Below are 57,671 nucleotides of genomic sequence, written 5' to 3' on the forward strand. Positions count from 1 at the left end.
GGCCCTCCCCCTCGGCGCCGAGGCTCAGGACCGGGCGGCGAGCAGGGCGGCCAGGCCGTCCAGGCCCCGGTCGACGGTCGCCGGGTCCACCTGGCTGACGGAGAGCCGCAGTTGGCGCTCCCCGCCCGCGCCGGGGTAGAAGTGGGACATCGGCGTCCAGATCACCCCGTACCGCGAGGCGGAGAGCTCCAGCAGGGCGTCGTCCACCACGCACGGCACCGTGAGCACCAGGAAGAAGCCGCCGCGCGGCTCGTTCCAGGTCACCCCGCCGCCCGGCGGGAAGCGCCGGGCCAGGCCCGCCAGCACCAGGGCGAGGTTGCGCCGGTAGAGCGCGGCGACCTCGGTGTTGGCGGCCCGCAGGCTGTGGCCGTGTTCGAGCAGCGCGCCGCCGATCACGGCCTGGGCGATCGGCGAGGTGTTCACCGTGGTCATGCTCTTGACCATGCCGAGCAGGTCGGCCAGCAGGACGCTGCCGCCCGCGCCGTCCGCCACCAGCTGGTCCGCGACCACGTAGCCGACCCGGGCGCCCGGGAGGGCCGTCTTGGCGAAGGACCCGAGGTGGACCACCCGCCGGGCGGTGTCCAGCGCCTTGAGCGAGGGCAGCCGCTCCTCGCCCGCGAACACGCAGTACGGGTTGTCCTCCAGGACCAGGAAGTCCTCCTCGGCGGCCAGCTCCAGCAGCTCCCGGCGCAGTGCCAGCGGCAGGCTGGCGCCGCTCGGGTTGGCCACGTCCGGGACGAGGTAGAGCGCCCGGGGGCGCAGCCCCTCGGCCCGGGCGTCGGCCAGTTGCCGGCGCAGGTCGGCGAGGTCGAGCCCGTCCGGGCCGTCGGCCACCGGCCGCACCGGCAGGTCCGCCAGCAGGGCGGCGCCGGTCAGCCCGACGTAGGTGGGCGAGACGGCCAGCACCACGTCCTCGGGGCCGCGGCGCAGCGCCCGCAGCACCAGGAACATCGCCTCCTGGCAGCCGACCGTCACCACGATCGACTCGGCGGGCACCTCGATGCCCTCGTCCACCGCGAGGTGCGCGGCGATCAGCTCGTGGATGATCCCCTTGGTCCGCCCGTACTGGAGCACCTGGCGCCGGGCCTCCTCCTCGGACAGCCCGCGTTCGCCGCGCAGGTGCGCGGTGTAGCGGTCCAGGTACCGGTGGACGGCGTCCAGGTCGAAGAACTGCTCGGCCGGGCGGCCAGCCGCGAAGGAGACCGCCTCCGGGTAGCGGATGGAGATCTCGTTGAGCAGGTTCATCGAGGTCATCGCCGGGTCGGCGAGGGAGGGGTGCAGGTCGGTCAGCCGCAGCTCGTGCGGCGGGGCGGTGACGGTCACGGGGCACTCCAGGCGGGGCAGGGCATCGGGGTGGTGCGCAGGGCAGCGGCGGCGGTCAGGTCGGCGCAGCCGGCCAGGCCGAGGGCGTGCCGTAGTTCGGCGGCCAGCAGTTCCAGCACCCGGGTGCAGCCCGGTTCGCCGGCGGCCGCCAGGCCCCAGATCGCCGGGCGCCCGAGCAGCACCCCGGACGCGCCGAGGGCCAGCGCGGTGAGCACGTCCGCGCCGCCGCGCACCCCGCTGTCCAGCAGCACCTGGCAGCCGCGCCCGGCCAGCGCCTCGGCGACGGCCGGCAGGGCCGTCAACGAGGGCACCGCCCGGTCGAGTTGGCGGCCGCCGTGGTTGGAGACCACCACGGCGGAGGCGCCCAGCTCGGCGGCCCGCAGGGCGTCCGCCGGGTCGAGCACCCCCTTGACCACCAGCGGCAGCCGGGTGTGCTCGCGCAGCCAGCCGAGGTCCGCCCAGGTGACGGCGGGGGAGAGCAGCTCGGCGGTGTGCGCGGCCACCGCCGAGACCTCGGCGGTGGTCCGGTGCGCCCGCCCGGCGGCGCCGCCCTCCAGCAGCGCCGCGCGGACGTCCCCGGGCAGGGCGAAGGCGTTGCGGGCATCGCGCAGCCGGCGGCCCATGTACGGCACGTCGGCGGTGACGACCAGGCACTCGCTGCCCGCCGCCTCGGCCGCCGCGACCAGGTCGAGCAGCCGGGCCCGGTCGCGCAGCCAGTACAGCTGGAACCAGAGCGTGGCCCCGGTCGCGGCCAGCTCCTCGAAGCCGACGCTGCTGAGCGTGCCGACGGTGAACGGCACCCCCGCCGCGGCGGCCGCCCGGGCCGAGGCGAGTTCCCCCTCGGGGTGGAACAGCCGGTGGTAGGCGATCGGCGCCACCGCCACCGGCAGGGCCGAGCGGCTGGCCACCAGGGTCGCGGAGGTGTCGCAGACGGAGACGTCGGCGAGCACCCGGGGCACCACGGCCTGCCGGTCGAAGGCCGCCCGGTTGGCGGCCAGGGTGCGCTCCTGCTCCGCACCGCCGGCCAGCCAGTCCCAGACCGGGGCGCTCAGCGCGGCCCGGGCCGCCTGCTCGTACTCGGCGACGGACAGCGGCTGCCGCGGCGCGGCGGTACCCGCGGCCGGCGGGGTCAGGACCGGCGGGGTCGGGGCCAGTGGGTTCAGGGTCGGCTGGTTCAGGGCGGACGCGCTCATCGGGTACCTCCGTGGATACCCCCGGCTTTGGCTGGGGGTGGGGGTACCTCTCGATTGCGGGGGAGAACGGGACTGTCTGCGGACCGGATCAGGATGTCAGTGCCTGCCGGTAGGTTGATCGTGTGCATCTCAGGTACTCCTTTCGTATCTATCCGACGGACAGTCAGCGACGTTCGCTGGCACGTACGTTCGGGTGTGCGCGGGTGGTGTACAACGATGCGCTCGCCCTGCGGAAGGCCGCGTGGAAGACGGACAGGTCGAGGATTGCTACCGGTGCCCTGGCCAAGTCGGTGATCACCGATGCGAAGAAGACGGATGCCCGGTCGTGGCTGGGGTCGGTGTCGGTGGACGCGTTGCAGTCGTCCCTGCGCGATCTGGACACCGCGTACCGGAACTTCTTCGACTCGAAGTCCGGTAAACGGGCCGGTCGCCCGGTGGGACTGCCGGTGTTCAAATCGCGGAAGGACAACCGGCAGTCGCTGCGGTTCTCCCGCAATGGGTTCCGTATCCGGGGCAACGGGAAGCTGAACCTGGCGAAGATCGGTGACGTGCGGGTGAAGTGGTCGAGGGCGCTTCCGGCCGATCCGTCGTCGGTGACGGTCGTGCTGGATGCGGCGGGCCGCTACCACGCGAGTTTCGTGGTGGACGTGGAACCCGAGTACCTGCCCGAGGTCGATGCCGAGGTCGGCATCGACCTCGGGCTGACCACCTACGCGGTCCTCTCCGACGGCTGCGTGATCGACAACCCCCGCTTCCTCCGCAAGGCGGAGAAGAAGCTCAAGGTCGCGCAGCGGGAGCTGTCCCGCAAGGCCAAGGGGTCGAAGAACCGGGCCAAGGCCCGCCGCAAGGTCGCCAAGGCGCACGCCAAGGTGGCCGACACCCGCAAGGACTGGCTGCACAAGCAGACCACCAAGTTGATCCGCGAGAACCAAGCGGTGTACCTGGAGGACCTGAACGTGCGGGGCCTCGCCCGGGGCCGTCTGGCCAAGTCCGTCCACGACGCCGGATGGGCCACCTTCCGGTGCCTGCTCGAAGAGAAAGCGGCCCGGTACGGGCGGCACGTCGGCGTCGTGGACCGCGCGTTCCCGTCCTCCCAGCTCTGCTCGGGGTGCGGGCACCGTGACGGATCCAAACCCCTGCACGTTCGGGAGTGGGCCTGTGGCGCCTGCGGTGTGCTGCATGACCGTGACCTCAATGCTGCTCGCAACATCCTGGCCGCCGGGCAGGCGGACAGGCTAAACGCCTGCGGAGGGCCGGTGAGACCCGGCGCGGCGATCCCACGCCGGGCACGGCCCGTCGAAACAGGAACCCACCGGAACGCCGGCTGCACCGGGCGCACGCCCCGTGCCGCAGGCGCGGCCGGAATCCCCGCGCTTTAGCGCGGGGAGGATGTCAACCGGCGATTTCGCTGGCGTTGCGCTGGAGTTCGACGGCCTCGTAGAGGGCGCGGATGTTGTTGCTGCCGAAGTTGCGGGCCCGGATGCGCTCGATCACCTCGAAGAAGAAGGTGCCGCGGGGGTGCTGGGAGCGGGTGAAGATCTGGAACAGCTGGCCGTCGTGGTCCTGGTCGACCAGCAGGTTGAGCTCGCGCAGCTGGTCGAAGGAGTGCCGCAGCGGGGTCAGCCGGGCGGGCAGGGCGTCGAAGTAGGTGCTCGGGGTGCGCAGGAAGGGCACGCCGCGGGCGGCCATGGTGGAGACGGAGTGGACGGCGTCCTGGGAAGAGAAGGCCACGTGCTGGACCCCGGCGCCGCCGTGGTCGGTGAGGAAGGAGGCGATCTGGCCGCCGGCGTCCGGGGTGAGCGGCTCGATCAGGGTGAGGGTGACGCTGTGGTCGGGGCTCTGCACGACCATCGAGTCCATGCCGAGGGCGCCGACCTCGATCCGCTCTTCGAAGACCATCCGGAAGCCGAAGACCTCCTGGTAGTGCCGGACGGTCGCGCGCAGTTCGCCGGAGGGGACGCAGACCGCGAAGTGGTCGACGGAGCGCAGGCCCACCTCCGCGGCGCCGGTCACGGGGGCCGCGTCGGGCAGGCCGGGGATCCGGTCGGCGGGGACGTCCGGGCCCCGCTCGATCAGGGTGTGCACCACGTCGCCGAAGGCGCCGACCACGGCGGTGACACAGCCGTCCGCAGCCTGCGGCGGGCGCAGCCCGTCGGCGCCCCGCTCGGTCAGCGCGCGGTAGGCGGCGGTGGCGTCCGGGACCCGCAGGGCCAGTGCGGCCACGCCGTCCTCGTGCCGGGCCAGGTACGCGGTGGCGGGGTGGCCGGCGGCCAGCGGCTGGGTGAGCAGCAGCCGGATCGCGGCCTGGCCGAGCAGGGCGGAGACGCAGCGCTCGGCGCTCGCGCCGCGCTCGGTGGGCGGGACGAGCAGGTCGAAGCCGTACTCCGCGGTCAGTCGGGCGACGTCGGCGGCGAGGTCGGTGACGTAGAACTCGACGTGGTCCAGGGCGAGTTCGAACGGCTCCCCGGCGTCGGTAGTGAGGTCGGTGAGGTCGGTGAGGTCGGTGGGGAGCTCGGGAGAGGAACGGTCGGGCATCTGAGGGGCTCTCTCGTGAGGAGTGCGCGGAGGCCCGCCCCGGCGGCGGTGCGGTGCGGCAGGGCCGCCGCCGGGGGGGGCCGGTGGCGTGGTGCGGGCCTGGGTGGTGCGGGGACGGGAGGTGCGGGACGGTCAGGTGGACTGGAGGCGCGGGGCGGGCTCGGTCTCCTCGGCCGGGGCCTGGGCCGGGGCCGGGGCGAGCTCCCCGGCGGGCTGCTCCGCCGACTCCTCCTCGTCCTCCTCGTCCTCGTCGTCCTCGATCGCCGCGTCGGGCTTGCCCAGCAGGTAGAGGCCGGACAGCAGCGCGCCGATCACCATGGCGACCAGCACCGTGCGGAAGTCCAGCGCGGCGACCAGGCCGGCGCCGACGCCGATGGCGATCGCCTGCGGGGCGGTGAGGGCGAGGTTGACGGCCGCCTGGGTGCGGCCCATCAGCTGCGGCGGGGTCAGCGACTGGGCGGCGGTGGCCAGGCCGACCACGCCGGCCGGCATGCCGGCCCCGGCGATCAGCAGACCGGCCGCCACCACCCACACCGAGGGCGCCAGCAGCAGCACGGCGCCGACCCCGAAGGTGGCCGAGCCGAGCATGACGGTCTTGCGGGGGCCGAGCTTGCCGATCAGGATGCCGCCCAGCACCGAGCCGCCGAGCGCCCCGACCGCCTCCACCGTCTCCAGTACGCCCAGGAACTGCGGCGAGCGGCCCAGCCCGTGCTGGATGAGCGAGAACAGCACCGGCTGGAGGAAGCTGAGCACGGTCGCGGTGGCGGTGGTCGCGATCAGCAGCGGCAGCAGCGAGGCGGTGGAGCGCAGGTGCTGGAAGCCCGCCAGCACCTCGGTGCGCCAGTGCCGCCCGGACGGCTCCGGCTTGGACTCGGGCACCCGCAGCGCCAGGAAGGCGAGCGCGGCCGCGAGCAGGATGCCGATGTCGACCAGGGCGACGGCCCGGCCGCCGAGCCACCCGTACAGGCCGGAGCCGACCAGCGGCGCGACCAGGGTGGTGCCCGCCCGCATGGTCTGGGTGAACCCGACGGCCGCGCCGAAGTCCTGCCGCTCCGTCAGGATGGTGCGCAGCATCGCGCTCTGGGCCGGGGTGAGGACGGCCCCGGCCAGCCCGTAGAGCACCGCGGTGCCGTAGATGATCCACAGGTGGCCGCGGCCGTCGACCAGCAGCAGCGGCGAAACCGCCACCGCCAGACCGAGGTTGACCGTGACCAGCAGGGGCCGTCGGCGGACCCGGTCGGCGACCAGGCCGCCGAGCGGCAGCAGCAGCATCGGGACGGCGTAGCAGAACATGACCAGACCGGCCGCCGAGCTGCTCCCCGTCAGGACCTTGGCCCAGATGCCGAGGGCGATGAAGAGCGCGCTGTCCCCGAGGACGGACAGCGTCTGTCCCGCGATGTAGAGCCGGAACTCCGGCCGCGCCAGAAGTGGGTGCATGTCCTGTCCTGTCCTTGACTGCTGCGTGTGCGATGGGTGGTGCGGGTCCAGCGGGTCCAGCGGGTCCAGCGGGTCTGGCAGGCCTAGCGGGGCGGCGCGCCGGCGGCCCGGTGGGCGCGGGTGAAGCCCTCGATCACGGCGTCGACGGCGTCCTTCTCGCCGACGGCGATCCGGATGCCCTGGCCCGGGTAGAAGCGGACGGCCACCCCGAGCCGCTCCAGCTCCGCCTTGACCGGGAGCTGCTCCTCGGGTGAAGGCGCCGTCACCCAGAGGAAGTTGGTCAGACTCGGCGGCACCGACCGGCCCAGGGCGAGCAGTTCGGCCCGCAGCCGGTCGCGTTCGGCGGCGATCTCGGCGATCCGCCGGTCCACCTCGTCCTGGGCGGCGACGGCGGCCAGCAGGCCCGCCTCCTGGAGCCGGTTCACCGCGTACGGCACCTGGACGTCGCGCACCCGCTGGGCCACCGACTCCTCGGCGACGGCGTAGCCGATCCGCAGCGCGGCGAGGCCGTGCGACTTGGAGAGGGTGCGCAGCACCACCAGGTTGGGCCACTCGGTGATCCGGTCCGGCACCGCCGGGGCGGCCCAGCCCCGGGCGAAGTCGACGTAGGCCTCGTCCAGCAGGATCAGCGCGGTGGCCGGCACCCGGCGGAAGAAGTCGGTCAGTTCCGCCCAGGAGTAGACCGTGCCGGTCGGGTTGTGCGGGTTGCACAGCACGATGATCCGGGTGCGCCCGTCCACCCGGCCGGCCATCGCGGCCAGGTCGTGCCGGGCGTCCGGGCCGAGCGGGACGGACCGGGACTCGGCGCCGGCGATCGCGCAGAACAGCGGGTACGCGTCGAAGCAGGGGTCCGAGTGCACCACGTTGTCGCCGGGGCGGACCACGGAGTGGAAGAGGTCCAGCGCGACGCCGGCCGAGCCGTGGCCGACCACGACCTGCGCGGCCGGGACGTCCTGCCAGTCGGCGATGATCCGGGCGAAGCGCTCCGGGCGGAAGTCCGGGTAGCGGTTCAGGTCGCTGACCGCCCCCGCCAAGGCGGTCAGCACGGACGGCAGCGGCGGGTACGGGTGCTCGTTCTGGGCCAGCAGGTGTACGGCCCCGGCTGCGGCGGCCATCAGTCGGCCTGGAGGACGTAGAGCCAGCTGTGCGGGGTGGCCAGCGCCTCGACCCGGTCGATCCGCAGTCCGGCGTCGGTGAACAGCTGCTCGTAGGTCTCCTTGGTGTGCAGCGGCACGCCCATCATCGCGTGGGCCAGTTCGAAGCCGACCGAGAAGACCGGCATCGCGCTCTGGGACTCGCCCGGGCCGCGCAGCATGGTGTCGCCGAGGACGAAGGTGCGGGCCTTGGGGAAGGCCTCGCGCATCCGGGTGAAGATCGAGGAGCGGGTGCTCGGGTCGGCGAGCAGGTCGTGCAGCAGGAAGAAGCTCATCACGGTGTCGACCTCGGCCACCTCGGCGGCCTCGGCGTCGTTGTCGATCTGGGTGCCGAGCAGGCCCAGCACGTCGGCCCGCACGGCGGTGACCCGGTCCTGCATCCCGGCGGCGGCGATGTCGGCGCGGGCGATGTCGGTGGCCGGGCGGCTGATGTCGATGCCCAGGCCGCGGCTGCCCTCGCGCTGGGAGACCACCCGGCGGACCCGGGCGGAGGTGCCGCTGCCCAGGTCGGCGATGGTGCGGAAGTCGATGCCGGAGAGCACGTCGGTGAGCTGCGCGGCGAACATCGACTGGTCGCACTGGGCGGAGCCGAGGGCGACCATCGCCTCGTCGCGGTACACGTCCTGGTTGTAGTGGTGCGAGCCGGTGCTCAGGTGACCGGCGCGGCCGAACACGTCGTGGTAGCCGCCGACCGCCCAGGTGAAGTAGCCGCGGGCGGCGGCGATCTCGATGCCCGCCTCGGTGGGCAGGTAGCCGGCGCCGTCGGCCTTGAGGTAGCCGTAGTCGGCGGCGGCGCGCAGCACGGCCTCGGTGCGGGCGGTGTCGCCGCGCTGGGCGGTGGTCTCGGCGGCGGACAGCGCCTCGCCGCGGCCGATCTGCTCCAGCACGCCGATCCGGTCCAGCGCGAAGATCACGTTGGCGGCGATGAAGCCGTTGTAGGCGTCGGTCGACGAGATCGGCGCCGGGGTGACGCCGCGCCAGGTGTCGGGGATGACGGCAGTCTGCATCGGTGTGTCCATTCCTCGTGGTGGGCCGGGTCGCGGCCGCTTGGCGTGGTGGTGCGGGGGGTGTCGCGGTGGTGCGGGGTGGTGCGGTGGTGAGGGGAGGCTCAGGGGCGGGGCGTGGGGGCCTGCGCGGGGTCGCGCAGGCGGTCGGCGAGCACCGGGCCGATGACCGCGAGGGCCTCCGGGCCGGTCATCGCGCCGTGGGTGCTGGGCACTGGGTGGACCTCCAGCCGGCCGCCCACGTGGGGCCGCCAGCTCTCGGGGTCGGGGGCGTCGGCCGGGCGGTCCTGGGCGGCGACGAAGACCAGTGCGTCGCCGTCGTAGCCGGGCAGCGGGGCGTCGCCGGCCAGCGCCAGGTTGGCCAGGAAGACCTCGACCACCCGGGCCACCCCGGCGCCGCTCAGCCCGGCCAGCGGGCCGGCGCCGTGCCGGACCAGCTCGGCGTAGCCCGCCTCGTCGGCGGGCCAGTCGGTGATCTCGCCGGCCTGCTGCCCGAGGGACTCCAGGATCGCGGCGAGCAGCGCCGGGTCGCGGTCGGGGGAGCCGTCGGTGATCCGGTCGGGGGAGCCGCCGGTGATCCGGTCGGGGGAGCCGCCGGTGATCCGGGCGTACTCGTCCAGCTCGGGGTAGCCGTCCAGCAAGGCGAGCAGGTCGACCCGCTCGCCCTGCTCCCGCAGCAGCGCCGCCACGGCGTGGGCGACCGGGCCGCCGAAGGACCAGCCCAGCAGGGCGTACGGGCCCTCGGGGCGCACCGAGCGCAGTTCGGCCAGGTAGTCGCGGGCCATCTCCGCCAGGCTCGCCGGGTGGCGGGAGAGGTCGGCCAGGCCGGGGGCCTGGAGGCCGTAGATCGGCTGCTCGGCGTCCAGGTGGCGCAGCAGGCCGGTGTACACCCAGCTGATCCCGGCCGCCGGGTGCACGCAGAACAGCGGCGGGCGCGAGCCGCGGGTGCGGATCGGCAGCAGCACCGGGAAGTCCTCCTCGGCGGGGGCGCCGTCCCGGGCCGCGGCCAGCAGGTCGGCCAGCCCGGCGACGGTCGGCGCCCGGAACAGCGCCCGGACGCCGAGTTCGGCGCTGCCGGTCAGCTCGCGCAGCCCGGCGACCAGGCGCCCGGCCAGCAGCGAATGGCCGCCCAGCTCGAAGAAGTTGTCGTCGATGCCGACCCGCTCCAGGCCGAGCACGTCGGCGAACAGCCCGCAGAGCACCTCCTCCAGCGGGGTGCGCGGCGCCCGGCCCCCGCCCGCCCGGCCCGGCTCGGGGGCGGGCAGCGCCCGTTCGTCGAGCTTGCCGTTGGGGGTCAGCGGCAGGCGTTCCAGCGGCACCAGGGCGGCGGGCAGCATGTAGTCCGGCAGCTCGGCGGCCAGGTGGGTGCGCAGCGCGTCCAGGTCCGGGGCCCCGGCGTCCGGGGCCGGCACCAGGTAGCCGACCAGGCGCTTCTCGCCCGGGGCGTCCTCGCGCACCACCACGGCGGCGGAGGCCACCTCGGGCCGGGCGCTGAGCACCGAGCCGATCTCGCCCAGCTCGATCCGGAAGCCGCGGATCTTCACCTGGGCATCGATCCGGCCCAGGTAGTCCAGTTCGCCGGAGGCCGTCCAGCGGGCCAGGTCGCCGGTGCGGTACATCCGGGTGCCGGGGGCGCCGAACGGGTCGGCGACGAAGCGCTCGGCGGTCAGCGCCGGGCGGCCCAGGTAGCCGCGGGCCAGGCCGGCCCCGGCGACGTACAGTTCGCCGGGCACCCCGGCGGGCACCGGCCGCAGCCGGGAGTCCAGCAGGTACAGCCGCAGGTCCGGGATGCCGGCGCCGATCAGTGACCGGGACTGCCCGGCGGCCGTGGCGGTGTCCAGCGGACGGTAGGAGACGTGCACCGTGGTCTCGGTGATGCCGTACATGTTGACCAGCACCGGCGCGTCCTCGGCGTGCCGCTCGTACCAGGGCGCCAGCCGGGCCAGGTCGAGCGCCTCGCCGCCGAACACCACCCGGCGCAGGGCGAGCCGGGAGCCGAGCTCCGGCTCCTCCTGGTCGGCCTGCATCAACTGGTAGAAGGCGGACGGGGTCTGGTTCAGGACGGTGACCCGCTCGCGCACCAGCAGCTCCAGGAACTCCCGGGGCGAACGGCTGGTTCCGAAAGGCACCACGACCAGGCGGCCGCCGTGCAGCAGCGCGCCCCACAGCTCCCAGACCGAGAAGTCGAAGGCGTAGGAGTGGAACAGGGTCCAGACGTCCTCCGGGCCCGGGGCGAACCAGTGGTCGGTTGCGGCGAACAGGCGGGCGACGTTGCGGTGCGGGATCACCACGCCCTTCGGCCGGCCGGTCGAGCCCGAGGTGTAGATGACGTACGCCGGGTGGTCCGGGCCGAGCGCGGGGGCGGGGGAGGGGGCCTCGGCGGGCGTCCGGGCCAGTTCGGCGGCCGTCCCCGGGGCGTCGAGCAGCAGCAACGGCAGCTGGGGGTCGGGCAGTCGGTCGGCGGCCGCGGTGGTGGTGAGCAGCAGTGCGGGCGCGGAGTCGGCCAGGGTGTAGGCGATCCGGTCGGCCGGGTAGTCCGGGTCGATCGGCACGTAGGCGCCGCCGGCCTTGAGCACCGCGAGCACGGCGACCACCAGCTCCACCGAGCGGGGCAGTGCCAGCGCCACCAGGCGCTCGGGGCCGGCGCCGCGGGCGGCGAGGAGCCGGGCCAGCCGGTTCGCCCGGGCGTCCAGTTCGGCGTAGTCGATCCGCTCGTCCTCGTCGACCACCGCCACGGCCTGCGGGGTCCGGGCCGCCTGGGCCGCGAACAGCTCCGGGAGGGTGCGGGGTTCGGCGGCCGCCGGCCGATCGGTGGGCGCGCTCCAGTGGTCCAGGATCAGGGCCCGCTCGGCGGGGTCGAGGATCTCCGCCGCGTCGACCGGGCGGGCCGGGTCGGCCAGCACGGCGGTCAGCAGCCGCTCGAAGCGCTCGCCGACCGCCGTCACCGTGGCCGGGTCGAACAGCTCCTCGGCGAACTCGACGACCACGCCGATCCCGGCCGGGGAACCGTCGGCGGCCAGCCGCTCGCTGAAACCGAAGGCCAGGTCGAACTTGGCGAGTTCGGCCGCCGAGGGCTCCACCCGGGCGGGCAGGCCGGCGAAGTCGAGGGCGGCCTCGGCCTCGGGCCCGGCGGCGAAGGTCAGCATCACCTGGAACAGCGGGTGCCGGGCCGTCGAGCGCGCCGGGTTGAGCACCTCGACCAGCCGCTCGAAGGGCACGTCCTGGTGCTCGAAGGCGTCCAGGTTGGCCTGCCGCACCCGCTCCAGCAGCTCGTGGAAGCTCGGGTCGCCGGAGAGGTCGGCGCGCAGCACCAGGGTGTTGACGAAGAAGCCGATCAGCTCGTCCAGCGCCTCGTCGGTGCGTCCGGCGACCGGGGTGCCGAGCGGGATGTCGGTGCCCGCGCCCAGCCGGACCAGGGTGGCGGCCAGCGCGGCCTGCACCACCATGAACACACTGCTACGGCTCTCCCGCGCCAACTCGACGACGGAGGCGTGGAGTTCGGCCGAGAGCCGGAACTCGACGGTGTCCCCGCGGCGGGTGGGTGACAGCGGCCGCTTGCGGTCGTAGGGGAGCGTCAACTCCTCCGGGAGACCGGCCAGCGCCTGCTGCCAGTAGGCGAGTTGGCGGTGCTGGGCGCCGTCCGGGTCGTCCTCCGCGCCGAGCAGCTCGCGCTGCCAGAGGGCGTAGTCGGCGTACTGGACGGGCAGCGGCCGCCAGTCGGGCTCCGCGTTCGCGCGGCGGGCCCGGTAGGCGGTGTCCAGGTCGCGCAGCAGCGGGCCGACGGACCAGCCGTCGCTGACGATGTGGTGCATCAGCACCAGCAGTGCCTGCTCGCCCTGCGGTAGGGAGAACAGCGTGGCCCGCAGCGGGAGTTCGACGGCCAGGTCGAAGGCCTCCCGGCTCGCGGCGGCCAGCGCCGCCCGCAGCTGCGCCTCGTCGGCCACCGTACGGGTGTGCAGGACGGGTTCGGCGCTCGGGGCGATCAGCTGGTGCGGCCGGCCGTCGGCGCCGGGGAAGGTGGTGCGCAGCACCTCGTGCCGGGCGACCACGTCGGCCAGGGCGCCGGCCAGGGCGTCGGCGTCCAGGGTGCCGTCGATCCGGAGCACGAGCGGGGTGTTGTAGAGCGCGCTCGGGCCCTCGAACTGGTCGATGAACCAAAGGCGTTGCTGGGCGTGGGAGAGCGGGACCAGCTCCGGGCGCGGCCGGGGCAGCAGCCGGGCGCGGACCGGGCCGGTGCCCTCGCCCAGGTGGCCGGCCAGGGCGGCCACGGTCGGGTGGTCGAAGAGGGCGCGGATGGGGAGTTCGACGTCCAGGGCGGTGCGGATCCGGCTGATCAGCTTGGTGGCGAGCAGGGAGTGGCCGCCCAGGGCGAAGAAGTCGTCGTCGATGCTCAGGGCGGGCAGGCCGAGGGTCTCGGCGAACAGGGCGCACAGGGCCCGTTCGGCGGTGCTGCGGGGGGCGCGGCCCTCGGGGGTGCCGGTGTAGTCGGGGGCGGGCAGGGCGCGGCGGTCCACCTTGCCGTTGGCGGTGACCGGCAGCGCGTCCAGGGTGACGATCGCGGCCGGGACCATGTAGCCGGGCACCCGGTCGGCGAGGAAGGTCCGCAGTTCACCGGGGGTGGCCCCGCCGGTGACGTAGGCGACCAGGCGCTTGTCGCCGGGCTGGTCCTCGCGGACCGTCGCCACCGCGTGCCCGACCGCCGGGTGGGCGGCCAGCGCCGCCTCCACCTCGGCCGGCTCGATCCGGAAGCCGCGGATCTTCACCTGGTCGTCGGCGCGGCCGAGGAACTCCAGCACACCGTCCGCGCTCCACCGGACGATGTCGCCGGTGCGGTACATCCGCTCGCCCTTGCCGCCGAACGGGCAGGCCACGAAGCGCTCCGAGGTCAGCCCCGGGCGGCCGACGTAGCCCCGGGCCAGGCCGTTGCCCGCGAGGTACAGCTCACCGGGCACCCCGGCGGGGACGGGCCGCAGGGCGTCGTCCAGCACGTACGCCCGGGTGTTGGCCAGCGGGCGGCCGATCGGCACCACGGCCGGGACGTGCCCGCCGGGCGTCATGGTGAAGGTGGTCTTGATGGCCGTGGTCTCCGTCGGCGCGTACACCGCCACCACGTCCGTCTCCGGGCACGCCCGGAACAGCTGCCGGACGGCCTCCGGGGGCACCACGTCACCGCCGGTCCACACCTGGCGCACCCCGCGGAACGCCTCCGGGGTCTCCTCGGCCATCAGCCGCAGCAGACCGGAGGGCGCCTGCACCAACGTGACGGCGTGCCGGGTGATGGTCGCGGCCAGCGCGGGCAGGTCGAGCTGTCCGGGGGCGGCCAGCACGATCCGCCCGCCGGTCACCAGCGGGGCCCACACCTCGGTGGTGGAGGCGTCGAAGGCGGTGGGCGAGTGCAGCAGGACGCTCTCGTGGTGGCCCTGGTGGAAGTGCGGGTTGGTGAGCAGGTCGACGACGTTGCGGTGGGTCACCGCGACGCCCTTGGGGAGGCCGGTCGAGCCCGAGGTGTACATCACGTAGAGCAGCTGGCCGGGGTGGGAGCGGCGGCCGGCGGGGGCCTGGGCGGCGGGGGTCCGGGCAGTGGGGGTCTGGGCAGTGGGGGTCTCGGTGACGTCGAGGGGGGTGAGGCCGGTGCCGGTGCCGCCCGCCTCGTGGCGGAGGACCGGGTGGTCGCGGTGGGCCGGGTCGACCAGGACGAGCTGCGCCCGGGTGTCGGCGAGGATGTGCCGCATCCGGTCCAGCGGGTACCGGGCGTCCAGCGGGACGTACGTGCCGCCCGCCTTGGTGACCGCCAGGATCGCCGTCACCAGCTCGGCCGAGCGGTCCATCAGGATCGCGACCGGCTCCTCCACCGCCAGCCCGCGGGCCAGCAGCACGGCGGCCAGGTTGCCCGCCCGGGCGTCGAGTTCGGCGTAGCTCAGCCGCCCGGTGTCGGACACGACGGCCACCGCCTCGGGGGTGGCGGCCGCCCGGGCCTCGAACAGCTCGGACAGCGTGCTGTCGGCGATCGGGACGGCGGTGTCGTTCCAGCCGGTGAGCAGCTGCTCGCGCTCGGCCGGGTCGAGGATCTCGATGGTGCCGATCGGCGCGTCCGGGTCGGTGGCGGCGGCGTCCAGGACGCGCAGCAGGCGCTCGGCGAGGGTGGCGACGGTGGCGTGGTCGAAGAGGTCCGCCGCGTACTCCACGGCCGCGGCCACGCCGAGCGGGGTGCCGTCCGCGTCGTGCTGCTCGGTGAAGTTGAAGTTCAGGTCGAAGTGCGCCTGGGACTCGCCCGCGCCCTCCAGCACCCCGCTCACCCCGCCCAGGGTGAGCACGGGGGCCGGGCCGCTGCTCACCGTGAGGACGGTCTGGAAGAGCGGGTGGCGGGCCGGGGTGCGGGTGGGGTTGAGCTGTTCGACCAGGCGCTCGAAGGGGAGGTCCTGGTGCTCGAAGGCGTCCAGATCGGTGCGGCGGACCCGGTCGAGGAGTTCGCGGAAGCCGGGGTCGCCGGAGGTGTCGGTGCGCAGGACGAGGGTGTTGACGAAGAAGCCGACCAGGTCGTCCAGGGCTTCGTCGGTGCGTCCGGCGACGGGGGTGCCGAGCGGGAGGTCGGTGCCGGCGCCGAGCCGGGTGTAGAGGGTGGCGACGGCGGCCTGCACGACCATGAACAGGCTGGCCCGGTTGGCGGCGGCCAACTCGGTGAGTCGCCGGTGCAGTTCGGCGTCCAGCCGGTACTCCACCGTCCCGGCCCGGTGGCTCGGGGCGGCCGGGCGCGGCCGGTCGTACGGGAGTGCCAGCTCCTCCGGGAGCTCGGCCAGGGCCTGCTTCCAGTGGGCGAGTTGGGTGTGCTGGGCGCCGTCCGGGTCGTCCGCGGTGCCGAGCAGGCCGAGCTGCCAGAGGGTGTAGTCGGCGTACTGGACGGGCAGCGGCCGCCAGTCGGGTTCCGTGTGGGCGCGGCGGGCCCGGTAGGCGGTGTCCAGGTCGCGCAGCAGCGGGCCGACGGACCAGCCGTCGCTGGCGATGTGGTGCAGCAGGACGACCAGGGCGTGCCGCTCGGCGTTCAGCGAGAACAGCGAGACCCGGATCGGCAGGTCCTCGGCGAGCCGGAACACCGTGCCGGTGGCCTCGGCCACGGCGGCGCGCAGCTCCGTCTCGTCGGCCACCGTGCGGGTGTGCAGGGCGGGTTCGGCGTGCGCGGCGATCAGCTGGTGCGGCCGGCCGTCGGTGGCGGGGAAGGTGGTGCGCAGCACCTCGTGGCGGGCGACCACGTCGGTCAGGGCCCCGGCCAGGGCCTCCGGGTCGATCTCTCCGCTGAGGTGGGCGACGAACGGGGTGTTGTAGAGCGCGCTCGGGCCCTCGAACTGGTCGATGAACCACAGGCGTTGCTGGGCGGGGGAGAGCGGCACCAGGGCGGGCCTGGCCTGCGGGCGCAGCGCCGGGCGGGCCGGGGTGTCGACGGTCGGCAGGGTGGTGGCCAGGGCGGCCACGGTGGGGTGGTCGAAGAGGGCGCGGAGGGGGAGTTCGACGTCCAGGGCGGTGCGGATCCGGCTGATCAGCTTGGTGGCGAGGAGCGAGTGGCCGCCGAGGGCGAAGAAGTCGTCGTCGATGCCGAGGGCGGGCAGGCCGAGGGTCTCGGCGAACAGGGCGCAGAGGGTCTGCTCGGTGCCGGTGCGGGGGGCGCGGCCCTCGGGGGTGCCGGAGTAGTCGGGGGCGGGCAGGGCGCGGCGGTCGACCTTGCCGTTGGGGGTGACGGGGAGGGCGTCGAGCACCAGGACGGCGGCCGGGACCATGTAGCCGGGGAGGCGCTCGCTTGCGAAGGCGCGCAGTTCGCCGGGGGTGGCGTCGCCGGTGACGTAGGCGACCAGGCGCTTGTCACCGGGCCGGTCCTCACGGACCAGGGCGAGGGCCTGGCCGACGGCGGGGTGGGCGGTGAGGGCGGCTTCGACCTCGCCGAGCTCGATCCGGAAGCCGCGGATCTTGACCTGGTCGTCGGCGCGGCCGAGGAACTCCAGCACGCCTTCCGTGGTGCGGCGGACGAGGTCGCCGGTGCGGTACATCCGGGAGCCGGGGGCGCCGTACGGGTCGGCGACGAAGCGTTCGGCGGTGAGCGCCGGTCGGCCGACGTAGCCGCGGGCCAGGCCGTTCCCGGCGACGTAGAGCTCGCCGGGGACACCGACCGCGACGGGCCGCAGGGCGTCGTCCAGCACGTAGGCCCGGGTGTTGGGGAGCGGGCGGCCGATCGGGACGCTGTCCGGCACCTCGGCTGCGGTGGTCATCCGGTGGTGGGTGGCGAAGGTGGTGGTCTCGGTGGGGCCGTAGCCGTCGACGACGGTCAGGCCGGGGCAGGCGGTCATGACGCGGCGGACGGCGGCGGGGGCGACCACGTCGCCACCGGTCCACACCTCCCGGAGGCCGGTGAAGAGGGTCGGCGCCTCGGTGGCCATGACGTTGAACAGTCCGGCGGTGAGCCAGGCGGCGGTGACGCCGCCGTGCTGGAGGGTGTCGGTGAGTTCGGTGACGCCGAGGCGTCCGGGTGGGGCGAGGACGAGGCGGGCGCCGGAGAGGAGTGGGGCCCAGAGTTCGTAGGTGGAGGCGTCGAAGGCGGTGGGGGAGTGGACCAGGACGCGTTCGTGGGCGCCGCCCGCGAAGGTGCCGCCGAGGGCGAGGTCGACTATGGAGCGGTGGGTGACGCCGATGCCCTTGGGGGTTCCGGTGGAGCCCGAGGTGTGCATGACGTAGGCCAACTGCTCGCCAGTGGTCACGAGTTCGAGGTTGGCGGCTTGCTTCTCGCCGACCGTGAGGGTGGCCAGCCCGGCCAGCGCGGGGTGGTCGCGGTCGGTGACGGCGATCCGGGGGCCCGCGTCGGCGAGGACGGCCGCGAGGCGCTCCTGCGGCTGGGCGTCGTCCAGCGGGACGTAGCTGCCGCCGGCCTTGAGCACCGCGAGCAGGGCGATGACCAGGGCGGGGGAGCGCTCCAGCAGCAGGGCGACGGGGGTCTCGGTGCCGACGCCCGCCTCGACCAGGCGCAGCGCCAAACCGTTGGCCCGGGCGTTGAGTTCGGCGTACGACAGCTCGGTGGAGCCCGCGACCAGGGCGATCGCCTCGGGCGTGGCGGCGGCCTGGGCCTCGAACAGCTCGGGCACGGTACCCGGGGGCAGCTGCGCCACCGGCCCGTGCCAGCCGGTGAGCAGCTGCTCGCGCTCGGCCGGGTCGAGGATCTCGATGGTGCCGATCGGCGCGTCGGGGTCGGTGACGGCGGCCCGGAGGACGCGCAGCAGGCGCTCGGCGAGGGTGGTGACGGTGGTGTGGTCGAAGAGGTCCGCCGCGTACTCCACCGCGCCGGAGAGGCCGCCCGGTCCGGCCGGTCCGCCCGGTCCGCCTGGTCCGGCCGGTCCGCTCAGCTCGGCGAAGCCGAAGGAGAGGTCGAACTTGGCCACGTTGAGGTCGAACTCCAGCTCGCCGCAGGGGAGACCGCCGAAGGTCTGCGGCGCCTTCGCCTGGTTCTCCAGGGCGATGAGGGTCTGGAAGAGCGGGTGGCGGGCCGGGGTGCGGGTGGGGTTGAGCTGTTCGACCAGGCGCTCGAAGGGCACGTCCTGGTGCTCGAAGGCGTTGAGGTCGGACTGTCGGACCCGGTCGAGGAGTTCGCGGAAGCTGGGGTCGCCGGAGGTGTCGGTACGCAGCAGGAGGGTGTTGACGAAGAAGCCGACCAGGTCGTTGAGCGCTTCGTCGGTGCGTCCGGCGACGGGGGTGCCGAGCGGGAGGTCGGTGCCGGCGCCGAGCCGGGTGTAGAGGGTGGCGACGGCGGCTTGCAGGACCATGAACAGGCTGGCCCGGTTGGTGGTGGCCAACTCGCCCAGCTGCTGGTGCAGTTCGGCGTCGACGGTGAACTCGACCAGCTCGCCCCGGTGGCTCGGCACGGCCGGTCGCGGTCGGTCGTAGGGCAGCGCCAGTTCCTCCGGCGCGTCGGCCAGGGATGCCTGCCAGAAGGCGAGTTGCTGTCCGATCAGGCTGTCCCGGTCCTCCTCGTCGCCGAGGAGTTCGCGCTGCCAGAGGGTGTAGTCGGCGTACTGGACGGGCAGCGGCTCCCACGAGGGCGCGTCTCCGTGCAGGCGGGCCCGGTAGGCCTCGCCCAGGTCGCGGAAGAGCGGGGCGACGGACCAGCCGTCGCTGGCGATGTGGTGCAGCAGGAGCAGCAGCACATGCCGCTCGTCGGGCAGCGAGAACAGGGCTGCTCGGAGGGGCAGTTCGGTGGCGAGGTCGAAGGCGTGCGCGTTCGCCCGGTCCAGCAGCCCGGCCAGCTCGATCTCGTCGGCGACGGTGGTGACGGTCAGGGTGGGCTCGACGGAGTCGGCGACCAGCTGGTGGGGCTGCCCGTCGGCGACCGGGAAGAGGGTGCGCAGCACCTCGTGCCGGGCCAGCAGGTCGTGCAGGGCGGCGGTCAGGGCCCCGGTGTCGACCGGGCCGGTGAGCCGGAGGGCGAAGGGGGTGTTGTAGAGGGCGCTCGGGCCCTCGAACTGGTCGATGAACCACAGGCGTTGCTGGGCGTAGGAGAGCGGTACCGGCTCCGGGCGGGTGCGCGCCGTCAGTCCGGCCCGCCCCGGGGTGGTGTCCGCGCCGAGGTGCTGGGCCAGGGCGGCGATGGTGGGGTGGTCGAAGAGGGTGCGCAGGGGGAGTTCGGTGCCGAGGGCGGTGCGGATGCGGCTGGTGAGCCGGGTGGCGAGCAGGGAGTGGCCGCCCAGGTCGAAGAAGTTGTCGTCGATGCTCGGCTCGACGGTTCCGAGGACCTCGGCGAAGAGTGCGCACAGGGTCTGCTCGGTGGTGTTGCGGGCCGCCCGGCCGGGGGTGGCGGCGGAGTAGTCGGGGGCGGGGAGGGCGCGGCGGTCGACCTTGCCGTTGGAGTTGACCGGGAGGGCGGTCAGCGGCACGACGGCGGCGGGGACCATGTAGCCGGGCAGCCGGTCGGTGACGAAGGCGCGCAGCTCGTCGAGCGGGGCGTCGCCGGTGACGTAGGCGACCAGGCGCTTGTCGCCGGGCCGGTCCTGGCGGACCGTCGCGAAGGCCTGCCGGACGGCCGGGTGGGCGGCGAACGCGGCCTCCACCTCGGCGAGTTCGATCCGGAAGCCACGGACCTTGACCTGGTCGTCCGTTCGACCGACGAACTCCAGTTCGCCCGTGGTGCTCCAGCGCACCAGGTCGCCGGTGCGGTACATCCGGGAGCCGGGGGCGCCGTACGGGTCGGCGACGAAGCGCTCGGCGGTGAGCGCCGGGCGGCCGACGTAGCCGCGGGCCAGCCCGTGGCCGGCGAGGTACAGCTCGCCGGGGACACCGACCGGCACGGGCCGGAGGGCGTCGTCGAGGACGTACACCCGGCTGTTGGGCAGCGGGCGGCCGATCGGCACCACGGCGGCCGGCACCTCGGCGGGGGAGGTCATCGCGCGGCGGGTGGCGAAGGTGGTGGCCTCGGTCGGGCCGTAGACGTTCACCACCCGCAGGCCGGGGCAGGCCTCCAGGACGCGCCGCATGGCCGCCGGTGAGGCGATGTCCCCGCCGGTCCAGACCTCGCGCATCCCGGCGAAGGACTGCGGGGCCTCGGTAGCCAGCACGTTGAACAGGCCGGCGGTGATGAAGGCGCCGGAGACCTGCTCCCGGCCGAGCAGGTCGGCGAGTTCGGTGACGCCGAGCCGCCCGGGCGGGGCGATGACGACACGGCCACCGGAGAGCAGCGGGGCCCAGAACTCGTAGGTGGAGGCGTCGAAGGCGGTGGGGGAGTGCACCGCGACCCGGGCGAGGTGCTCCCCGGTGAAGGCCCCGCCGAGGGCGAGGTCGACGATCGAGCGGTGGGTGATGCCGATGCCCTTGGGCTTCCCGGTGGAGCCGGAGGTGTGCATCACGTACGCCAACCGCTCGTCCGCGATGGCCAGTTCGAGGTTGGCGGCGGTCTCCTCGCCGACCGTGAGGGTGGTCAGCCCGGCCAGGGCGGGGTGGTTGCGGTCGGTGACGGCGATCCGGGCGCCCGCGTCGGCGAGCACGGCCGCGAGGCGCTCCTGCGGTTGGGCGTCGTCCAGCGGGACGTAGCTGCCGCCGGCCTTGAGCACCGCCAGCAGGGCGACGGCCAGGGCGGGGGAGCGCTCCAGCAGCAGGGCGACGGGGGTCTCGGTGCCGACGCCCGCCTCGGCCAGGCGCAGGGCCAAACCGTTGGCCCGGGCGTTGAGTTCGGCGTACGTCAGCTCGGTGGAGCCCGCGACCAGGGCGATCGCCTCGGGCGTCGCGGCGGCCTGCGCCTCGAACAGCTCGGGCACGGAACCCGCCGGAAGCTGCGCCACCGGTCCGTGCCGGCCGGTCAGCAGGTCCTCGCGCTCGGTCGGGCCGAGGATCTCGATCCTGCCGATCGGCGCGTCCGGGTCGGCGGCGGCCGCCCGCAGCACCCGGGCGAGGCGCTCGCCGAGGGTGGCGGCGGTGGTGTGGTCGAAGAGGTCCGCCGCGTACTCCACCGCGCCGGTCAGGCCGTTGGCGGCGCCCTGCGCGTCGTGCTGCTCGACGAAGGCGAAGGACAGGTCGAACTTGGCGAGGTGCTGGTCGAGGACGTGTTCCCGGCAGGCGAGCCCGGCGAAGTCGGCGGGGAGGTCCTCGTCGCTGTCCAGCGTCAGCATGGTCTGGAAGAGCGGGTGGCGGGCCGGTACGCGGGCCGGGTTGAGCTGTTCGACCAGGCGCTCGAAGGGCACGTCCTGCTGGTCGAAGGCGTCCAGGTCGAGGCGGCGCACGCGCGCCAGCAGCTCGCGGAAGCTGGGGTCGCCGGTGGTGTCGGTGCGCAGGACGAGGGTGTTGACGAAGAAGCCGACCAGCTCGTCCAGGCCCTCGTCGGTGCGCCCGGCCACCGCGGTGCCCAGCGGCAGGTCGGTGCCGGCGCCGAGCCGGGTGTACAGCGTGGCGACGGCGGCCTGGAGGACCATGAACAGGCTGGCCCGTTCCTTCGCCGCCAACTCGGCCAGGTCCGCGTACAGTTCGGCGTCCAGGGCGAGCTCGGCGGCGCCGCCGAGCCGGGTGGGCGCGGCGGGTCGGGGCCGGTCGTAGGGGAGGGCCAGTTCCTCCGGGGCCTCGGCCAGGGCGCGCTGCCAGTGGGCGAGTTGGGTGGCGATCACGCTCTCCGGGTCGTCCTCCTCGCCGAGGAGTTCGCGCTGCCAGAGGGTGTAGTCGGCGTACTGGACGGGCAGCGGCTCCCACTGCGGCGCGGCGCCGGCGCGGCGGGCCCGGTAGGCGGTGTCCAGGTCGCGGAAGAGCGGGGGGACGGACCAGCCGTCGCTGGCGATGTGGTGCATCAGCACCAGCAGCACGTGCTCCTCGGCGGAGAGCGAGAACAGCGTGCAGCGGATGGGCAGTTCGGTCGCGAGGTCGAAGACGTGCCCGGCCGCGGCGGTGAGCAGGGCGGTCAGCTCGGCCTCGTCGGCGACCGGGACGGCGGCCACCCCGACGGCGGCGACGGCGGGGCTCTGCGGCTCGGCGATCGACTGCTGCGGGCGGCCGTCGACGGCGGGGAAGGTGGTGCGCAGCACCTCGTGCCGGGCGAGCACGTCGCGCAGCGCGAGGGTGAGGACGGCGGCGTCGAGCCCACCGGTCAGCCGGACGGCGAACGGGGTGTTGTAGAGCGCGCTCGGGCCCTCCAGCTGTTCGATGAACCACAGCCGCTGCTGCGCGAACGACAACGGGATCACGGTCTGCCTCCGACGGATGACGTGCTGAGTGGGGACTGGGCGTTCGGGCCACCGGGGACGGCCGGTGGCCCGCGCGACCTGCGACGAGCGGTGATCTGCGGGGACCCGCGAGGACCGGGGAGGCCCTACGCCGGACCGCCGGGCCGGCGCATCGGCCGGAGGGCGGGCCGGGCCTTGCGGGCCGCGGGCAGCGCGTCGGCGAGCTCGCCGACCGTGGGGTGGTCGAAGAGGGTGCGGATCGTCATCTCGACGCCCAGGGCGGTGCGGATCCGGCTGACCAGCTTGGTGGCGAGGAGCGAGTGGCCGCCGAGGTCGAAGAAGTCGTCGTCGATGCTGACCGTGCCCAGCCCGAGCACCTGGGCGAACTGCTCGCACAGGCTCCGCTCCTGGGTGGTGCGGGGGGCGCGGCCCTCGGGGGCGCCGCTGTAGTCGGGGGCGGGCAGGGCGCGCCGGTCGACCTTGCCGTTGGCGGTGACGGGGAGGGCGTCGAGGACGAGGACGGCGGCCGGGAGCATGTAGCCGGGGAGGCGGTCGGTGACGAAGGTGCGCAGTTCGCCGGGGGTGGCGTCGCCGGTGACGTAGGCGACCAGGCGTTTGTCGCCGGGCCGGTCCTCGCGGACCAGGGCGAGGGCCTGGCGGACGGCGGGGTGGGCGGTGAGGGCGGCCTCGACCTCGCCGAGTTCGATCCGGAAGCCGCGGATCTTGACCTGGTCGTCGGCGCGGCCGAGGAACTCCAGCACGCCGTCCGGCCGGCGCCGGACGATGTCGCCGGTGCGGTACATCCGCTCGCCCTTGCCGCCGTACGGGCAGGCGACGAAGCGTTCGGCGGTGAGCGCCGGGCGGCCGAGGTAGCCGCGGGCCAGGCCGGCTCCGGCGAGGTGGAGCTCGCCGGGGACGCCGACCGGGACGGGCTGGAGGCCGTCGTCCAGGACGTACGCCCGGGTGTTCGCCATCGGCCGGCCGATCGGCACCGTGTCCGGCACCGAATCGGCGGCGGGCAGCGGCAGTTGGGTCGCGCAGAGGGTGATCTCGGTCGGGCCGTAGAGCACCCGCACGCCGATCCCGGGGACGGCCGCCAGCACCCTGCGCACGGCGGGCGCGGAGACCACGTCCCCGCCGGTCAGCACCTCGCGCACCCCGGCGAAGACGCCCGGGTCCTCCTCGGCGATGACCCGGAACAGGCCGGCGGTGACGTGCACGTGGGTGAGCCCGTGCGTCCGGACCAGCGCGCCGATCGCGGCCGCGTCCAGGTCGCCCGCCGGGGCGACGACCACCTGGCCGCCGGAGAGCAGCGGCGCCCAGATCTCGTAGGTCGAGGCGTCGAAGGCGTGCGGGGCGTGGAACAGCACCCGCAGCCCGTCGGGGTGCTGCCAGCACGGGTCGGTGGCGAGCTGGACGACGTCCCGGTGGGTGATGGCGATGCCCTTGGGCACTCCGGTGGAGCCGGAGGTGAACATCACGTAGGCGAGCTGTTCCGGGTGGACGGCGGGGCGGTGGGAGCGCCGCCGCAGCGGGCCGTCGAAGCGCTCCGGGGTGAGCGTCAGGACGGGGCAGGGGGCGTCGGCGGCGAGCGGGTGGTCGCGGTGGGCCGCGTCGACCAGGACGAGCGCCGCCCCGGTCTCGGCGGTGATCCGCCGCAGCCGCTCGGCCGGGTGCCGGTCGTCCAGCGGGACGTAGCTGCCGCCGGCCTTGAGGACGGCCAGCAGGGCGGTCAGCAGCTCGGCGGAGCGGTCCATCAGCAGGACCACCGGGGTGTTGGCGCCGACGCCCGCTTCGGCGAGGTCGGCGGCCAGGTGCTCGGCCCGGGCGTCGAGTTCGGCGTAGCTCAGCCGTCCGCCGTCGGTGACCACGGCCACCGCGTCGGGGGTGGCGGCGGCCCGGGCCTCGAACAGCTCGGGCAGGGTCGCCTCCGGGACGGGGAGCGCGGTGTCGTTCCAGCCGGTGAGCAGCTGCTCGCGCTCGGCCGGGTCGAGGATCTCGACGGTGCCGATCGGCGCGTCGGGGTCGGCCGCGACGGCGCGCAGCACCCGCAGCAGGCGCTCGGCGAGCGCGCCGGCGGTGGCCGGGTCGAAGAGGTCGGTCGCGTACTCGATCGCCACCGTCAGGCCCGCCTGCGGGCCCTGTTCGGTGAAGCGGAAGGACAGGTCGAACTTGGCGACGTCCAGTTCGAAGGGGTGCTCGGCGCAGGCCAGGTCGCCGAAGGCGGTGGGGACGGCCGCGCGGCTCTCCAGGGCGATGAGGGTCTGGAACAGCGGGTGGCGGGCCGGGGTGCGAGTGGGGTTGAGCTGTTCGACCAGGCGCTCGAAGGGGAGGTCCTGGTGGTCGAAGGCGTCCAGGTCGGTGCGGCGGACCCGGTCGAGGAGTTCGCGGAAGCCGGGGTTGCCGGAGGTGTCGGTGCGCAGCAGGAGGGTGTTGACGAAGAAGCCGACCAGGTCGTCCAGGGCTTCGTCGGTGCGTCCGGCGACGGGGGTGCCGAGCGGGAGGTCGGTGCCGGCGCCGAGCCGGGTGTAGAGGGTGGCGACGGCCGCTTGCAGGACCATGAACAGGCTGGCCTGCCGATCGGCGGCCAACTCGGCCAGCGCGGCGTGGAGTTCGGCGTCGACGACGGCCGTGGCCAGGCCGCCGCGGTGGGTCGGCGCGGCCGGGCGCGGGCGGTCGTAGGGCAGCGCCAGTTCTTCCGGGGCGTCCGCCAGGGCCTGCTGCCAGTGGGCGAGTTGGGCGCTCAGCAGGGCGCTGGGCTGCTCCTGGTCGCCGAGCAGCTCGCGCTGCCAGAGGGCGTAGTCGGCGTACTGGACGGGCAGCGGCCGCCAGTCGGGTTCCGTGTGGGCGTGGCGGGCCCGGTAGGCGGTGGCGAGGTCGTGGAAGAGCGGGGCGACCGACCAGCCGTCGGCGGCGATGTGGTGCATCAGGACCAGCAGGACGTGCTCGTCGTGCGGCAGGGAGAACAGCGTGGCGCGGACGGGCAGGTCGCGGGCGAGGTCGAAGACCTCCCGGCCGGCCTCGGCCAGGGCGGTGCGCAGCGCTTCCTCGTCGGCCACCGGCACGGCCCGCAGGGGGAGTTCGGGGGCTTCGGTGACCAGCTGGTGCGGCCGGCCGTCGGTGGTCGGGACGAGGGTGCGCAGCACCTCGTGCCGGGCCACCACGTCGCGCAGCGCCAGTTCCAGGGCGGGGTGGTCGACCGCGCCGGTGAGCCGGACCGCGACGGGCGTGTTGTAGAGCGCGCTCGGGCCCTCGAACTGCTCGATGAACCAAAGGCGTTGCTGGGCGGGGGAGAGCGGCACCAGGGCGGGTCTGGCCTGGGGGTGCAGCGCCGGGCGGGCCGGGGTGTCGACGGTCGGCAGGGCGGCGGCCAGGGCGGCCACGGTCGGGCGGTCGAAGAGGGTGCGGATCGGCAGCTCCGCGCCCAGGGCGGCGCGGATCCGGCTGGCCAGCTTGGTGGCGAGCAGGGAGTGGCCGCCCAGGTCGAAGAAGTCGTCGTCGATGCTCACCGAGGCCAACCCGAGGACCCCGGCGAAGAGTTCGCACAGCGTCTGCTCGGTGCTGGTGCGGGGGGCGCGGCCCTCGGGGGTGCCGGTGTAGTCGGGGGCGGGCAGGGCGCGGCGGTCGACCTTGCCGTTGGGGGTGACCGGCAGTGCGTCCAGGGCGACGATCGCGGCCGGGAGCATGTAGCCGGGCAGCCGGTCGGCGACGAAGGCGCGCAGCTCCTCGGAGCCGGCCTCGCCGGTGACGTAGGCGACCAGGCGCTTGTCGCCGGGCCGGTCCTCGCGGACCACGGCGACGACCTGGCCGACGGCGGGGTGGGCGGTGAACGCGCCCTCGACCTCGCCGAGTTCGATCCGGAAGCCGCGCAGCTTGATCTGATCGTCCGCTCGACCGGCGAACTCCAGTTCGCCCGTGGTGGTCCAGCGGGCGAGGTCGCCGGTGCGGTACATCCGGGTGCCGGGGGCGCCGTAGGGGTCGGCGACGAAGCGTTCGGCGGTGAGGGCCGGGCGGCCGACGTAGCCGCGGGCCAGGCCGTTGCCCGCGAGGTAGAGCTCGCCGGGGACACCGACCGGGACGGGCCGCAGGCCGCTGTCGAGGACGTAGGCCCGGGTGTTGGGCAGGGGGCGGCCGATCGGGACGCTGCCCGGCACCTCGGCCGCGGTGGTCATGCCGTGGTGGGTGGCGAAGGTGGTGGTCTCGGTGGGGCCGTAGCCGTTCACCACCCGCAGCCCGGGGCAGTGCTCCAGCACCCGGCGCAGCGCGACCGGCGAGACGACGTCCCCGCCCGTCCACGCCTCGCGCAGCCCGGCGAAGGCCTGCGGCGCCTCGGCGGCCAGCACGTTGAACAGGCCGACCGTCATCCAGGCGGCGGTGACGCCGCCGTGCCGGAGGGTGTCGGTGAGTTCGGTGACGCCGAGGCGTCCGGCGGGGGCGAGGACGAGGCGGGCGCCGGCGAGCAGGGGGGCCCAGAGTTCGTAGGTGGAGGCGTCGAAGGCGGTGGGCGAGTGCACCAGGACGCGTTCGTGGGCGCCGCCCGCGAAGGTGCCGCCGAGGGCGAGGTCGACGACGGAGCGGTGGGTGACGCCGATGCCCTTGGGAGTGCCGGTGGAGCCGGAGGTGTGCATTACATAGGCCAACTGGGCTGCCCGCAAGGGGAGATCGAGGTTGGCGGCACGTTCCTCGCTGACCGTGAGGGTGGTCAGCCCGGCCAGCGCGGGGTGGTCGCGGTCGGTGACGGCGATCCGGGCGCCCGCGTCGGTGAGGACGGCGGCGAGGCGCTCCTGCGGTTGGGCGTCGTCCAGCGGGACGTAGCTGCCGCCGGCCTTGAGCACCGCGAGCAGGGCGATGACCAGGGCGGGGGAGCGCTCCAGCAGCAGGGCGACCGGGGTCTCGGTGCCGACGCCCGCCTCGACCAGGCGCAGGGCCAAGCCGTTGGCCCGGGCGTTGAGTTCGGCATACGTCAGCTCGGTGGAGCCCGCGACCAGGGCGATCGCCTCGGGCGTCGCGGCGGCCTGAGCCTCGAACAGCTCGGGGACGCTCCCCGAGGGCAGCTCCGCCACCGGCCCGTGCCCGCCCGCCAGCAGCCGCTCGCGCTCGGCGCCGGTCAACACCTCGACGGTGCCGAGGAGTTCGGCCGGATCGGCGACGATCCGGTCGAGCAGGGCGAGGAAGCGGTCCAGCAGCGTACCGGCCTCGGCGGGGCCGAAGGCGTCCGGCTGGTGGTCCAGCCGCAGCTGGAGGCCGTCGCCCGGGGTGAGGGCGAGCAGCAGCGGGTAGTGGGCGCTGTCGACGTCCTCGACCAGGGTGACCTGGGTGGCGCCGCTCGGGTCGGCCGCGTCCAGGGCGGACGGGTCGGGGTAGTTGCCGTACACCGTGACGGTGTCGAACAGGCTGCCCAGTCCGGCGAGTTGCTGGATCTCGGTGAGGCTGAGGTGCTGGTGGTCCAGCAGCGCGGACTGCTCGTGCTGGAGGCGCAGCAGCAGCTGCCCCCAGGACTCGGCCGGGTCGAGGGTGACCCGCACCGGCACGGTGTTGATGAGCAGGCCCATCATCCGCTCGACGCCCGGCAGGTCGTGCGGCCGGCCGGAGACGGTGGTGCCGAAGAGCACGTCGGTGCGGCCGGTGAGCCGGGCCAGCAGGACGCCCCAGGCGGCCTGGACGAGGGTGTTGAGGGTGACGCCGTAGCGGCGGGCGGTGCGGCCGAGCGCCTCGGTGGCCGCCGGGGTGAGGCCGGTGTGCAGGCGCAGCGGCAGTCGGGGGGCGGCCGTGGCGCGGCCGGGCGCGAGCAGGGTGGGCTCGTCCACGCCCGCGAGGGCCTGGGCCCAGGCGGTGCGGGCGGCGGCGCCGTCGCGCCGGGTGATCCAGCGCAGGTACTCCCGGTAGGGGGCGGCCGGGGGCAGCGGCTGGCGGAAGTAGAGGGCCCAGAGTTCCTCGGCGAACAGCGGGGTGGACCAGCCGTCCAGCAGGATGTGGTGGGCGGCGGCGATCAGCCGGTGCCGGCCGGGGGCGAGGGTGAGCAGGGTGTAGCGCAGCAGCGGCGGCCGGGTGAGGTCGAAGCGGCGGCCGTACTCGGCGGCGGCGATCCGGTCGGCCTCGGCCTCCGGGTCGGCGTGGCCCGTCAGGTCGAGGACGGTGAAGGGGAGTGCGGCCCGGTCCGGGACGGCCTGGACGGGCGGTCCGTCGGGGCGCTGGTGGAAGCCGGCCCGGAGGTTGGGCTGGCGCAGCAGCAGGGCCTCGGCGGCGGCGCGCAGCCGGTCGGCGTCGACCGGGCCGGTGAGGTCGAAGGTGCAGACCGAGGTGTAGACGTCGGCGCCGTCGGTGTCGTACGCGGCGTGGAAGGCCATGCCCTGTTGCAGCGGGGAGGTCGGCCAGACGTCCACCAGGTGCGCGGGGGTGTGGAGTTCGGCGAGCCGGTCGATCTCGTCCTGGCCGAGGGCGACGAGCGGGAAGTCGGCGGGGGTGTGCCCGCCGGCGTCCGGCCGTTCGGCGTGCTCGGCGAGGGCGCGCAGGGCGGTGAACCAGGCCTCGGCGAGGGCCCGCACCCGCTCCTCGTCGAGCAGTTCGCCGGCCCAGGACCACTGGGCGACCAGCAGCGGGCCCTGCGGGGTGTCGACGGTGGTGGCGTCCAGGCCCAGCACCCGGCCGAGCGCGAGGTCGGGGGCGGCGCCCTCGGTCATCGCCTCGGTCCCGGCGTGAACGTCGTCGGCGCTGACGCCCTCGGGCTGGAAGCGGCCCAGGTAGTTGAACTCGACCTGGGGGTCGGCGTGTTCGGCGAGCACCTCGGCGGTGGCCGGGTTGAGGTGGCGCAGCAGGCCGTAGCCGATGCCGTTGTCGGGGACGGCGCGCAGCTGCTCCTTCACCAGGCCGAGGGCCCGGCCGAGCGCCGGTCCGGCGGCGGTGACCTCGGCCCAGGTGAGCGGGCCGGGGGCGAGCCGGACGGGGTAGACGGAGGTGAACCAGCCGGCGGTGCGGTGCAGGTCGACGCCCTCGACCACCTCCTCGCGGCCGTGCCCCTCGACGTTCACCAGCACGGCGCCGTCGGGGTCCGTCGCGTCGCCGCGCCAGTGGGTGAGGGCGAGGGCCAGCGCCGTCAGCAGGACGTCGTTGACCTGGGCGTGGTAGGCGGCGGTGACCTCGGTCAGCAGGGCCCGGGTGGTGTCGGCGGGGAGCACGACGCGCAGGGTGCCGCCGGTGGCGTAGGTGTCCTTCGCCTGGTCCAGCGGGCGCGCGCCGAGCAGTGGGTCCGGGGTGGCCAGCGCGCCCTGCCAGTACGGGAGTTCGGCGGCCCGACGGTCGCTGCGGGCCTCGGCGGTGAGCCGCTGGGCCCAGCGCCGGAAGGAGGTGGGCACCGGCGGGAGCTCGGGGGTGCGGCCCGCGCGGGCGGCGGTGAGCGCGGCGAGCAGGTCCTCCTCGACGATCCGCCAGGTGACGCCGTCCACCACCAGGTGGTGGATCACCAGCAGCAGCCGGGCGGGCCGGTCCGGGCCGGCCTCGAAGTGCACGGCCCGGAGCATCCGGCCGTCCTCGGGCGAGAGCCGGTCGCGGGCGGCCTCGGTGGCGGCGCGCAGGGCGTCCGGGTCGGCCGGGCCGGGGATGCTGCTCAGCACCTCCTCGGCGGGGACGGCCCCGGGGGCGGGGACGTGCAGCGTCCAGGGGCGTTCGGCGAGCGGGGAGGTGCGGGCGCGCAGCAGGTCGTGGTGGTCGAGCAGCGCCTGGAGGGCCGTGGTGAGGTCCCGCCGCCCGGTCCCGGCGGGGAGGGTGAGCAGGGTGGACTGGTAGAAGCTGCCGACGGCGCCGCGCTGTTCGGACAGCCAGTGCACGATCGGGGTGGGCGGCACCTCGCCGAGGCCGGCGCCGGGCGGCTCGACGGCGACCGGGCCCTCCAGCGGGCGGGCGAGCAGGGCCAGCGCCTCGACGCTGGGCGCCTCGAAGACGGCGCGGGGGGTGAGCCGGAGTCCGGCCTGCCGGGCCCGGGAGACCAGTTGGATGGCGACGATGGAGTCGCCGCCGAGCTCGAAGAAGGAGTCGGCGACCCCGACCCGGGGCAGCCCGAGCACCTCGGCGAAGAGCCGGGCGAGGGCGTGCTCCACCTCGCCGGCCGGGGCCCGGCCGCCCTCCTCGGCGGTGCCGAGCGCGGGCGCGGGCAGGGCGCGCTTGTCCACCTTGCCGTTGGGCGTCAGCGGCATCCGGTCCAGCACCACGACGACGGGCACCATGTGGTCGGGCAGCTGCCCGGCGCAGTGGGCGCGCAGCTCGGCCGGGTCGGCGGTGCCGACGGTGTAGCCGACCAGCCGGCGCTCGCCCGGGCGGTCCTCGCGGACCAGCACCACGGCCTGGCGGACGCCGGGGTGGGCGGAGAGGGTCTGCTCGATCTCGCCGAGCTCGACCCGGAAGCCGCGGATCTTCACCTGGTCGTCGGCCCGGCCGAGGAAGTCCAGCTGGCCGTCGGGGCGGAGGGTGCCGAGGTCGCCGGTGCGGTACATCCGCTCGCCGGGCGCGCCGAACGGGCAGGCGACGAAGCGGTCGGCGGTCAGGCCGGGGCGGCCCAGGTAGCCGCGGGCCAGGTGCGGGCCGGAGACGTACAGTTCGCCGACGGTGCCCGGCTCCACCGGGCGCAGCCGCTCGTCCAGCAGGTGGATCCGCACGTCCTGGCAGGGGTGGCCGATCGGGGGCTGCTCGGTGCCGGTGAGCGGCTCGCTCATGGTGACGATGACGGTGGTCTCGGTCGGCCCGTAGCTGTTGAGCATCAGCCGGTCCCGGCCGAGCCGGGCGGCCAGCTCGCGCGGGATGGCCTCGCCGCCGCCGATCAGGGTGCGCAGGGTCGGCAGCGGGGCGTCCGGCAGGGTGGCGGCCATCGCGGTGGCGACGTCGGCGTGGGTGACGCCGTGCCGGTCGATCAGCTCGGCCAGCGCCTCGCCGACCAGCTGGCTCTGCTCGCGGGGGAGGACGAGCGCGGCGCCGGTGGTCAGCGCCACGGCCAGGTCGGAGACGGAGACGTCGAAGCTGAGCGAGGCGGCCTGGAGCACCCGGCTGCCGGGGCCGACGCCGGTGGCGGCGACCTGGGTGCCGATCATGCTGGGCAGCCCGGTGTGGGTGACGGCCACGCCCTTGGGCAGGCCGGTGGAGCCGGAGGTGTAGATGACGTACGCGGTGTGGTCGGCGCTCAGCGGCCGGACCCGCTCGGCGGTGGTGAACGGGGTGCCGGGCCGGTCGGCCAGGTCGGCGAGGTGCGCGGCGGAGTCGAGCAGCAGCCGGGGGGCGCCGGTGTCGGGCAGCCGCTCGGCGGCGTCGGCGGTGGTGAGCACCAGGGCGGCGCGGGAGTCGGTGAGCATGTGGCGCAGCCGCTCGGCGGGGTAGGCCGGGTCGGCGGGCAGCCAGGCGGCGCCGGTCTTGGTGACGGCCAGGATCGCGGCGACCGCCTCGGGGGACTTGGGCAGGGCGAGCGCGACCACGTCCTCGGTGCCCAGGCCGCGGGCGGCGAGCACCCGGGCCAACCGGTTGGCGCGGGCGTCCAGTTCGGCGTACGTGAGGGTGGTGGACCCGGCGTACAGCGCGGGGGCGTCCGGGGTGCGGGCGACCTGGGCGTCGACCAGGGCGCCGAGGGTCGGGCGCGGGTCGGCGGCGGTCGTGCGCGGGTCGGCGGCGGTCGGGGCCGGGCCGGGAGCGGTCGGGGCCGGGTCGGCCAGCCGGGTGGCCAGATCGGCCGGGGTCGGGGCGTCCAGCAGCAGTGGCAGCGGCACCCGGAACCCGAGCTCGGCGCGCACCCGGGCCAGCAGCCGTACGGCGGCCGGCCGGTCGCCGCCCAGCTCGAAGAAGCCCGCCGCGGGGTCGACCGACTCCCGGCCGAGCACCTCCGCGAACAGTCGACACAGCACCTCGGCCGGTCCCGGCCGCGGGTCGGTTCTGTGCGTCTGCTGGTCCCCGGACATCTGCTTCTCTCTCCCTCGTTGCTGCGTGACCCGCGGGCGGTCGGCCCGGTCGGCGTGGTCGGCGTGGCTGATAGGTGGCCGGTCGGTGACGGCCGGTGACGGCCGGTCAGGCCGGTCGGTCAGTGGCCGGACAGGTGGGCGACCAGGCTCTTCGGCCGCAGGTCCTGCCAGTTCTGCTCCACGTACTCGACGCACTCCGGCCGGCGGGCCGCGCCGAAGACCTGGTGCCAGCCGTCGGGCACCGGGCTGAACACCGGCCACAGCGAGTGCTGGCCCTCGTCGTTGGCCAGGACGAGGTAGTCGGCCTCGGGGTCGTCGAACGGGTTCGCCATCGTCGGTTTCCTCTCTGTTGGGAGAATTACGAGGAGGGGGGAATTTCGTCGGCGCGCGGTGAACGGCTCACGTCGGCCGGCGGTTCACCGGGTTCGCCCCAGTGCGTTCACGGGCCCCAGCCGGAGTCGTCCCCGTGCACGGCCGAGGGACCTGCGGCAACGGTGGACTGGTACGGTGCGGCGTGGATCTGGAGGCCGATCCCGGCGACCAGGAGAACGGCGAGAATCCCGAGCATCTTGTGAATGCGAACGGCAAGATTCGTCATGGCGAATTCCTCTTCCTGAGGCGGGCGGTGTGTGCGCTCCTCGCTGTGAATGAATCCTGCCGAGGCCCAAACTGGCGTGGAAGCTCTGGCCGTTATCGGGATCACGCAATGCGGGAACCGGAAGCGTGAACAGACTGTGCCAAAATCGGGCAGAACTGATGCAAAGAACACCTGGGTCTGTCAGATCAGTGGTGGGAAGGCGGGCGCACGGTGGCCCGCCCGTGGCCGGAACCCCACCCCGGAGGCCGGGAGTCGGGGTCGACGGAGGTCGGGAGCGCCCACGACAGGTCACTGCCGGGATTGCTGAGGTAAGGTCAACTATCGGTAAAGCAGAGGCAGTTGGACGGCATCAGTGCCGAGAGCCCCGACGCAGCTCCGCGCGGACGGCCGGCCAGTCCCCGGTCCACGGCCGGCGGGCCCCGGCCGGCGACTCCAGGGCGAGGGTCGCCAGGTAGACGCGCTTGAGCGCGGCCCGCTCGTCCCGCACCCGCCCCGCGGCCTGCTCGATCCGGCGCAGCCGGGCGTGCAGCCGCTCCAGCGCACCCCCGCCCGCCAGCAGCCGCCGCGCCTCCGGGCCGAACCGGAACCCCGGGGCGAGCAGCGGCCACGCCGCCCGCCAGACCCGGAACACCTCGCGGTGGCCCGGCCCCCACTCCCGCTCGGCCCGGCCCAGCCGCTCCAGCGCCGCCGCCTCGGTGGGCGCGGTGCAGATCTCGTGCAGCACCCGGGCCAGCCCGCCCCAGTCCTCGCCCGGCGCGTGCCGCAGCGCGGCGTGCAGCAGGTGCGCCACCGAGGTGTGCACCACGGTGCGCGGCCACCGCGCGGCCGCCGCCTCGGCCAGCCCCGCACCGGCGGCGCCGACCAGCACCCAGACCTCGCGCACCCCGCGCTCGGCCAGCCCGGCCAGCACCTGCGGCCACTGCTCGCCGTCCTCGGCGGGCCACAGGCCCAGCACCTCGCGCAGCCCGTCCGTGGAGATCCCCAGGGCCAGGTGCACCAGCGGGCCGCCCGAACGCCCGCTGCGCACCGAGTCGACGAAGACCACCGGGTACACCGGGTCCAGCGGGCGCCCGCGCCGGTCGGCGAGCTCGTCGAGGACCTGGTCGGTGATCACCGAGACGGTCTCCCGGCTGATCTCCACCCCGTACACCTCGGCCAGGTGCGCCACCAGCTCGCCCGAACTGAGGCCGCGCGCGGTGAGCGAGACCACCAGTCGGTCCAGCCCCGGCAGTCGGCGTGCCCGGGGGCGGACCGTACGGGGGGCGAAGCTGCCCTCCCGGTCCCGGGGGACCCGCACCTCGACCGGCCCGATCTCGGTCAGCAACCGCCTGGCCCGGGCGCCGTTCGGGCCGTTGGGGCCGCGGTGACCGGCCGGCCCGCCGGAGCCGCCCGGGCCACCGGCCGCCCCCGCGGGGTTGTTGGTGCCCGGGCCGCGCAGGTGCTCCTGGAACTCCAGCTCCAGCGCACGCTCGATCAACTGCTTGGCCAGCGCCTGGAGCAGGCCGCCGTCGCCGAGCAACTGCACCGAGCCCGCGCCGACCTGCGCCGCGGCAGCCTCGGCGAGCTGCCGCACCAACCGCTGGTCCACCAGCCCGGCCGGGTCGACCAGTCCTGCGGGATCCACCAGTCCTGCGGGATCCACCAGCCCGGCCGGGTCCACGAGCCCGGTCGGATCCACCGGTCCGGCTCGATCCACCGCGCCGGGCGTCTCCACCGGCGGGGGCGGGTCGGGATCAGCTCGCAACAAGGGGGTGCCCTCCGTCCGTCCGTCGGCCGGGCCGGTCCGCCGGCCCTTCGCTCCGGCCGCCCTGACGGGGCGACGCGCGCAATGCGGCGGCCATCCGCCCGTTACCGCAGCCGGGTACGGTCGTCCTCGCCGTCACCACCGTCGGACGCCGTTGCCGGGCATGCCCGGTTTCGCCGTCAACCGCTGATTTCCGCGCCTTTAGGGCGTACACTCGCGGCTGTCATGGCCCGGGGGGGATGCGTCCGAACGGCAGGTGAGCACCATCCTGCCCTTCCGGGCGTCTGGCTGTTGCCGGTGCGGGCATTCGTGAAAGCGCAATGCCGAAGCCGGAAGGATGCCCAGATGTGCCTATCCCAGGACACCAGCGCGGAAATGGGGACACCCCAACTCTGTGACCGGGGGGTCGAGTTCTACCGGATCGCACTCGCCGAAGGCGGTGCCAGCGCCGGACAGGCCCCGGAATGCCTGGTCAGCATGGGCCTGCTGCGCACCCTGCCCGGCGCCGGGCATCGGCTCGCCCCCGTCCCGCCCGACCTCGCGGTCACCGGCCTGACCCGGCCGCTCGAACTCGCCGTGCTGGCCCACCAGGAGCAGCTCGCCGAACTGCGCACCGCCTTCACCGCCGCCGAGCACGCCTACCGCGACGTGATGAGACAGGCCCAGCTCCCGATCCGCCTGCTGGCCGGCGAAGAGATCAACCCGGCGCTGGAGAAGGCCGTCGCGGCCTGCACCGAGGAACTGCGCACCGCCCAGCCCGGCGGCGGCCGCGGCGCCGACCACCTGGCCGCCGCCCTCCCGCGCGACCTCGCCCTCGCCGAACGCGGCGTCCGCCAGCGCACCCTCTACCAGCACACCGTCCGCGCGCACGGCCCGACCCTCGCCTACATCGAGCAGGTCTCCGCCCGCGGCGCCCAGGTGCGCACCCTCAACGAGGTCTTCGACCGGATCATCATCTGCGACCGCTCCACCGCCTTCATCCCGGCCGGCGCCCAGCGCGAGGCCGCCGCGGTGCTCATCCAGTTCCCGCCCCTGGTCGAGTACCTGCTCAAGATCTACGAGTTGATGTGGGAACGCGCCGAGCCCGTCACCTACCTGGAGGGCCACCACCGCCCCCAGCTGCTCACCGACCGCACCCGCCGCAACGTCCTGCGGCTGATGGTCAACGGGTTCACCGACGAGGCGATCGCCAGCCGCCTCGGGATGAGCACCCGTACGGTCTCCAGCCACATCCAGAAGGCCAGCGAGCTCCTCGGCAGCCGCAGCCGGGGCCACCTCGGCTACATCATCGCGCGCGAAGGCGTCCTGGACGAGCCGCTCGACGAGCTCTGACGTCGATCCCGGTGACAACTCCCGGGTGCGACGGACCGGGCGGGACCGCCGGCAGGAGGCTCCGGGCAGCGCAGCCTCACGGCGGCCCCGCGACGAACGGGTCCGCCGCCCGGGAAAACCGGTCGCCACCGCCTCGCTCCGTGGGCGAAGCTGCTCGGATGCAGCGAGCGAACAGCCGGACCGTGACCGTCGACCTCACCCACGGAGGCGCCTACTACGGGCAGTTGGGCCCCTTCGAGATGGACCTCGGCTGGTGGTCGGCGGTCGACGGCGTGGTCGCCCGGGCCACCGAACTGGCCGGCGTGCCGGTGCTGGTGACCAGACTCCTCGACGGGCACAGCGCGGACCCGGGCCACGGCGGCCGGGTCCGCTACCACGCCGAGGCGCTCCGGGCGCCCGCCGCCCTGACGCCCCGCCCGCCGGACGCCGGGACGGCCGCCCTGCTGGCCCCCGCCGCCCGGCGGGCCGCCTGGGCCACCCCGGACGGGCTGCGCTCGGCGCTGGCATGGGCGCGGGAGCGGCTCGCCGACCTCGGCCGGCCGACCGGGGCGGCGCGGCAGATCCGGACCTGGAACCTGTCCGGCCTCTTCCGGTTCCCCTCCCCCGTCGGGGCCGACGCCTGGTTGAAGACCACCGGCCCGGAGTTCAACGCCGCCGAGGGGGAGGTGATCGCGCTGCTCGGCGGGGTCGACCCCACCCTCGTCCCGCCGGTGCTCGCCGCCGACCCGGCCGCCGGCCGGCTGCTGCTCGACCACGTCCCCGGCGAGGACTGCTGGAGCCCGAGCGAGGCGACCGTCGCCGACGTCGTCCCGCGCTTCGTCGCCGCCCAGGCCGCGCTGGCCGGGCGGCCCACGGCCCTGGCCGGCCTGCGCGACCGCACGCCCACCACCCTGCACGCCCAGCTGACGGCGCTGCTGGACCGGCTCCCCGCCGAGACCGACCTGACGGCGCCCGAACGCGACCGGCTGCACCGGTTCGCTGCCGAACTGCCCGCGCTGCTGGACGAACTGGCCGCCTGCGGCCTCCCGGAGACACTGCTGCACGGCGACTTCCACCCCGGCAACTGGCGCACCGGAGACGCCCGCCCGGTCGTGGTCGACTACGCCGACGCCTGCCTCGGCCACCCGGCCCTGGACGGGCTGCGCCCCCGCGCCTACCTCACCCCGGCGGCCTGGCACCACCACGCCGAGGTCTGGACGGCGGCCTGGCGCGAGCACGCCCCGGGCTCGGACCCGCACCGCGCCCTCGAACTCGCCGCTCCGCTCCACCACGTGTCCTACGCGCTGCGCTACCAGGAGTTCCTGGACCACATCGAGCCCAGCGAACGCCCGTACCACGAGGGCGACCCGGCCGCCGAACTGCGCGCCGCCCTGGCCGCGGCCGCTCCCGGGGGAGCCCGCGACGCACGGTGATCCCCGGTGCCGTGCGCGGTGGAGGCCGTCGACACGACACCGGGGTCAGCGGGTCACGGGGCACCGGATCAGGTGGTCACCCGGTCCGGCGCGTCACTCCGCAGGTTCGATCCGGTAGCCGCCGCGGGCCGAGAACAGGGTGAGCGCCTCGACCGGACAGAACTCCACCGCCTCGGTCAGCCCGTCCGTCAACTCCGCTCCGCCGGCGGCGTACCCGGCCACCGGCCGGGCCTGGCCGTCGGTGTCGAGGGCCAGCGACCCGGGGGCGCTCAGGGCGCACATCCCGGAGCCGATACAGCGGTCCCGGTCGACCCGGACCAGCACGGATTCGGCCGCCGCCGGGTCGGCGGGCCCGGTCGGACCCCCCGTCACCAGGTGACCCTCAGGGTGTTGGGGCTGCGGGTGAGCAGCCCGCGCCGCCAGTCGATGTCCCGGGCCGCGTCGGCCAGCCGCAGCGCCGGCAGCCGGCGGGCCAGTCGGTGCAGGGCGAGTTCCAGCTCCATCCGGGCCAGCCAGGCGCCCAGGCAGTGGTGCGGTCCGGCGCCGAAGGTGAGCATCGGCGCGGCCAGCGGGGAGAAGAGCTCGGTGCGCAGGTCCCCGGTGAAGACCTCCGGGTCCTGGTTGGCGGTGCCGGTGTCGGCGGCGACGACGCTGCCGGCCGGGATGACCACCCCGCCGATCTCGACGTCCTCCACCGTGCGGCGCAGCAGCCCGGGCATGTGCTCGGCGGCGTCGCCGAGCGGTACGGCGCGCAGGATCTGCTCGGTCGCGGCGGCGGCGCTGGCCTCGTCGGAGGCGAGCCGCTGCCAGGCGTCCCGGCCGTCCTGGAGCAGGTAGACCAGGGCGTTGCCGAGGCTGGTCATGGTGGTCTCGTGACCGGCCACCACGAGGCCGATGACCAGGGCGATCAGCTGCCCCTCGGTGATCGAGCCGTCCTCGGCGGCGGCCGACAGCAGGCTGCTGACCAGGTCCTCGCCGGGTTCCGCGCGGCGTTCGGCGATCACCTCGGCGCCGAAGGCCGCGAACTCGGTCATCGCGGTGGCGATCGCCTCGGCGCTGTGGGCGGTGGTGGAGAGCGCGTGGTCGCTCCAGTGGGCGAGCCGTTTGCTGTCGAGGTTGTCCAGGCCCATCAGCCGGCTGATCACCAGGACCGGCAGCGGCCGGGTGTAGGTGGCGACGATGTCGGCGGGTGAGCCGTGGTCGATCAGTTCGTCGATCAGCGACTCGATCACCGAGGCGACCCAGGGCTTCCAGCGCGCGATCGCGCGTGGGGTGAAGGCCCGTTGCACGGTGCGGCGCAGCCGCTGGTGCTCGGTGCCGTCGATGTTCAGCATGCTCTGCGGGTCGTCCAGGATGTTGGGCGTGACCATGAGCGGCGGGGCGTCCGGCGCGTAGAGCGGGGCGCGCCCGAGCCGCGGGTCGGTGAGCACCTGCCGGACGTCGGCGTGCCGGCTGACCAGCCAGACCGGCGTGCCGGTGGGCAGCGCCGCGAGCCGGGGCGGACCGGGCTCCAGGTGGCGCAGGCAGTGCATCGGGGGGAGCGGGGCGGTGCCGGTGCCGGCACCGGTCGCACTGTTCTCGGTGGACATCCGTACTCCAGACTCCAGGGCAGGGACCGCGCGGGGCGGCCCGACGGGGGGGGATCCGGGGTTCGTGCGGGACGGGCGGTTCGGCCGGGGCGGCTCGACTCGGGGCCGGCGGTGCGGTGGGACGCGGTGGGACCGGGAACGCTGCCCGCGCGGGGGCGCGGGCCCGTCCGCGGGATGGCGCGGGATGGCGCGAAACGTGCGGGGGCGTACGGTCGGTACGCGCCCGGCACGAGCGGCGCGCGGTGGCGTGCCGTCAGGTGGGGCGGGTGTGCTGAGCGTGGTCGCGTGGACCGTCTCTGCTACGACCGTACGTGGACGGCGGGGTGCCCGTCTGCGGCACTTCCAGCCAACGGTGGCGCTTTCCGGGCAGTTCGTGGCACGTTGACGGGCGCTCACCGCCGCCCGCGCGCCCCTGGTCCGGGGCCGCGCCGGGGCCGCGCGGGGGCGAGTGCCCGGTGGGCCCGGCAGGACTGCCGGGCATGCCCGTGGCACGTGCGCCCGGCCGGGCGGGCGCTACCCTTCGTAGGCACTCCTTCGGAAGTGCTTCTAGAGTTCTCCCGCAGTCGTTTGTCGCAGGTCACGCCGGTGCGTAGCCGTACCGGCCGACGGAGGTGGAATCGGATGGCCCAGCAGGTCAAGGCAGTCATCGCGCGCGCCAAGGGCGCACCCGTGGAGGTGACCACGATCGTGGTGCCGGACCCGGGGCCGGGCGAGGCGGTGGTGCGGATCCAGGCGTGCGGCGTCTGTCACACCGACCTCCACTACCGGGAGGGCGGCATCAACGACGAGTTCCCGTTCCTGCTCGGCCACGAGGCCGCGGGCGTCGTGGAGTCGGTGGGCGAGGGCGTCACCGAGGTCGAGCCGGGCGACTTCGTCGTCCTCAACTGGCGCGCGGTGTGCGGCCAGTGCCGGGCCTGCAAGCGCGGGCGCCCGCAGTACTGCTTCGCCACCCACAACGCGAAGCAGAAGATGACGCTGCTCGACGGCACCGAGCTGTCCCCGGCGCTGGGCATCGGCGCCTTCGCCGAGAAGACTCTGGTCGCGGCGGGCCAGTGCACCAAGGTCGACCCGGCCGCCGACCCGGCCGTCGCGGGCCTGCTGGGCTGCGGCGTGATGGCGGGCCTCGGCGCCGCGATCAACACCGGCAACGTCGGCCGCGGCGACACCGTCGCCGTGATCGGCTGCGGCGGCGTCGGCGGGGCGGCCGTGATGGGCTCCCGGCTGGCGGGCGCGGCGAAGATCATCGCGGTGGACATCGACGACCGCAAGCTGGAGAAGGCCCGCTCCCTGGGCGCCACCCACACCGTCAACTCCCGCACCACCGACCCGGTCGAGGCGATCCGCGAGCTGACCGGCGGCAACGGCGCCGACGTCGTGGTGGAGGCCGTCGGCCGCCCCGAGACCTACAAGCAGGCGTTCTACGCCCGCGACCTCGCGGGCACCGTCGTCCTGGTCGGCGTGCCGACCCCGGAGATGACCCTGGACCTGCCGCTGCTGGACGTCTTCGGCCGCGGCGGCGCGCTCAAGTCCTCCTGGTACGGCGACTGCCTGCCCTCCCGGGACTTCCCGATGCTGATCGACCTCCACCTCCAGGGCCGCCTGGACCTGGACGCCTTCGTCACCGAGCGGATCGGGCTCGACGAGGTGGAGCAGGCCTTCGAGCGCATGCACCACGGTGACGTCCTCCGCTCGGTGGTGATCCTGTGACCACCCGAGTGGACCGCCTGGTCACCGCCGGGACCTTCGAACTCGACGGCGGCAGCTGGGAGGTGGAGAACAACGTCTGGATCGTCGGTGACGACGAGGAGGCGGTGGTGATCGACGCCGCCCACGACGCCGCGGCCATCGAGGCCGCCCTCGGCGGCCGTCGGCTGCTGGCGATCGTCTCCACCCACGCCCACAACGACCACATCGACGCCGCCCCGGAGCTGGCCGCGCGCACCGGTGCGCCGATCCTGCTGCACCCGGACGACCTCCCGCTGTGGAAGCTCACCCACCCCGAGCGGCTCCCGGACGGCGAACTCGCCGACGGGCAGCGGATCGAGGTGGCCGGCACCGAGCTGACCGTGCTGCACACCCCGGGCCACGCGCCCGGCGCGGTCTGCCTCCACGCCCCCGGGCTCGGCACCGTGTTCACCGGCGACACCCTGTTCCACGGCGGGCCGGGCGCGACCGGACGCTCCTTCTCGGACTTCCCGACCATCATCGAGTCCATCCGCGAGCGGCTGCTGTCGCTCCCGGCCGACACGGTGGTGCGCACCGGCCACGGCGACCCGACCACCATCGGCGCCGAGGCCCCGGCCCTGCCGGAGTGGATCGCCCGCGGTCACTGAGGCCCCGGCCGCAGGCCGAATGCTGCTCGCCGCATACCGTACGGCCCCCGGGGAGGATGACGCCCCGGGGGCCGTACGATCGCGATCATGGCCCATGACCCGCGTGACCTCGACGACGCCTTCCTCGCCTTCTGGCGCGAGCGGCACATCTCCACCCTGACCACCACCCGGCCCGACGGCACCCCGCACGTGGTGCCGGTCGGCGTGACCTTCGACCCGGAGACCGGTACCGCCCGGGTGATCACCAGCCGCACCAGCCGCAAGGCCCGCAACGTGGCGGCGGCCGGACCCGAGGGCCTGCGCGTCGCGGTCTGCCAGGTGGACCGGGCCCGCTGGTCCACCCTGGAGGGCGTCGCGGTGGTGCGCGACGGCGCCGAGCAGGTCGCCGACGCCGAGCGCCGCTACGCCGAGCGCTACCGCCCGCCGCGCGAGAACCCGGACCGGGTGGTCATCGAGATCACCGTCACCCAGGTCCTCGGCCGCGCCTGACCGGGCCGCACCCCGCCGCACCGCTCACGCGTCAGCGGCCGGTGATCCGCTCCGCCGCGTACTCCACGTACTCGTGCAGGCCGTAGGCGAGGCCGACGGCGAGCAGGGCCGAGCACAGGACCGCGACGCAGAACGCGGCGGCGGCCAGGCGTGGTCCGCGCCCCTGTGGTCCGGCGGGCTCCGGTCCGAGCAGGGCCTGCACCCGCTGGGGCACCGGCCCCGTGTCCACGGCGAGCACCCGGCCGCCGCCGTACCGTCCTCCGCCGTACCGTCCTCCGCCGTACCGTCCGGAACCGGAACCGGAACCGGCACCGGCCAGCGCGGCCCGGGCGATGGCGGTCGCGGCGGTCCGCCGGTCGGCCACCACCCGGGCGGCGGCCTCGTCCGCCCACCGCTCCAGGTGGAACTCCAGGGCGGTGCGCAGCCGTCCCAGCGCCGGATGGACGGCGGCGGCCAGGTCGGTGACACCCGCGAGCAGGTGGTGGCGTCCGTTCAGATGGGCCCGCTCGTGGGCGAGCAGCACCGCCCGCTCCGACGGTGTCAGGGCCCTGAGCATGCCCTCCGTCACGACGACCCGGCCGGCGCGCCCCCGGTGGCGGGGCAGGGCGAAGGCCTCCGCCTCCTCGCCCGGCACGACCAGGAGGTCGCTCCCGGGCGTGGCCGCGCCGGTCAGCTCCCAGGCACGCGCCAGCAGCGCGCGGTGGCGGCGCGCGGCCCGCGCGAGCCGGACCGCCTGCGCGGCGAGCAGCGCCCCGGCCGCGCAGGCCACCGGCAGCGCCGCCGGCCAGTCCGCGACCACCCGGCCGAGCGCCATGTGCTCCAGCCCCGCGAGGAACGGCACGTGGAGGAGGCCGACCAGCGCCGCGAGCGTGCCGCCCGCGAGGAGCACCGCCGCCCCGGTCAGCGCGAAGGAGGCCGCGCGGGGCGGGAGCAGCCCGGCCAGGCGGTCCGCCGCGGGCACCGCTGCCCAGGGCAGCGCGACGGCGAGGGCGACGATCACGAGGAACAGCGTCATGCTCCGCCTCCCGCTGTTCCCGCTACTCCCTCGCCCGCCACGGCTGCGGGGGAATCGCCCTCCGCTTCGAGGAGGAGGCGGCGCAGGGCGTCCCCGTCGTCCGCCGAGAGTGAGGACACGAACCGCTTCAGGACGAGGTCCCGGTGCGGCTCCTTCTCCAGCTCCCGGCGCATCCGGCCGGCCGCCAGGCCGGCGGCGTCCGAGACGGGCGCGTACGCGAAGGAACGCCCCGGCCGGGTGCGGGCCAGGGTCCCCTTCTCGTGCAGGCGGGTGAGGATCGTCGCCACCGTCGTCCGGGCGAGGTCCTGGTGCAGGGCGCCCTTGACCTGCTGGGCGGTCAGCGGCTCCCCGGCCGCCCACAGCACCGCCAGCACGTCCGCCACGAGCTCCCCGTGCGGGCGCCTGGCCTCCTGGCCGTCCCTCGCCATCTCTCTCCCCGGTCCGTACAGGTTAGGTGTGCCTCAGCTAACTTTACCGGGCCGGAAGCGGGCCACCGGAGGGTGTGCGGGCCGTAGACGGAGACGGCGCTCTCCGTATATCGGCTGTAGATCGGCGCTTGTGAAGGTTCTCCTGTCAGCCCGAACGGGCCGACGGAACGAGAGGAAGGACCGTCACCATGGACATGCAGCTGAACTCGCTCGACCTGGACGCCCTGGACGTCACCGGCATCGAGCTCGCCGAGGGCGACGCCATCGGTTCGCTGGCCACCGACAGTGCGCACACCGAGGTCGGCGCCTCCTGTGCCCCCTACGGCTGCCACTGCTACTTCAGCCTGACCTGATCGATCGGGCAGGGCACCCGCCCGACGGGTAGCCACTGAGGAGCGTCCCGCCGGTCCCGTCGGACCCGGCGAGGGCCTGCGGGACGCTCCCCGGCAGCACGACCACCGGTGACTGACCGGCGGTACCCCTCCGGCGCGCTGGGAAGAGCCCGTCGGACCCTCCGGAGACGAAACGGCGTTCCCACCGTGATTCCCCCCACCACCCCTGCCGTCCGCCGGTTCGCCGTCCGCGTCGCGGGCCTGCCGGCCGACGCCCTGCACGAACTGCGCCGACCGGCCGTCCGCTCCGCGGTGGACCACCTGCTCGCGGAACGCGACCGGCTGGCCCACGAGGGCACGCGCCTCGCCGACGCCTGCCACCCGGTGATCGGCGCGCTGGCCGGCTCCGAGCTGAAACCGCGGGTGGTGGCGCTGCGCCGCAGCCTCCACGGCGCGAGCGTGCCCGGCCCCGCGGTCTGGTCGGACCAGGTCCGGCAGGCCCTGCCGACCGCCCTAGCCGAACGGATCGACGCCTGGCTGGCGGCCCTGCGCGCCCACCGGGCGGACTTCGCGGCGCTCCCGGACCGCTACGACCGCGACCTCCCGGACGCCCTGTCCGCCGTACGCCGCCACAGCGCGAACCCGGCCTTCCGCCACGGGCTGGTCCAGGGCAACCCGATGCTCTCGGACGCGCTCACCGCGTGGCTCGACTCCCCGGCCGGCACCGAGCCGGCCCGCCGCACCAGGCTGCGCCTGGTCAAGTACCTGGCCCGGGCGGCCGCCAAGACCAGCCCGTACGCCACCTTCACCGTGACCGGCCTCGGCGAGTGGCGCCGCTGCGGCTCCGCCGTCGAGCCCACCGGCGCGACGGCCTGGCGCAGTGTCGTCGAGCCGAACGTCTGGGTGATGCAGCGGCTGGCGCACGCGCTGGCCGGGCCCCGCACGCCGCCGCGCGGCCGGGTGCTGCGGGTCAATCCGACGCTGTGCGAGGAGGACGGCCGCTTCTGGTTCGTCGCACCGGGCTGGTCGGAGCGGGTGCTGTCGGTCGCCGCGGACGGTGCGGCCCGGGCCTGCGTCGACCTCCTGCGGGCCGGCGGCCCGCGCACCGCCGCCGAACTGCGCGACCACCTCGCGGCCCGCGCCGGCGGGTCGGCCGCCCGGCCCGACGCGGTGCCGGAGACGACGGCGGTGTCGGAAACCGCGACGGCCTATCTCGCCAAACTCGTCGAGGTCGGCCTGCTGGAGGCGGCGCTGCCGTTCGCCGACCAGTCCCCGGACCACCTCGGCGAGCTGCTGCGCCACCTCGAACGCTGGGAACTCCCCGACGGACAGCGGCAGTTGCAGGCCGTCCGGCGCGCCCTGGCGGCCTACCCCGGGTCGTCGGCGGCGGTCCGGACGGCGCTGCACCGGCGGGTGGACCGGGAGATCACCGGCCTGCTGGAGACCTACGGCACGCCCGGCGACCGGACCCAGGCGCCGCCCCGCAAGAACCTCTTCCACGAGAACGCCGTCTTCACCGAGGTCGTCCTGCACGGCGACCCCCAGCACTGGGCGGGCGCGCTCGCGGACCTCGCCGCCGTCGGGCGGCTGCTCGCGCTGTTCCGGCCCGACGCCGCACTGCGACTGGTCGCGGCCGAGGTCTTCGCCGACCACGCCGGGCCCGTCCCGTTCCCGCTGTTCCACCGCGCCCTCGTCACCCGGCTCCGGGACGCCCGACCCGGCAGCGCCGCGGCCGAACTGCGCGCCCTGCTCAACCCGGCCACGGCCGGCGGGCACCCGCCGGGTGCCAGCCCGGTGCCCGCCGTCCGGGAGCTCGCCGGGCTGCGGGCCGAGGCGATCGGCTTCCTGCGCGACCACCCCGCCGACGGGGACGGCGTCGTCCGCCTCCCGGCCCGCGCCGTCGACCGGCTGCTCGCCGACCTGGCCCCCCACCGGTCGGCCCCGGGACCGCTGTCCTGCTACGTGCAGGAGGCCGGCCGGGACGACGACGGCTCCCTCGACCTCGTCCTCAACGGCGTCGGCGCCGGCCACGGGCACGGCACCGCCAGGCTGCGCCGCGTCCTGCCGGAACTCGCCCAGGAGAAGGGGGACTTCGCCGGTCGGACGGCAGAGCCCGCCGACGGTCCGGCGGACCTTCCCGGCGGCGTGCTGTTCGCCGAGAGCGGCGGCGCCTTCGGCAGCAACCTCAACCTGCGGGCCGACGGCGTCCGCTTCGAGATCGACACCCCGGGCGTCGACAGCCACCGGCCTGCGGCCGAGCGCCTGCCCGCCGCCGAGCTCTTCGTCGACCACGACCCGGACCGGCGGCGGCTCGTGCTGCGCCACGGACCCGACGGGCCGGAGGTCCGGCCGCTGCACCTGGGCACCATGGCCGACCGGCTGCTGCCGCCGCTGATGCTGCTCCTGGTCAGGCTGTTCGGCGAGACCCCCGGGCCCTCGGCCGGGCTGTGGGAACTGCTGACGACCACGCCCGCCGCGCACTCCCGGGAGGTCCTGCACCGGCCGCGCACCGCCGTCGGCCGGGTCGTCGTGGCCCGGGCCTCGTGGTGCGTGCGGGCCGACGCCGTCCCGCGGCAGAGCCGCGGCGAGCACGAGGCCCACTACCTGCTGCGGCTGACCGACTGGGCCCGCCGGCACGGCGTGCCGGAGCGCACCTTCGTACGGGCCGTCCCCGACCGCCCCGCGCCGCGGCAGTCGACCGGCGGTCGGGAGCCGACCGGCGGGCGGGAGCCGCAGCGCCCCGGGGACCTCGGGGAGCTGCGCGACCGCAAGCCGATGTTCCTCGACCTCGCCAACCCCGACCTGGTCCTGCTGTTCCACCGGCTGCTCACCCGCCCCGACCGCGTCCTGCTGTTCCAGGAGGCGCTGCCCGACCCGGCGGCCGCGCCCGTCCTCGGCGGCCTCGGACGACGGGTCGTGGAGTACGTCGTCGAGGTCGACCCGAGTGCCGAGCCGAGTGCCGACTCCGGTGCCGACCCGGGTGCCGACCCCGGTGCCGATTCCGATGCCGCCCCGGGTGCCGACCCTCGGACGGCGGGGACCGGTCATGGCTGAGCCGGGGCGCGGGAGCGGCCGGGAGTGGCTGAGCCTGCACGCGTTCAGCACGGCCGACGCCACCGCGCTGCTGGTGCGGACCGTCCGGCCGCTGGTCGCCGACCTGCGGCGGGACGGGCTGATCGACGAGTACTTCTACCTGCGGTACTGGGAGGGCGGCCCGCACCTGCGGCTGCGCCTGCTGCCGCGCACGGCCGCCCGGGCGGAGGTGGTGCTGGACCGGGCCCGCACCGCGCTGGGCCGGCACCTCGACACCCACCCGTCCGCCGACCGGATGCCTGCCGCCGACTACGCGGCCTGGGCCGAGCGGCTGGCCGCCGCCGAGGGGCTCGCCGACCACGACCGCTCCGTGCGCGCGCACGACGCCGTCGAGGAGATCCGGTACCGGCCCGAGGAGTCGGTGTTCGGCGGGCCGGAGGCGGTCCGCGCGGTGGAGCGGCACTTCACCCTCTCCAGCGACCTCGCCCTCGGGCTGCTCGCCGACGGGGCGACCGGGCCGCAGCGCGCGGGCTTCGGCGCGGACGCGCTGATCCTGGCGCTCGCGGTCTGGGAGCCCGACCGGGACCGGCTGGCCGCCGCGCTGCGCCCCCGCCCGGGCGGCGCGACCGATCCCGCGATGGCGGACCGGGTGGCCCGCGCCCGGCGGCAGGCGGACGGCCCGGTCACCGGCGACGGACCGAAGGACCGCTGGCTGCGCTCGGTGCGGGAGCTGCGGGCCGACCTGCTCGACCTGGACGCCCGCGGCCGGCTGCGGATCACCGCCCCCCACCCCACCGCCGTCCCGCCGCCCGGCTCCGCCGCGCCCGGGCGGCGCGCGGTGCTGGCCGTGCTGCTGCGCTGCGTCCACCTGCTGCACAACCGGCTCGGCCTCGACCACGGCGTCGAGCAGCGCATCCGGCGCCTCGTCGAGTCCGGGCTGACCGCAGCCCCCTCCGGCGCCGGCCGCGCCAGCCCATCCACCGACCCCGCGAGGACCGGGTACCACCGTGACTGACACCCACTGGCGCAGCCTCCAGATCCGCTACTACCAGGACGACAAGGACGCGCTGCTGCTGGACGCCGTCCGCCCCCTGTTCGCCGAGCTCGCCGATGTGATCGAGCAGCCGTACTTCCAGCGCCACTGGCGGCGCGGCCCGCACGTACGGCTCAACTTCCGCACCACGGACAGTGCTTGGCACGAGACCGTGCAGCCGGCCGCCGAACACCGGCTGGCCGCCTTCCTGCGGCGCAGCCCGTCCACCGCCGTCCTCGACGAGGCCCGGGAGACCGCGGGCCACGCCCGCAGGGCGGCGCTGCTGGACGAGCGCGGCCCGCTGTCGCCGTGGTACCCCGACAACACCCTCCAGAGCGAGCCGTACGAGGACCGCCGGCACGTCCTGGGGAGCCCGAGGCTGGCCGAACTGCTGGACGCGGGCCACGCCGCGAGCAGCCGGCTCGCCCTCCCCGTCCTGGAGCACGTCCGCCGCACCGGCCACAGCCGGCTGCGGCCCGCGCTGTGGCTGATGTTCGCCTTCGCGCACACCAGCCTGCCGCCGGTGTCCCGGGGCTTCATGTCCTTCGCCTCGCACGCCGAGGGCTTCTTCGCCCAGTGCGCGGAACCGGACGACGTCCGGGCCGCCTTCGAGGCGCGGTTCCAGCAGCTGCGCGGCGAACTCGGCGACGACCTGGCCGCGGTGCTCGACACCCTGGACGGCACCGGACGGCTGCCCTTCGTCACCGAGTTCGCCGGGTACGTGCGGGAGCGGAAGGCCGCCGCCCTGCCGCTGCTGGAGGGCGGCCTGATCGACCTGGACCACGCCGCCCGCACCCCCCTGCTCGCCGAGCCGCGACTCGGCGAACTGCTCGGCCTGCTGCTCGGCAACGAGTCGTACCGGAGCGAGGTGATGTCCACGACCTGGTTCCGCGGCCACCGGCTGGCGATCAACCAGCTGTACACCCACCTCGACCGGCTGGGGCTCTCGATGACCCAGCGCTTCCTGCTCTGCTACCTGACGGCCCGCACCGTCGAGGAGGCCTTCGGGGTCAGCGCGCTGGACCGGGCCCGCGCCTACGCCGAGCTCCACCCCGCCGGAGCCGTCCCTGCCGGAACCGTCCCCGCCACCACCGACCCGCAGAGGAGCTGAGCCGGATGCGACCCAGACTCAACGACGACGTCCGCTGCGTGCCGGTCCCCGAGGGCGCCTACCTGCACGCCGGCCACCGCTCCTGGGTCCTGCCCGGGGCACAGGCGTACGAGTGGCTGCGACGGCTGACCCCGCACCTGACCGGCCGGCACACCCTGGACGAACTGACCGCCCCGCTCCCGGCGGACAAGCAGGGCGCGGTACGGGACCTCGTGCTGCGCCTGCACGGGCTCGGCTTCGTCAAGGACGCCCGGGAGGACCGGCCGCACGGCCTCACCGAGCACGAACTGCGCGAGTACGCAGCGGAGATCGCGTTCCTGCGCCACGCGCTGGACTCCGCCGAGCACCGCTTCCAGCGCTATCGGGACACCCGGGTGCGACTGATCGCCGACGGGCCGCTCCGGGCGGCGGCGCTGCGCGCGCTGCTGCGGACCGGGTGCCGCGACGTCGAAGTGGTCGCCGAACCGGCCGCGTTCACCGCACTGGACCGGTTCGCGTCGGCGCAGCGACGGGACCAAGACCAGCGGGTGCACCTGACGGACGGGTCGGACCTGCCGAAGCGGTCCGACCTGCCGGACCTGCCGGAGCTGCCGGAGCGGCCGCGGGTCGGGGCCGTGCTGGAGGTCCGGACGGCGCACGAGGGATTCGGGGCCGCCCGCCGGGCGCTCGTCGCGACCGCGGAGCACTGCGCCGCCGCTGGCCTGACCCCGGCCCAGCTGCTGCTCGGCGGCGCCGAGGCCTGGTTCGGTCCGGCCGACGCCGGGGCCGCCGCATCGGCCTGGCGCCGGCTGCTGCCGCCGCGCGACGGCGAGGGCGAGGCGCCGCTGGGCGGCGCCGTCCCGGGCCTGCTCGCGCACCGGCTGGTGCTCGGGCTGTTCCGCGCCCTGACCGGCCTGGACGACCTGCCGCCCGCCCCCGGGACCTCCGCCGCCCCCATCCTGGCCCGCACCGACCTGCACACCCTGGCCGGCTCCCGGCACCTGGTCCTGCCCCACCCGGCGGCCCCGACCAGCGGTGCGGCGACGCCGTCCGCCGACGCTGATGTCGATGCCGCTGCCGACCTGCTGGCCCGCGCGGCGCGCGTCGTCGACGCCCGGACCGGCCTGCTCGGCGCGGTGGACGAGGCCGACTTCACCCAGTCCCCGCTCTGGGTCTGCCGGGCCGTCCCGCACGGCTACCGGGGCGAGCCGCTGGACGTACCGGCCATCGGCTCGGGCCTCGCACGGGACGAGGCGCGGGTCACCGCCGTGCTGGCCGGTCTGGCGGCCTACGCGGCGGACGCGACCGCCGGCCGGGCCGCGGACGAGGGCCGGACCACCCTCCAGGGAGTGGACCTGGCCGACGGCCGGCCCGTCCCCGTCCCGGTGCCGACCGCGTTCCCGGACCGCACCGCGGGGCAGTGGCTGCGCGGCACGGCCGGCGGCCGCTCGCCCGAGGAGGCGCACTGGCTCGGCCTCGCCGACCAGGTCGAGGCACTGCTGGCCCTGGCGCCCGGCGCCGACCGGGCCGGGGCCACCGCACTCGATCCGGCGGACTTCGCCGCCGACCCCCGCACCGGCCACCTGCTGAGGTTGCTCGGCACGGTCGGCGAGCCCGCCCTGTACGACCTCACCGCGGTGACCGGCGTGCCGGCCTGCGCCACCCGGCTGGGCACCGGGACCGTCGCCGCCGCCGGACGCGACCTCGCCGAGGCGGTCGCCCGCTCCGCCGAACGCGCGCTGCTGGCCTGGCAGTCCAGGACGGAGGACCAGCCCGGGTACCGACCCGAGCCGGTTCCGCCGGTTGCCGTACCCGCAGTCGCGATGCCCGAGCCCGCCGCCCCGCACCGGGCCGCCGCCCCGGACCCCGACCTGGCGGCGCTGGCCGCGGCGCTGCGGACCACCACCGGTCTGCGGGCCGTCGCCGTCCCGCTGGACCTCGACCCGCAGGCGACCGCCGTCCTGCCCGACCTCACCCGGGTGGTGCTGCTCCCGTGACCGACCTCCGCACACCCGCCCGCGGCGCGATCACCGTCGCGCTGCTCGGCTCGCCCTGGCTCGCCGCCGCCCCCGACCGGCGGACCGTCACCGCCGACGACCCGGCGCAGCCCGGCCCGGACCTCCCGGACCTCCAGGATGTTTCGGACGTCCCGGACCTCGCGGACGTCCTGGTCGTCACCACCGTCGGCCCCGGCGACCTCGAACCGCTGCGCCGGGGCCGCGCCTGGGCGGCCGCGCACCGCCGCCCCTGGCTGCCGGTCCGGCTGCTCGCCGGGCAGGTGGTCCTCGGGCCCGCCGGCCTCCCCGGTCGCCCCGGCTGCCCGGGCTGCGCCGAGCTGCGCGAGCGCGACAACAGCGCGGAGCCGGCCCACCGTGAGCTGCTCCCGCCCGACCTGCCGGCGCTGCGGACCAACCCGCTGCTGCTCGACGCCGTCCGAGGCCTCGTCAGCGAGGAGACGGCCCGGCTCGCCGCCTTCGCCGATCCCACCGCCGACCCGCTCCCGCCCCGCACCGCCGACGCGGTGCTGCGGGTGGCGGCGGACACCGGCGAGACCTCCCGCAGCACCCTGCTGCCGCACCCGTACTGCCCGGACTGCGGCGCCCTGCCGGCCGACAGCGCGGCCGCGGCCGTCCTCGCGCTGCCGCCCGCGCCGAAGCTCCACCCGGACGTGCCCCGCACCGCGCAGCCGGACCCGGAGGTCCTCGCGGACCGCTACGTCGACCCGGTCACCGGTGTGATCGCCTCGGTGGACACCTGGTCCACCCCCGCCGCCCTGTGCGCCACCGCCCGGACGGCCCCCTCCCGGGCCGTGCACGCCAGCGCCAACGGCTACGGTCACGCCACCGACCTCGGCTCCACCCGGCTCGCCGCCGTCCTGGAGGCCCTGGAGCGCCTGGGCGGCGAGGCCCCGCGCGGCCGGCGCACCACCGTCACGGCCCGCTTCCGCGACATCGCGGACCACGCCGTGGACCCCCAGGGGCTCGGCCTGCACCACCCCGAGCAGCACGGCCTCCCCGGCTTCCCGTTCGCGCCGTACACCCCCGACCGGGAACTGCGCTGGGTGTGGGGGTACTCCTTCGCCCGGGGCCTGCCCGTCCTGGTGCCCGAGAGCTACGCCTACTACAACCGCGGCCACCTCGACGACTCCTTCGTGTTCGAGACCTCCAACGGCTGCGCCCTCGGCAACTGCCCGGCCGAGGCGGTGCTGCACGGGCTGCTGGAGGTCGCCGAGCGCGACGCCTTCCTGCTCACCTGGTACGCCCGGCTGCCCGTCCCCGAGGTCGACCTGGCCTCGGCCGCCGACCGCCGGATCCCGCTGCTCGCCGAGCTCGCCCGGCACCGGCTCGGCTACCGGCTGCGCGCGTTCGCCACCACCACCGAGCACCGGGTGCCCGCGTTCTGGGTGCTGGCCGAGGCCGACCCCGCCGCCGGATCCGCCACGCCGCGCGGGCTGGACCTGCTCTGCGGCGCGGGCACCGCGCTGACGGCCGAACGGGCCCTGCTGCGCAGCCTCTCCGAGCTCACCGGCTTCCTGTCCGGCGCCGACCGCCGGCACGACCCGGACCGGGCGGCCCGGATGCTGGCGGACCCGGCCGAGGTGCGGACGATGGACGACCACGCCACCCTGTACGGCCACCCGGCCGCCCGGGAGCGGTTGGGCTTCCTCGGCGCGGGCGCGCCGCCCGTGCCGCTGGCCGCCGTGGCCGCCGGCACCCCCTGGCCGGAGCACCGGGACCTGATCGGGGACCTCACCGAACTGGTCGGCCGGTTCACCGGCACCGGCCTGGACGTGGTGGTGGTCGACCAGACCTCGGCCGAACACCGGGCCGGCGGGCTGGCGTGCGTCAAGGTGCTGGTCCCCGGCACGCTGCCGATGACCTTCGGGCACCGGTTCCGGCGCACCCACGGGCTGCCGCGGCTGCTGACGGTGCCCCGGCTGCTGGGCCACCGCGACCGGGACCTCACCCCGGCGGAGCTCAACCCGGACCCGCACCCGTTCCCCTGAACCCCCGCGACCGATCCGCCCCGTGCGACCGATCCGCCCGCGCGACCGGCCGAGACCGGACCGCCACGACATTCCGCAGAGGTCACCCGTGTCACCCAGCGCTCCTCCCACCGACCCGGCACCGGGGGCGGCGGCCCGTGCCTACCTGCCGTACGGCCGCCACCCCGGACCGCTCCCGCAGTCCCCGGGCCCGCTCCCGCCCGCGCACCTCGTCCACGCCGACCGCCCCACCGTGCCGCTGCCGTGGGAACCGGCGGACGGCGCCCACGACTGGCCGGCCGTCCTGGGCACGCTGATGCGCGAACTGCTCGGCCGGACCAGGGCGAACTGGATGTACCCGGTGGACCCGGCGACGGGCACCGCGCTCGCCGCCCCGCCCGGCCAGGGCGACTGCCGCCCCGCGCCGAGCGGCGGCGCCCGCTACCCGATCGAGGCGTACCTCGCGCTCGGCGCGGCCCCCGGCCTGCCGGCGGCGGTGTACCACTACGACGGCGTCGGGCACCGGCTGGTCGCCGTCCGCCCGGGGGACCACCGCAGGGCCCTGGCCCCGGGCACCGGTGAGGTGCCCGACCTGGTCCTCGTCCTCACGACGGTGTTCTGGCGTAGCGCCGTGAAGTACCGGGAGTTCGGCTACCGGCTGCAACACCAGGAGACCGGGGTGCTGCTCGCCCAGGCCCAGACGGTCGCCGAGGCGCTGGGCGCCACCGTCGGGGTGCGGCTGCGCCAGGACGACCGGCCGGTCGACGCGCTGCTCGGCCTCGACCCCTACGGGCAGAGCGTGACGGCCGTCCTGACGCTCCACCACCCGGCCGCCCCGGCGGCCGGCCCGGGCCCCGGCGAGCCGCCGTCGCTGCCGTCGGTGCCGGCCGTACCGGTGACACCGCCGACCTCGATCCTGGGGCTGCTGCCCTACACCGCCGCCGTGCACGGGGCCTCGCTGACCGAACGGCCGGACGCGGTCCAGCCCGCCCGGCCGCTGCCCGTGCCCGTGCCCGCGCCCGGGTCGGCGATCCGGCTGCCCGACGCGACGCCCCTGGGCTCGGCGGGCCTCCGCGCGGGGGTCGCGCGGCGCGCCTCGGCGAGCAACGGGTTCCTGCCGGTGCCGATGGACCGGCGGGCGCTGGCGGCGCTGCTCGGCGCCGCGGCCGCCGGGTACCCCGGGGACCTCGCCGGGGTCGCGACGGCACCCGCCGCGGTCGCGCTGTGCTGCGTGGTCCGCGACGTCACCGGCCTCGCCGCGGGCTGCTACGCCTACCGCGACGGGGAGTTGGTCCCCCTGCCCGTCCCGCCCGGCGCACCGGGACGGATCGCCGCCGGGCTGGCCGCACCGCCGACCCGGCTGGACTACCTGGAGGCGCCCCTGACGGTCCTGCCGGTCGCCGCCCTGGAGGCGGGCATCGACGCGTACGGCGACCGCTGGTACCGCCTGGCCCACATCGAGGCCGGGCTGGCCCTGCAACGCGCCGCCCTCGCGGCGGCCGCCCTCGGCCTGTCCGCCCGGATCCGCTCCGACGCCTCCTGCGCCGCCACCGACGAGGCCCTCGGCCTCCCCGCCGCCGGGCTGACCAGCCTCAGCGCCCTCCACATCGGCACCCCCCGCCCCGGCCCGACGCTCGGCTTCCCGGTCTAGACGAGTAGCTCCGAAGTCGGCTCTACGCGAGAGCGAGCCGGCTCCGGAGCCGGGCAGCGTCACCTTCGCGGTGCCGTACGACCTGGCCGCCGAGCAGATCGTCCTCAGCGCGATGCCGCGCTCCAAGGACTTCATCGCCGACGTCGTGGAGACGATCCGCCCCGCGGACTACTACCGGCCCGCACACGTACGGATCCACGGTGCGGTCCTCGCCCTGTACGCCGGGGGGCCGGCCGACCCGACGTCTCCAACAGCCGGTCGTAGGCCTGCTCTGACATGGAGAGCTTCTCTGCTGAGGCTCCGCTCGTCCGTTGCGGGTTGCCGGACCGCACCGCGTCGAACGCGCAAGGCAGTACTGTCCTGTACCGCAAGGGAGTTGAGCCCCACCCCCGCCGGTCGGGCTATTTGCATCACGGTGCACGTCTGTCAGACTTTCGGCCCGGACACTGCCGGACGTCGTCCGGATCGCAGGTCCGAGGCGTTGACGGGCGAGGGGGCCGCAGTAATCCGATGCTCATGCTTCTCATCGTGCTGGTGGTACTTCTGGTCCTGGCCCGATCGATTCGGATGATTCCGCAGGCCCGCGCCGCGATTGTGGTGCGTTTCGGCCGTTACAAGCGCACCCTGAACGCCGGCCTGAACATCGTCGTCCCGTTCATCGACCGGGTCCACAGCCGGATCGACCTGCGCGAGCAGGTCGTGCCGCTCCCGCCGCAGCCGGTGACCACCCAGGACAACCTGGTCGTCAACATCGACACGGTGGTCTACTACCAGGTGACCGACCCGCGCGCGGCCACCTACGAGGTCGCCGGCTACCTTGAGGCGATCGTGCAGCTGACTGTCGCCACGCTGCGCAACATCATCGGCTCGATGGACCTGGAGTCCAGTCTGACCTCGCGCGAGGTCATCAGCGCCGGTCTGCTCGACGTCCTGGACGGGGCCGCCGGTAAGTGGGGTATCCGGGTCAACCGCGTCGAGCTCCAGGCGATCGAGCCGCCGGCATCCATCCGGAAGTCGATGGAGAAGGAGAGGTGCGCCGAGCGGGACAAGCGCGCGGCGATCCTCACCGCTGAGGGCCAGCGCCAGGCGCAGATCCTCAAGGCCGAGGGTGAGAAGCAGGCCGAGGTGCTCAAGGCCGAGGGCGAGGCCCAGGCCGCGGTGCTACGCGCCGACATAGGGGCGGCTGCGAGCATCGTCGTCGCGGTGGACGGGGGAGAACCGGCAGCGCCGCTGCTGGTCCCACAGGCGTCGCTCGGGCCCAGCCATCAACCGTTGAGGGGGGACGACCCGCGCAGTATCGGCCGCTATCAGCTGACTGCCCGGCTCGGCGAGGGCGGTATGGGGACGGTCTTCCTCGCGCGCTCCGCCGGGGAGCGCCTGGTCGCGGTCAAGGTCATCAGGCCAGAGCTTGCCGCGGACGCCGAGTTCCGCCGGCGGTTCGGCCGTGAGATCGAGGCCGTGCGCCGGGTCGGTGGATTCCACACCGCGCCGGTGGTCGCTGCCGACCCGCAAGGTGATCCGCCCTGGCTGATCACTGAGTACGTCCCTGGCCTGCCGCTGCACGAAGTCCTGAAGCATTACGGTGCGTTGCCGAGCCGGAGCCTGCACACCTTGGCCGTCGGTGTTGCCGAGGCGCTCGAGGGGATCCACGCCTGCAACATCGTCCATCGCGACCTCAAGCCGAGCAACATCATCATCTCCGGAACCGGGCCTCGCGTCATCGACTTCGGCATCGCTCGGGCACTCGACGACACCATGCTCACCCGTTCCGGCCAGCTGATCGGCACGCGGGGATTCCTGGCCCCGGAGCAGTACATCGGAGGGCCGGTCACGTTCGCCACGGACGTCTACGCCTTCGGCATGGTGCTGTGCCATGCCGGAGGGGCGGTGCCGGTGGATGAGGGTGAGGTCCTGGAGTCCGTCCTCAGTCTGCTGCCGGCCCAACTGGCCGATCTGGTCGCCCGCTGTCTCGACCATGACCCCCACCGCCGTCCGACACCCACTCAGATCGTCGAGGACCTCTCCCGAAACCGCCCGGCCGCCGGGGACTGGTTGCCGCTTCCGGTGCGGACGATGGTCGACCTGCTCAGCGCGTCCACCAGCTAGGGGCTTCTCACACGGCCTGCGGCCTGCACCCGAAAGGGGCTCATTCTGGGCTCGTCGGGGCTTGTGCTGTCCGAAGGCGGGGGGCGACGTCTCCTCCGTTCCATTCGTGCCAGGAGCGGGCGGTGCCGTCCGCGGCGCCCAGGAGGTCCGCGAGCATCAGCCAGAGCGATTCGCGGCGGAGCTGGGGGCCCAGCACCCCGGGTTCGTCGGGGTGGATGCGGACCTGGGCGACGGTGAGGTTGGCGATGCGGTCGGTGCTCTGGCCGTACTGCAGGACGAGGCAGCCGGCGACGCGGTCCGCGATCGGCAGGCTCTCGTCGGTCTCCAGCCTGAGACGTGGTCGGTGAGAAGCCGGGAGACCTGGCCGGGCCACGGTGCGATGCCAGTGGTCTAGAACTGCTGCTGGTTGAGCTCGAGCTCACCGGAGACCAGTACCTCCTGCTACTTGCCAGACACAAGACCTTCGAGCGGGCGGGGTGGACCCGCGGCTGCGGAACCTGTTGATCCCGGTCCTCGGGTCACCTCCGCACCGGCGGAATGGACCTGACGGGGGAGGTCGAGCTGTCGCGGACGTTCGGGTCACCTCCGCACGAGCGGAGCGGATGGGACGATCATCGTCCAGATGGTGCGCTTCGATGTCACGAAGGCAACCGACGTCGGCACCGAGATCACCCCAGCCGCCGAGGTCGAGCTCGTCCTTCATCCCGACGTGGAACACACCCTCGGGCGGGCGGAGCAGACCACTCGGTCACCGGTTTGGTCCCGACGATCATCGGGTCACCTCCGCACGAGCGGAACGAGCCGCCAGGGCGCGATGAGGACGCTGGCCCGGGATCCGGGATGGGTCGTCTCTGCAAGGGCGAACCGACAGCGTGGTCGGACTGCTGCTGGCCGGCTACACGGAGGCGACCTCCACACTGGCGGAGCGGACCTGAAGACGACGGTGGCAGTGGCCTCGATCCACGGGTCACCTCCGCGCGGGCGGAGCAGACGACGGGGTGAACCTCCTTCTCAGCGGGCGGAGCGGACCTGGGGTATCAGGCCTCGGGGCGACCCCCGCGAAGGCGGGGCCGATTCCCGCTCGAAGGCCGTCGCCCCAAGGAAGAAAGGGCCACCCCCGCGCAGGCGGGGCCGATCTCGACGAGGACGCGCCGAACAGCCTCCCGAAGGGGCCACCTCCGTGCGGGCGGAGTGGACCTCTGCTGGTACCCCGCCCTAGATGAATGAGTCCGATGTCCTCAGTGGTCATAGGCGAT

At 75.1% G+C, this 57,671-nt stretch carries 30 protein-coding genes and 2 pseudogenes; 16 read left to right on the plus strand and 16 right to left on the minus strand.

The window, feature by feature from the left end; translation table 11 throughout:
* Positions 1-24: 24 nt before the first annotated feature.
* Positions 25-1,254, minus strand: a complete 1,230-nt coding sequence (locus ACFV8H_RS27920) for a PLP-dependent aminotransferase family protein (protein ID WP_380405286.1) — start codon at positions 1,252-1,254, stop codon at positions 25-27.
* A gap of 65 nt (positions 1,255-1,319) precedes the next feature.
* Entirely contained in the window at positions 1,320-2,516 is a 1,197-nt protein-coding gene (locus ACFV8H_RS27925) for an alpha-hydroxy acid oxidase (RefSeq protein ID WP_380405206.1), read from the minus strand.
* Positions 2,517-2,638: 122 nt separating this feature from the next.
* On the opposite strand from ACFV8H_RS27925, the gene ACFV8H_RS27930 reads away from it, so the two are divergent.
* Entirely contained in the window at positions 2,639-3,895 is a 1,257-nt protein-coding gene (locus ACFV8H_RS27930) for an RNA-guided endonuclease InsQ/TnpB family protein (protein ID WP_380405209.1), read from the plus strand.
* Positions 3,896-3,908: 13 nt separating this feature from the next.
* On the opposite strand, the gene hppD is transcribed toward ACFV8H_RS27930, so the two are convergent.
* The 9 genes from hppD to ACFV8H_RS27975 form a co-directional block, all read right to left on the minus strand.
* Complete coding sequence (hppD, locus tag ACFV8H_RS27935; RefSeq protein ID WP_380405212.1) at positions 3,909-5,051, minus strand: 4-hydroxyphenylpyruvate dioxygenase; 1,143 nt, start codon at positions 5,049-5,051, stop codon at positions 3,909-3,911.
* A 132-nt stretch (positions 5,052-5,183) separates the two neighbouring features.
* Positions 5,184-6,488 carry an MFS transporter gene (locus ACFV8H_RS27940; RefSeq protein WP_380405215.1) on the minus strand — a complete coding sequence of 435 codons (1,305 nt, stop codon included), beginning with the start codon at positions 6,486-6,488 and terminating at the stop codon, positions 5,184-5,186.
* Positions 6,489-6,571: 83 nt separating this feature from the next.
* The gene (locus ACFV8H_RS27945; protein ID WP_380405218.1) at positions 6,572-7,603 is read right to left on the minus strand and encodes an aminotransferase class I/II-fold pyridoxal phosphate-dependent enzyme; all 1,032 of its coding nucleotides are present in this window, start codon (positions 7,601-7,603) and stop codon (positions 6,572-6,574) included.
* On the minus strand, positions 7,603-8,649 hold the full coding sequence (locus ACFV8H_RS27950; protein WP_380405221.1) for an SAM-dependent methyltransferase: 1,047 nt from the start codon (positions 8,647-8,649) through the stop codon (positions 7,603-7,605). Before ACFV8H_RS27950 ends, ACFV8H_RS27945 begins: the two co-directional genes overlap by 1 nt.
* Before the next feature lie 101 nt (positions 8,650-8,750).
* Entirely contained in the window at positions 8,751-22,334 is a 13,584-nt protein-coding gene (locus ACFV8H_RS27955; RefSeq protein WP_380405224.1) for an amino acid adenylation domain-containing protein, read from the minus strand.
* A 125-nt stretch (positions 22,335-22,459) separates the two neighbouring features.
* Complete coding sequence (locus tag ACFV8H_RS27960) at positions 22,460-32,245, minus strand: amino acid adenylation domain-containing protein (RefSeq protein ID WP_380405227.1); 9,786 nt, start codon at positions 32,243-32,245, stop codon at positions 22,460-22,462.
* Between the two features lie 119 nt (positions 32,246-32,364).
* The gene (locus tag ACFV8H_RS27965; protein WP_375891657.1) at positions 32,365-32,577 is read right to left on the minus strand and encodes an MbtH family protein; all 213 of its coding nucleotides are present in this window, start codon (positions 32,575-32,577) and stop codon (positions 32,365-32,367) included.
* Positions 32,578-32,684: 107 nt separating this feature from the next.
* On the minus strand, positions 32,685-32,843 hold the full coding sequence (locus ACFV8H_RS27970) for a hypothetical protein (RefSeq protein ID WP_380405231.1): 159 nt from the start codon (positions 32,841-32,843) through the stop codon (positions 32,685-32,687).
* 349 nt (positions 32,844-33,192) lie between these two features.
* Positions 33,193-34,521: an IS256 family transposase gene (locus tag ACFV8H_RS27975; RefSeq protein ID WP_380405234.1), complete on the minus strand. Its 1,329-nt coding sequence runs from the start codon at positions 34,519-34,521 to the stop codon at positions 33,193-33,195.
* A gap of 411 nt (positions 34,522-34,932) precedes the next feature.
* On the opposite strand from ACFV8H_RS27975, the gene ACFV8H_RS27980 reads away from it, so the two are divergent.
* A complete protein-coding gene (locus ACFV8H_RS27980) occupies positions 34,933-35,919 on the plus strand; it encodes a LuxR C-terminal-related transcriptional regulator (protein ID WP_380405237.1) in 987 nt (328 codons plus the stop codon).
* 158 nt (positions 35,920-36,077) lie between these two features.
* Positions 36,078-37,331, plus strand: a complete 1,254-nt coding sequence (locus tag ACFV8H_RS27985) for a phosphotransferase family protein (protein WP_380405240.1) — start codon at positions 36,078-36,080, stop codon at positions 37,329-37,331.
* A gap of 93 nt (positions 37,332-37,424) precedes the next feature.
* Here the strand turns inward: ACFV8H_RS27985 and ACFV8H_RS27990 are convergent, their stop codons facing one another.
* A complete protein-coding gene (locus ACFV8H_RS27990) occupies positions 37,425-37,703 on the minus strand; it encodes a ferredoxin (RefSeq protein WP_375891648.1) in 279 nt (92 codons plus the stop codon).
* Positions 37,700-38,920, minus strand: a complete 1,221-nt coding sequence (locus ACFV8H_RS27995; RefSeq protein WP_380405244.1) for a cytochrome P450 — start codon at positions 38,918-38,920, stop codon at positions 37,700-37,702. The genes ACFV8H_RS27990 and ACFV8H_RS27995 overlap by 4 nt, the downstream gene beginning before the upstream one ends.
* A 621-nt stretch (positions 38,921-39,541) precedes the next feature.
* Here ACFV8H_RS27995 and ACFV8H_RS28000 point away from each other — a divergent pair.
* From ACFV8H_RS28000 to ACFV8H_RS28010, 3 genes are all read left to right on the plus strand, one after another.
* The gene (locus ACFV8H_RS28000) at positions 39,542-40,627 is read left to right on the plus strand and encodes an S-(hydroxymethyl)mycothiol dehydrogenase (protein WP_375891644.1); all 1,086 of its coding nucleotides are present in this window, start codon (positions 39,542-39,544) and stop codon (positions 40,625-40,627) included.
* Entirely contained in the window at positions 40,624-41,253 is a 630-nt protein-coding gene (locus ACFV8H_RS28005) for an MBL fold metallo-hydrolase (protein WP_380405249.1), read from the plus strand. Before ACFV8H_RS28000 ends, ACFV8H_RS28005 begins: the two co-directional genes overlap by 4 nt.
* 87 nt (positions 41,254-41,340) lie before the next feature.
* The gene (locus ACFV8H_RS28010; protein ID WP_380405252.1) at positions 41,341-41,742 is read left to right on the plus strand and encodes a pyridoxamine 5'-phosphate oxidase family protein; all 402 of its coding nucleotides are present in this window, start codon (positions 41,341-41,343) and stop codon (positions 41,740-41,742) included.
* 31 nt (positions 41,743-41,773) lie between these two features.
* Here the strand turns inward: ACFV8H_RS28010 and ACFV8H_RS28015 are convergent, their stop codons facing one another.
* Positions 41,774-42,757, minus strand: a complete 984-nt coding sequence (locus ACFV8H_RS28015; protein ID WP_380405255.1) for a M48 family metalloprotease — start codon at positions 42,755-42,757, stop codon at positions 41,774-41,776.
* The gene (locus ACFV8H_RS28020; RefSeq protein WP_380405258.1) at positions 42,754-43,185 is read right to left on the minus strand and encodes a BlaI/MecI/CopY family transcriptional regulator; all 432 of its coding nucleotides are present in this window, start codon (positions 43,183-43,185) and stop codon (positions 42,754-42,756) included. The genes ACFV8H_RS28015 and ACFV8H_RS28020 overlap by 4 nt, the downstream gene beginning before the upstream one ends.
* 188 nt (positions 43,186-43,373) lie before the next feature.
* Between ACFV8H_RS28020 and ACFV8H_RS28025 the strand changes: the two genes are divergently transcribed.
* From ACFV8H_RS28025 to ACFV8H_RS28070, 10 genes and pseudogenes are all read left to right on the plus strand, one after another.
* Entirely contained in the window at positions 43,374-43,538 is a 165-nt protein-coding gene (locus ACFV8H_RS28025; RefSeq protein ID WP_360234200.1) for a hypothetical protein, read from the plus strand.
* A gap of 186 nt (positions 43,539-43,724) precedes the next feature.
* Positions 43,725-46,571 (plus strand): lantibiotic dehydratase, encoded by a 2,847-nt coding sequence (locus ACFV8H_RS28030; protein WP_380405262.1) that lies wholly within the window; start codon positions 43,725-43,727, stop codon positions 46,569-46,571.
* Positions 46,564-47,565 (plus strand): lantibiotic dehydratase C-terminal domain-containing protein, encoded by a 1,002-nt coding sequence (locus ACFV8H_RS28035; RefSeq protein ID WP_380405265.1) that lies wholly within the window; start codon positions 46,564-46,566, stop codon positions 47,563-47,565. The genes ACFV8H_RS28030 and ACFV8H_RS28035 overlap by 8 nt, the downstream gene beginning before the upstream one ends.
* Entirely contained in the window at positions 47,558-48,694 is a 1,137-nt protein-coding gene (locus tag ACFV8H_RS28040) for a thiopeptide maturation pyridine synthase (protein WP_380405268.1), read from the plus strand. Before ACFV8H_RS28035 ends, ACFV8H_RS28040 begins: the two co-directional genes overlap by 8 nt.
* 5 nt (positions 48,695-48,699) lie before the next feature.
* A complete protein-coding gene (locus ACFV8H_RS28045) occupies positions 48,700-50,670 on the plus strand; it encodes a hypothetical protein (protein WP_380405271.1) in 1,971 nt (656 codons plus the stop codon).
* Positions 50,667-52,679: a TOMM precursor leader peptide-binding protein gene (locus ACFV8H_RS28050; protein ID WP_380405274.1), complete on the plus strand. Its 2,013-nt coding sequence runs from the start codon at positions 50,667-50,669 to the stop codon at positions 52,677-52,679. The genes ACFV8H_RS28045 and ACFV8H_RS28050 overlap by 4 nt, the downstream gene beginning before the upstream one ends.
* A gap of 88 nt (positions 52,680-52,767) precedes the next feature.
* Positions 52,768-54,309 (plus strand): SagB/ThcOx family dehydrogenase, encoded by a 1,542-nt coding sequence (locus ACFV8H_RS28055; RefSeq protein ID WP_380405277.1) that lies wholly within the window; start codon positions 52,768-52,770, stop codon positions 54,307-54,309.
* Positions 54,310-54,379: 70 nt separating this feature from the next.
* Positions 54,380-54,880, plus strand: a complete 501-nt coding sequence (locus ACFV8H_RS28060) for a DnaB-like helicase N-terminal domain-containing protein (RefSeq protein ID WP_380405280.1) — start codon at positions 54,380-54,382, stop codon at positions 54,878-54,880.
* A pseudogene (locus ACFV8H_RS28065) lies at positions 54,820-55,545 on the plus strand (SPFH domain-containing protein); the annotation flags it as partial. The gene ACFV8H_RS28060 and the pseudogene ACFV8H_RS28065, both read left to right, overlap by 61 nt.
* An 81-nt stretch (positions 55,546-55,626) precedes the next feature.
* Positions 55,627-56,415 (plus strand): annotated as a pseudogene (locus tag ACFV8H_RS28070) (serine/threonine-protein kinase); the annotation flags it as partial.
* Between the two features lie 40 nt (positions 56,416-56,455).
* Here ACFV8H_RS28070 and ACFV8H_RS28075 read toward each other — a convergent pair.
* Positions 56,456-56,788: a hypothetical protein gene (locus ACFV8H_RS28075; RefSeq protein WP_380405283.1), complete on the minus strand. Its 333-nt coding sequence runs from the start codon at positions 56,786-56,788 to the stop codon at positions 56,456-56,458.
* Positions 56,789-57,671: the final 883 nt, after the last annotated feature.

Source organism: Kitasatospora sp. NPDC059827, assembly GCF_042731675.1.
GTDB lineage: Bacteria > Actinomycetota > Actinomycetes > Streptomycetales > Streptomycetaceae > Kitasatospora.

What these genes read in the sequence shown, in the direction of transcription:
- ACFV8H_RS27920 (WP_380405286.1), bottom strand. Translation starts at nt 1,254, where the DNA reads ATGACCTCGATGAACCTGCTCAACGAGATCTCCATCCGCTACCCGGAG.
- ACFV8H_RS27925 (WP_380405206.1), bottom strand. Translation starts at nt 2,516, where the DNA reads ATGAGCGCGTCCGCCCTGAACCAGCCGACCCTGAACCCACTGGCCCCG.
- hppD (WP_380405212.1), bottom strand. Translation starts at nt 5,051, where the DNA reads ATGCCCGACCGTTCCTCTCCCGAGCTCCCCACCGACCTCACCGACCTC.
- ACFV8H_RS27940 (WP_380405215.1), bottom strand. Translation starts at nt 6,488, where the DNA reads ATGCACCCACTTCTGGCGCGGCCGGAGTTCCGGCTCTACATCGCGGGA.
- ACFV8H_RS27945 (WP_380405218.1), bottom strand. Translation starts at nt 7,603, where the DNA reads ATGGCCGCCGCAGCCGGGGCCGTACACCTGCTGGCCCAGAACGAGCAC.
- ACFV8H_RS27950 (WP_380405221.1), bottom strand. Translation starts at nt 8,649, where the DNA reads ATGCAGACTGCCGTCATCCCCGACACCTGGCGCGGCGTCACCCCGGCG.
- ACFV8H_RS27960 (WP_380405227.1), bottom strand. Translation starts at nt 32,245, where the DNA reads ATGTCCGGGGACCAGCAGACGCACAGAACCGACCCGCGGCCGGGACCG.
- ACFV8H_RS27965 (WP_375891657.1), bottom strand. Translation starts at nt 32,577, where the DNA reads ATGGCGAACCCGTTCGACGACCCCGAGGCCGACTACCTCGTCCTGGCC.
- ACFV8H_RS27970 (WP_380405231.1), bottom strand. Translation starts at nt 32,843, where the DNA reads ATGACGAATCTTGCCGTTCGCATTCACAAGATGCTCGGGATTCTCGCC.
- ACFV8H_RS27980 (WP_380405237.1), top strand. Translation starts at nt 34,933, where the DNA reads ATGTGCCTATCCCAGGACACCAGCGCGGAAATGGGGACACCCCAACTC.
- ACFV8H_RS27985 (WP_380405240.1), top strand. Translation starts at nt 36,078, where the DNA reads ATGCAGCGAGCGAACAGCCGGACCGTGACCGTCGACCTCACCCACGGA.
- ACFV8H_RS27995 (WP_380405244.1), bottom strand. Translation starts at nt 38,920, where the DNA reads ATGTCCACCGAGAACAGTGCGACCGGTGCCGGCACCGGCACCGCCCCG.
- ACFV8H_RS28000 (WP_375891644.1), top strand. Translation starts at nt 39,542, where the DNA reads ATGGCCCAGCAGGTCAAGGCAGTCATCGCGCGCGCCAAGGGCGCACCC.
- ACFV8H_RS28010 (WP_380405252.1), top strand. Translation starts at nt 41,341, where the DNA reads ATGGCCCATGACCCGCGTGACCTCGACGACGCCTTCCTCGCCTTCTGG.
- ACFV8H_RS28015 (WP_380405255.1), bottom strand. Translation starts at nt 42,757, where the DNA reads ATGACGCTGTTCCTCGTGATCGTCGCCCTCGCCGTCGCGCTGCCCTGG.
- ACFV8H_RS28020 (WP_380405258.1), bottom strand. Translation starts at nt 43,185, where the DNA reads ATGGCGAGGGACGGCCAGGAGGCCAGGCGCCCGCACGGGGAGCTCGTG.
- ACFV8H_RS28025 (WP_360234200.1), top strand. Translation starts at nt 43,374, where the DNA reads ATGGACATGCAGCTGAACTCGCTCGACCTGGACGCCCTGGACGTCACC.
- ACFV8H_RS28035 (WP_380405265.1), top strand. Translation starts at nt 46,564, where the DNA reads ATGGCTGAGCCGGGGCGCGGGAGCGGCCGGGAGTGGCTGAGCCTGCAC.
- ACFV8H_RS28045 (WP_380405271.1), top strand. Translation starts at nt 48,700, where the DNA reads ATGCGACCCAGACTCAACGACGACGTCCGCTGCGTGCCGGTCCCCGAG.